This is a genomic window from Xanthobacter autotrophicus (assembly GCF_005871085.1).
Taxonomy (GTDB): Bacteria; Pseudomonadota; Alphaproteobacteria; order Rhizobiales; family Xanthobacteraceae; genus Xanthobacter; species Xanthobacter autotrophicus.
Genome location: NZ_VAUP01000009.1, coordinates 57,672 through 113,385, shown reverse-complemented (window position 1 = coordinate 113,385; position 55,714 = coordinate 57,672). Strand labels below are relative to the sequence as shown.

Below are 55,714 nucleotides of genomic sequence, written 5' to 3'. Positions count from 1 at the left end.
AGCTGCCAGGTGGTTGCCCACCGTACGCTCGACAAGAACGGTTATGTTGCGGTCCAGCTTGGTGCTGGTCGGCGCAAGCCCAAGAATGTGACCCGCGCTGAGCGTGGCCACTTCGCGGTCGCCCAGGTTGAGCCCAAGCACAAGCTCGCCGAGTTCCGCGTGCCGGAAGAGGCGCTGATCCCGGTCGGCGCCGAGATCACGGCTGACCACTTCGTCGTGGGCCAGTACGTCGACGTCACCGGCACCACGATCGGCAAGGGCTTTGCCGGCGGCATGAAGCGCCACAATTTCGGTGGTCTTCGCGCCACCCACGGCGTGTCCATCTCGCATCGTTCGATCGGTTCGACCGGCGGCCGTCAGGACCCGGGCAAGACCTTCAAGAACAAGAAGATGCCTGGCCACATGGGTGACGTCACCGTCACCACCCAGAACCTCAAGGTCGTCATGACCGACGTCGAGCGCGGCCTTATCGCCGTCGAAGGCGCCGTTCCCGGCCATGCGGGCGGCTGGATCACCGTGCGCGACGCGGTGAAGAAGAAGCTGCCTGCCGAGGCTCCCAAGCCCGGCGCGTTCAAGCTGAACGGGTCCGAAGCGGCTCCCGCCGCCGAAGCCGTCAATGAGGAGGGCGCGTGATGGAAATCACCGTCAAGACGCTCGACGGCATCGACGCCGGCTCCGTGACCCTGTCGGATGAGATCTTCGGTCTCGAGCCGCGGGCGGACATCCTGCACCGGTGCGTCACCTGGCAGCTTTCGCGCCGCCAGGCCGGCACCCATCGCACCAAGGGCCGTTCGGAAATCAACCGCACGTCCAAGAAGATGTACAAGCAGAAGGGCACCGGCAACGCCCGTCATGGCGCTGCCTCCGCTCCGCAGTTCCGCGGTGGTGGTCGTGCCTTCGGTCCCGTCGTGCGCTCCCATGCCATCGACCTGCCGAAGAAGGTGCGTGCGCTGGCCCTGAAGCATGCCCTGTCGTCGAAGGCCAAGGCCGAGCGGATCATCGTGCTCGACAAGGTCTCCCTTGACGATCCCAAGACGAAGGCGCTCAAGGAGCACTTCGCCAAGCTGGGCCTCGAATCGGTCCTGATCGTGGACGGTGCCCAGGTGGAGCAGAATGTGGCGCTCGCGGCGCGCAACCTGCCCTATGTGGACGTGCTCCCGATCCAGGGCATCAACGTCTATGACATCCTGCGCCGCGATACCCTGGTCCTGACCAAGGCCGCCGTGGACGCGCTGGAGGCGCGCTTCAAATGAGCCCGCAACGCACCATCGAGCCGCGTCATTACGACGTGATCCGCTCTCCCGTCATCACCGAGAAGGCGACGGCGGCGAGTGAGTACAACAAGGTTGTCTTCAACGTCGCCAAGACTGCCACGAAGCCCGCCATCAAGGAGGCCGTGGAAAAGCTCTTCGACGTGAAGGTGAAGAGCGTGAATACGCTGGTCCGTAAGGGCAAGGTGAAGATCTTCAAGGGCCGCAAGGGCGTCCAGAGCGACGTCAAAAAAGCGGTCGTGACCCTCGAAGAGGGCCAGAAGATCGACATCACCACGGGCCTCTGAGAGCTGAGGGGAACGGGACAAGACCATGGCGCTGAAGCATTTCAAGCCGGTCACGCCGAGCCTTCGCCAGCTCGTGATCGTGGACCGCTCCGGCCTCTACAAGGGCAAGCCGGTGAAGACGCTGACCGAGGGCAAGAGCTCCTCGGGCGGCCGCAACAATAACGGCCGCATCACCGTCCGCTTCCGCGGCGGTGGTCACAAGCAGACCTATCGTCTGGTGGATTTCAAGCGCACCAAGCGCGGCGTCCCGGCGGTGGTGGACCGGATCGAGTACGATCCGAACCGCTCGGCCTTCATCGCCCTCATCAAGTATGAGGACGGCGACCTGGCCTACATCCTGGCGCCGCAGCGCCTGGCGGTCGGCGACCAGGTGATCGCCGGCGAGCAGGTGGACGTGAAGCCGGGCAATGCCGGTCCGCTGTCCTCGCTTCCGGTCGGCACCATCGTCCACAACGTGGAGCTGAAGGTGGGGAAGGGCGGCCAGATCGCCCGCTCCGCCGGCACTTACGCGCAGATCGTCGGCCGCGACCAGGGCTATGTGATCGTGCGCCTGAATTCGGGTGAGCAGCGCCTCGTTCTCGGAGCGTGCTACGCCACGGTGGGCGCGGTCTCCAACCCCGACCACATGAACATCTCGCTCGGCAAGGCCGGGCGCAATCGGTGGCTGGGTCGCAAGCCGCATAACCGCGGCGTGACCATGAACCCGGTCGACCATCCGCACGGCGGCGGCGAAGGCCGCACCTCCGGTGGCCGTAACCCGGTCACCCCCTGGGGCTTCCCCACCAAGGGCAAGAAGACCCGCAACAACAAGGCGACGGACAAGTTCATCGTGTCCAGCCGCCACAAGCGGAAGAAGTGAGGGCCTGACACATGACACGGTCTGTTTGGAAGGGCCCGTTCGTCGACGGCTACCTCCTGAAGAAGGCGGAAGCCGCTTCCGGCTCCGGTCGCCGCGACGTTATCAAGATCTGGAGCCGGCGCTCCACCATCCTGCCCCAATTTGTGGGCTTAACCTTCGGCGTCTACAACGGTCACAAGCATGTGCCCGTGAACGTCTCCGAGGAAATGATCGGCCACAAGTTCGGCGAGTTCGCGCCGACCCGTACCTACTACGGACACGCGGCCGACAAGAAGTCGAAGCGGCGGTGATCGGTCATGGGTAAGCAGGCAAAGCCCCGCGCGCTCGCGGACAACGAAGCCAAGGCGGTGCTGCGCAATCTGCGCATCTCCCCCCAGAAGCTCAACCTGGTCGCGGGCCTGATCCGCGGCAAGAAGGTGGCGACGGCCCTCGCCGATCTCGAGTTCTCCCACAAGCGGATCGCCCGCGACGTGCGGAAGTGCCTCGAGAGCGCGATCGCCAACGCCGAGAACAACCACGAGCTCGATGTCGACGACCTGGTCGTCGCCGAGGCGCACGTGGGCAAGGGTCTGGTGATGAAGCGGTTCTCGCCGCGGGCGCGCGGTCGCGCCTCGCGCATCGAGAAGCCCTTCTCCCACATCACCATTGTGGTGCGGGAAGTCGAGGAGCGGGCCTGATGGGTCAGAAGGTCAATCCGATCGGGCTTCGGCTCGGCATCAACCGCACGTGGGACAGCCGCTGGTTCGCCAACAAGGGCGAGTACGGCAAGCTGCTCCATGAAGACATCAAGATCCGCGAGATGCTGTTCAAGCAGCTCAAGCAGGCTGCGGTGTCCAAGGTGGTGATCGAGCGTCCGCACAAGAAGTGCCGCGTGACCATCTACTCCGGTCGTCCCGGTGTGGTCATCGGCAAGAAGGGCGCGGACATCGACAAGCTGCGCAAGAAGGTGTCGGAGATGACCTCCTCGGAGGTCTTCATCAACATCGTCGAGATCCGCAAGCCCGAGATCGACGCCCGTCTGGTCGCCGAATCCATCGCCCAGCAGCTCGAGCGCCGCGTGGCGTTCCGCCGGGCCATGAAGCGCGCGGTGCAGTCGGCCATGCGGCTCGGCGCCGAGGGCATCCGCATCAATTGCTCGGGCCGCCTCGGCGGCGCTGAGATCGCGCGCCTTGAATGGTACCGTGAAGGCCGCGTGCCGCTGCACACCTTGCGTGCGGACGTGGACTACGGCACTGCCACGGCCTTCACCACCTACGGCACCTGCGGTGTCAAGGTGTGGGTCTTCAAGGGCGAGATCCTCGAGCACGATCCCATGGCGCAGGACAAGCGCCAGGCCGAGCAGGAAGCTGGTCCCTCCTCGCGTCCCCAGCGGCGTGAGCGCGGCGACCGTGAGCGTGGCGATCGCGGCGACCGCGATCGCGGCCACCGCGCCTGACGGCTGCCGAGAGAGAAGGCGTTTAAGCCATGCTGCAACCCAAGCGCACCAAGTTCCGCAAGCAGTTCAAGGGACGCATCCACGGCGTCGCCAAGGGCGGCACGGAACTGAACTTCGGCGAGTTCGGCCTCAAGGCCGTCGAGCCGGAGCGTGTCACCGCCCGCCAGATCGAGGCGGCCCGTCGCGCGCTCACCCGTCACATGAAGCGTGCCGGCCGCGTGTGGATCCGCGTGTTCCCGGACGTGCCGGTCTCTGCCAAGCCCACGGAAGTGCGCATGGGCAAGGGCAAGGGCGCTCCCGAATATTGGGCGGCCCGCATCAAGCCCGGCCGCATCATGTTCGAGATCGACGGGGTGAGCGTTGAGACGGCCCGCGAGGCCCTGACCCTCGCGGCGGCCAAGCTGCCCATCAAGACGCGCTTCATCCAGCGCATCGCCGAGTGAGGAGAGGCTCATGAAAGCCGAGGACGTTCGGGCCCTCAGCCCCGATCAGCTCGCCGATGAGCTGCTGAAGCTGAAGAAGGAACAGTTCAACCTGCGCTTCCAGAAGGCGACGGGTCAGCTGGAGAACACCGCGCGGTCCAAGCAGATCCGCCGCGATATCGCGCGGATCAAGACCGTGCAGACTGTCAAGCGTACCGGTGCGCCGGTGCAGAAGGCGAAGTGAGGAAGCGATGCCGAAGCGCGTGCTCCAGGGCGTCGTGGTGAGCGACAAGACTGACAAGACCGTGGTGGTCCGGGTGGAGCGCCGCTTCACTCATCCGCTGCTGAAGAAGACCGTGCGCCGGTCCAAGAAGTATCACGCCCACGACGAGGCCAACGCCTGGTCGGTGGGGGATACGGTGTGGATCGAAGAGCACCGGCCGATCTCCAAGCTCAAGAACTGGATCGTGATCCAGGGCGAAAAGCGCGCCGAGGTCTGATAGAAGATTTTCCGTCCGGATGGATCGTCCGGACGGAGAAGGCTCCGGCGCCGGGTCCGTCGTCTCGATGAGAGCCGAGTGGAGACCGCACCGCGGCAGCACCGTGTTCCGATGAGCGGCCACGGTAAACAAGGGTTGAGGCAATGCCGGCGCGCCGGCGGCGCCGGATGACGAGAACAGGTGCGTCATGATCCAGATGCAGACCAATCTCGACGTGGCGGACAATTCCGGTGCGCGTCGCGTCATGTGCATCAAGGTACTTGGCGGTTCCAAGCGGAAGTATGCCCATGTGGGCGACATCATCGTGGTGTCGGTCAAGGAAGCTATTCCGCGCGGCCGCGTGAAGAAGGGCGACGTGATGAAGGCCGTGGTGGTTCGCACCGCCAAGGACATCCGTCGCGTCGACGGCTCCGTGATCCGCTTCGACCGCAACGCGGCCGTGCTGATCAACAACAACAAGGAGCCGGTGGGCACTCGTATCTTCGGACCGGTTCCGCGCGAGCTGCGCTCGAAGAACCACATGAAGATCATCTCGCTGGCGCCGGAGGTGCTTTGATGGCCGCGAAGATCAAGAAGGGCGACAAGGTCGTCGTCCTCACCGGCCGCGACAAGGGGCGCACCGGCGAGGTAATCCAGGTGATGCCGAAGGAAGAGCGCGCGCTCGTCCGCGGCGTCAATATCGTCAAGCGCCACCAGCGTCAGACGGCGAACCAGGAGGGCGGGATCATCTCCAAGGAGGCTCCCATCCAGCTGTCGAACGTCGCCGTTGCCGACCCCAAGGACGGCAAGCCGACCCGCGTCGGCTTCCAGGTGCTGGAAGACGGGACCAAGGTCCGCGTGGCCAAGCGTTCCGGGGAGAGGATCGATGGCTGAGGCGACTTACACCCCGAAGCTGCGCACCTTCTATGATGAAGTGGTGCGGCCGAAGATGATCGAGCAGTTCGGCTACAAGAACCCCATGGAAGTGCCGACGATCGACAAGATCGTCATCAACATGGGCGTTGGCGAGGCCACTGCCGATACCAAGAAGGTGACGACCGCCGCCGCCGACCTGGCGCAGATCGCCGGCCAGAAGCCGGTGATCACCCGGGCCCGCAAGGCGATCTCGAACTTCAAGCTGCGCGAGAACCAGCCGGTCGGCGCGAAGGTCACCCTTCGCAAGGCGCGCATGTACGAGTTCATGGACCGGCTCGTCAGCATCGCGCTGCCGCGCGTGCGGGACTTCCGCGGCCTGAACCCGAAGAGCTTCGATGGCCGTGGCAACTATGCCATGGGCGTCAAGGAGCACATCGTGTTCCCCGAGATCAACTACGACCGCGTCGAGCAGATCTGGGGCATGGACATCATCGTGTGCACCACCGCGAAGACGGACGAGGAAGCCCGCGCCCTTCTGAAGGCGTTTAATTTCCCTTTCCGTCAGTGAGCGTCTAGAAGGGGCGCTTCGCGCGAGCGGGGCGCCCGGCCTTTCCGCCCAGGCGGTGAGGTGAAGCGACTAGTGACAGCGTGATTTTCCGGCCGTGAGGAGCTTCGAGCTGCCTCAGACGCGGAGAACAGGAGCAAAAGATGGCGAAGAAGAGCGCGATCGAGACGAACGAGCGCCGCCGCAAGCTGGCCACCGGCCATGCGGCGAAGCGCGCGCGTCTGAAGGCGATCGTGAATGACAAGACGCTGCCGATCGAGGAGCGCTTCCAGGCGACCCTCAAGCTGGCGGAGATGCCGCGCAATGGCGCGAAGATTCGTATCCGCAACCGCTGTGAGGTGACGGGCCGTCCGCGCGCCTTCTACCGCAAGCTCAAGATGAGCCGTATCGCACTGCGCGAGCTGGGTAACCAGGGCATGGTTCCTGGCCTCGTGAAGTCGAGCTGGTGAGGAGGGAACGATGGCTGTAACTGATCCCATCGGCGATCTGATCACCCGCATCCGCAACGCCCAGATGCGCCGCAAGGACAAGACTTCCACGCCGGGCTCCCGCCTGCGTGCGAGCGTCCTCGAAGTGCTGCGCACCGAAGGCTATATCCGCGGCTACACCGCGACGGATCACGGCAACGGTCGCACCGAGTTCGAGATCGAGCTCAAGTATTTCGACGGCGTTCCGGTGATCCGCGAGATCGCCCGCGTGTCGAAGCCCGGCCGCCGCGTGTACGCGTCGGTTAAGAATCTGCCCCGAGTTGCCAATGGTCTCGGCATCGCGGTCGTCTCCACGCCCCAGGGCGTGATGGCGGACCACGAAGCCCGCGACAAGAACGTTGGCGGCGAAGTGCTCTGCACCGTGTTCTGAGGCGACGGAGGAAGACATGTCGAAGATCGGCAAGCTGCCCGTCGCCATCCCCGCTGGCGTGACCGCCAGCCTGGACGGACAGACGGTGAAGGTAAAGGGCCCCAAGGGTGCCCTCGAAGTGACGCTCGTGGAAGAGATCGAAGCCGCCATCGAGGGCTCCGAGCTCAAGGTGTCCATGCGCGGCGAGACCACCCGCCACAAGGCCATGTGGGGCATGTCCCGCACCCTGGTGGCGAACCTGGTCGAAGGCGTGACCAAGGGCTTCGAAAAGAAGCTCGAGATCACCGGCGTCGGCTACAAGGCCGCTGTGCAGGGCAAGAACCTGAACCTGGCGCTGGGCTACAGCCACGACGTGATCTACGCGATCCCGGAAGGGATCCAGATCGTCACGCCGAAGCCCACCGAAGTGGTCATCTCCGGCATCGACCGCCAGAAGGTGGGTCAGGTGGCGGCTGAGATCCGAGAGTTCCGCGGCCCCGAGCCCTACAAGGGCAAGGGTGTCAAGTACGCCGGTGAATTCATCTTCCGCAAGGAAGGTAAGAAGAAGTAACGGAGGCGAACCATGGCTAAGGATTTGGAGGCGCTGGCGCGCCGCAAGGCCAAGGTGCGCCGTGCGATTCGCGTCGCTGCGAACGGACGTCCGCGCCTTTCGGTGCACCGGACCTCGCAGCACATTTATGCGCAGGTCATCGATGATGCGAACGGCGAGACCCTCGCCGCCGCGTCCAGCCTTGAGAAGGATCTGCGCACGTCGCTGAAGACGGGTGCGGATACCGACGCGGCAAAGACCATCGGCAAGCTTGTGGCCGAGCGGGCCCTGGCAAAGGGCGTGACTGCGGTCGTCTTCGACCGTGGCGCATACATCTTTCATGGGCGCGTCAAGGCGCTCGCTGAGGGCGCCCGCGAAGGCGGCCTTCAGTTCTGACGCGAAGGACACGCGAATATGGCCCGTGAACGGGAACAGCGCCACGAGCGCGAAGATCGCGACAACACGTTTGTGGACAAGCTTGTCCACATTAACCGTGTCGCGAAGGTGGTGAAGGGCGGCCGTCGGTTCGGTTTCGCCGCCCTGGTGGTGGTGGGTGACCAGAAGGGCCGCGTCGGCTTCGGCCATGGCAAGGCCCGCGAAGTGCCCGAGGCCATCCGCAAGGCCACGGAGAGCGCCAAGCGTGCGCTCATCCGCGTGCCGCTGCGTGAGGGCCGGACCCTGCACCACGACGTGCATGGTCACCACGGCGCCGGCAAGGTGATCCTGCGTGCCGCTCCGGCGGGTACCGGCATCATCGCCGGCGGCCCGATGCGCGCGGTGTTCGAGACCCTCGGCATGCACGATGTGGTGGCGAAGTCCTTCGGGTCTTCCAACCCCTACAACATGGTGCGCGCCACGTTCGACGCCCTCAAGAACCAGGACAGCCCGCGCTCGGTCGCGGCCCGTCGCGGTATCAAGGTGTCGCAGCTCCAGTCCCGCCGCCGCGTCGAAGACGCGGAAGCGACGGACTGAGCGTCGGATTAGGAGCGCGCCATCATGAGCGACAAGACAGTCACCGTGGAGCAGATCGGCTCGCCGATCCGCCGCCCGTTCGACCAGGAAGCAACCCTGGTCGGGCTTGGGCTGAACAAGCGGCATCGCCGCTCCACCCTCAAGGATACCCCGGCCGTGCGCGGCATGATCGCGAAGGTCGCCCACCTCGTCCGCGTGGTCGAGTGAGGAGCGGGACATGAATCTCGACGAAATCAGGGACAACCCCGGCGCTCGCAAGAAGCGCATGCGGGTGGGCCGGGGCATCGGCTCCGGCAAGGGCAAGACCGCGGGTCGCGGCGTGAAGGGCCAGAAGGCCCGGACCGGCGTGGCCATCAAGGGGTTCGAGGGTGGCCAGATGCCGCTGCATCGGCGTCTGCCGAAGCGTGGCTTCCACAACATCTTCCGCCTCGACTACAACGAGGTCTCCTTGGGCAAGATCCAGGCGGCCGTTGAGGCCGGCAAGCTCGATGCCGGCCAGCCGGTCACCGAGGCGGCGCTGGTCGCGGCTGGCGTGCTGCGCCGGGCCAAGGACGGCGTCCGCGTGCTCGGCACCGGTGAACTTTCCGCCAAGGTGACGCTGGAAGTGGCCTATGCCACCAAGTCCGCTGTCGCCGCCGTGGAGAAGGCCGGTGGGTCCGTGACGGTTCTGGCGGCTGCTGCCGTCGCCGAGGCGGAGTGATCCGGGAGCGGTCGGGTGATCCGGCTGCTTCGGTTTGAACAAGCGGCCGGGCGCGCCCGGCCGTTTTTTCGCATGGGGATCCGGGTGCGTCGTCTCGCCTCAGTCCTCGCGCGATCTCGCGTTTCGGGACGGATTGGCGTGCAGGTTGTCTCAACCTGACGATCCGGCTCTAGCAACCCGGCCCAAGGCCGGGTATCTGCATTTCCGGGCGATGCTCCGGTGCCGCCGGATGCGGGAAGGATTTTCGACCCGGAGCGGGTGGGCGCAGAGGCGTCCTGGCTCGGCCGCGGTTGAGGTCCCGAACCATCGGCAAGAAAACGCCTGTCGATCCGCGTTGATCGGATCCGCGCACTAGGCACCCGCGAATCGCGCCCTCATATAAGGGCTGCCCCAAACCGGGCGGCGTCCAGCGGAGCAAGGCATGGTCTCGGCGGCGGAACAACTCGCGGCGAACCTCAATTTCGGAGCCCTCGGCAAGGCCGAGGAGCTCAAGAAGCGTATCTGGTTCACGCTCGGCGCGCTTATCGTCTATCGGCTGGGCACTTATATCCCCATGCCCGGAATCAATCCGGATGCGCTGGCTGACGTGTTCAAGAACGCGCAGCAGGGGATCATCGGGCTCTTCAACATGTTCTCGGGCGGCGCCGTGGAGCGCATGGCCATCTTCGCCCTGAACATCATGCCGTACATCTCGGCCTCCATCATCATCCAGCTGCTCACCAGCGTCTCGCCGACGCTGGAAGCGCTGAAGAAGGAGGGCGAGGCCGGCCGCAAGCAGCTTAACCAGTATACCCGTTACCTCACCGTGGTGCTGGCCGTGTTCCAGGCCTACGGCATCTCGGTGGGTCTGGAAGGCTCGGGCAGCGTGGTGGCCGATCCCGGCTGGTTCTTCCGAATCACCACCGTGATCACCCTCACCGGCGGCACCATGTTCCTCATGTGGCTGGGCGAGCAGATCACCTCGCGGGGCATCGGCAACGGTACTTCGCTGATCATCTTCGGCGGTATCGTAGCGGAATTGCCGGGTGCGTTCGTGCGTACCCTGCAGCTCGGCCGTGAAGGCGCCATCTCCACCGTAGTGATTCTCGCCGCGCTGCTGATGGCGGTGGTGGTCATCGCCTTCATCGTGTTCATGGAACGGGCCCAGCGCCGGCTGCTGATCCAGTATCCCAAGCGCCAGGTGGGCAACCGCATCTATGAGGGGCAATCCTCGCACCTGCCGCTGAAGCTCAACACTTCGGGCGTCATCCCGCCGATCTTCGCCTCGTCCCTGCTGCTGATCCCGACCACGATCGCCAGCTTCATGCAGGGCTCGGGTCCGGAATGGCTGCAGACCATCACCACCCACATCGGGCACGGCCGGCCGGCTTACATGGTGCTCTATGTGCTGCTGATCGTGTTTTTCTGCTTCTTCTACACCGCGATCGTGTTCAATCCGGTGGAGACGGCGGACAATCTGAAGAAGCACGGCGGCTTCATTCCCGGCATTCGTCCCGGCGAACGGACCGCCGAGTACATCGATTATGTGCTCACGCGCATCACGGTGGTGGGGGCGGCCTACATTGCGGCGGTTTGCCTCTTCCCCGAACTGCTGATTTCCTACGCCTCGCTTCCGTTCTATTTCGGAGGGACATCGCTGCTGATCGTGGTCAGTGTGACCATGGATACGGTGTCCCAGATCCAGGGGCATCTGTTGGCCCACCAGTACGAAGGTCTGGTCAAGAAGGCCAAGCTGCGCGGAGGGAGGAGAAGATAATATGAGGCTGGTGCTGCTCGGGCCGCCCGGAGCGGGCAAGGGAACCCAGGCACAACGGCTGGTCACCCGTCATGGGATCGTCCAGCTCTCCACCGGCGACATGTTGCGCGCCGCCGTGGCCGCCGGTACGCCGGTGGGCCTGAAGGCGAAGGCGGTCATGGATGCTGGCGGCCTCGTCTCTGACGAGATCGTGATCGGCATCATTGCCGAGCGCCTCGATTCGCCGGATGCGAAGAACGGCTTCATTCTTGATGGCTTCCCGCGCACGGTTGCGCAGGCCGAGGCCCTCGACCAGCTCCTCACCAGCAAGGGCCTCAAGCTCGACGCGGTGATCGAGCTGGTGGTGGACCAGGAGAAGCTGGTGAACCGCATCCTCAACCGCGCCGCCGAAGCCCACGCCAAGGGTGAACCGGTGCGCAAGGATGACGATCCGGTGGTCTTCAAGACACGGCTCGAAGCCTATAACCGCGATACGGCCGTCGTGGCCCCCTACTACAAGGTGCGCGGCCAGCTGAAGCAGATCGACGGCATGGCGCCCATCGATCAGGTCACCGCCGCCATCGACGGGGTGCTCGCTGAAGCAGCATGATGCCATGGAGGATCTTTGCCGCGCGATCGGCGAGATCCTTCTGGATCACTGGGAGCCCATCGGGGTCGCGGGGAAGCCGCGGCTCGCGATGAGTCTGAAAGCTACATCCCGGTCATTGACGGGCCGGTAGCCGCACAATCCGAGGCAGACGTTCTGGCCGCCGCCTTCTGCAACTCGAACAGGTCGACTTGCAGGTGGGCCTTGGCAATGGCGCGGCGCGTGCTCAGGGTGTCGCCGTCAAGCTCTTTCGTGTGGTGGCCCGTTGACGGGCTGGGTCATGTTCTGGTGCGACTTCTCCGGGCGCCTTGGTCGGTGGCACGCCGTACGCTGAACGAGGGTAGGGTCGGGCGCGAGGCGACCGATTCGCGGGCCCCGTCTCCAGATGCCACGGGCTTCGTCGGCAACCCCTTTTCGGGCGCTCAAGGGCAGGGCACAAGGCGTCGTCAGCAAGATCCGGGCCGTGGATTGGCCTGCCGCTCTTGACGGTTTCTTAAAACTCGGCTATGGGCACTCCCTCGCTTCGGAATTGGTGCCGTTCGGTCCGCCCGAAAGGGTTCGGGCAGGGCGGCTGCTTTGTCGTATCTGAGGCGTTTCCTTTTCCCCCGCAAGGGCCGGCCTCCACCGGACGCGGGGATCATCCCGCCGGCGCGGGCCGCATGGCCTGCCGGCGTTACATGGAGAGAGCAGTGGCTCGTATCGCAGGCGTCAATATTCCGACCAACAAGCGCGTGGTCATCGCGCTCCAGTACATCCACGGCATCGGTTCCAAGAAGGCCGAAGAAATCGTGGAGAAGGTGGGCATTCCGGCCGAGCGCCGCGTGAACCAGCTCACCGACCAGGAAGTGCTGCAGATCCGCGAGACCATCGACCGCGATTACATCGTGGAAGGCGACCTGCGCCGCGAAGTGGCGATGAACATCAAGCGGCTGATGGACCTCGGCTGCTACCGCGGCCTGCGCCATCGTCGCGGCCTGCCGGTGCGTGGTCAGCGGACCCACACCAATGCCCGCACCCGCAAGGGTCCGGCCAAGCCCATCGCTGGCAAGAAGAAGTGATCGGTCGCAAGACCCTTTGAAAGGAGAGGCCGGCCTTGCCGGCCTCGTCCGTTGTCCGGCCCCCGCAAGGGCCATCCCGAGCGCCTGGAGCTACGGGCGCGCCTGAAGGATCGAAAGTAGAATGGCCAAGGAAGCTACCCGCGTTAAGCGCCGCGAGCGCAAGAACATTGCCTCGGGCGTGGCGCATGTGAACGCCTCGTTCAACAACACCATGATCACCATCACCGACGCCCAGGGCAACACCATCTCCTGGTCCTCGGCCGGCGCCATGGGGTTCAAGGGTTCGCGCAAGTCCACCCCGTACGCCGCGCAGGTGGCGGCCGAGGACGCGGCCCGCAAGGCCGCCGAGCACGGCATGCGCACCCTCGAGGTGGAAGTCTCCGGCCCCGGTTCGGGACGTGAGTCCGCCCTGCGCGCGCTGCAGGCGGCGGGTTTCCTCGTCACCTCCATCCGCGACGTGACGCCGATCCCGCACAACGGCTGCCGTCCGCGCAAGCGCCGCCGCGTCTGATCCGCTCTTCGGTTCGCCGCGGGGCTCATGCCCTGCGGATCGTCTGCCCGGTTTCTCCTCCCCGATCGGGACGGGCCCGGCCTCCGGTTGAGGCATAGACCCCGGCAGCTGCCGTGGCCCGGCGAGAAAGCAAGGTGAAGCAAGTGATTCAGAAGAACTGGCAAGAGCTGATCAAGCCCGAGAAGCTGCAGGTCAATCCCGGCCACGATCCCAAGCGCTTCGCGACTGTGATCGCCGAGCCGCTGGAGCGCGGCTTCGGTATGACGCTGGGCAATGCCCTGCGCCGCATCCTGCTGTCGTCGCTTCAGGGCGCGGCCGTGACGTCGATTCACATCGACGGCGTGCTGCACGAGTTCTCGTCCATTCCCGGCGTGCGCGAAGATGTCACCGACATCATCCTCAACGTCAAGGATGTGGCCATCCGCATGCAGGGCGATGGCCCCAAGCGCATGGTGGCCAAGAAGACCGGCCCGGGCGTGCTCCTGGCCGGCGACATCCAGACCGTGGGCGATGTGGCCATCCTCAACCCGAACCTGCCCATCTGCACCCTCGACGAGGGCGCGGAGCTGCGGATCGAGTTCACGGTGGACACCGGCAAGGGCTATGTCGCCGCCGACCGCAACCGGCCCGAGGACGCGCCGATCGGCCTGATCCCGATCGACAGCCTCTATTCGCCGGTGCGCAAGGTCTCCTACAAGGTCGAGAACACCCGTGAGGGCCAGATCCTCGACTATGACAAGCTGACGCTCCAGATCGAGACCAACGGCTCGATCACGGCCGAGGACGCGCTCGCCTATGCGGCCCGCATCCTGCAGGACCAGCTGGAGATCTTCGTCAACTTCGAGGAGCCCAAGCGCGAGAGCGAGACCACCGCCATCCAGACGCTGCCGTTCTCCCCGGCGCTGCTGAAGAAGGTGGACGAGCTGGAGCTGTCCGTGCGCTCGGCCAACTGCCTGAAGAACGACAACATCGTCTACATCGGCGACCTGATCCAGAAGAGCGAGACGGAGATGCTCCGCACGCCCAACTTCGGTCGCAAGTCGCTCAACGAGATCAAGGAAGTGCTCGCCTCCCTCGGCCTGCATCTGGGCATGGAAGTGCCCGGCTGGCCGCCGGAGAATATCGAAGAGCTGGCGAAGCGCTTCGAAGAACACTACTGATCTGAACCTAAAGCGGCCCGAGCCGCGCCACCGATCGCCGGCTCGTCCGTCGCCATATTTCAGGAGTTCGCCGTCATGCGTCACGGCAAGGTACATCGCAAGTTCAACCGCACCTGGGAGCATCGCAAGGCGATGTTCTCCAACCTCGCGGGCGCCCTCATCACCCACGAGCAGATCGTGACCACCCTGCCCAAGGCGAAGGATCTTCGCCCGGTGGTGGAGAAGCTGGTGACCCTCGCCCGCCGCGGCGATCTCCACGCCCGCCGCCAGGCGATCGCGGAGCTGAAGGACGTCACCATCGTCAAGAAGCTCTTCGACGTGCTGGCGCCCCGCTACAAGGAGCGTCCGGGTGGATACACCCGCATCGTCAAGGCCGGTTTCCGCTACGGCGACAACACGGCCATGGCGGTCATCGAGTTCGTGGATCGTGACGTGAACGCCAAGGGCGCCGCGGATCACGCCCGCACCGCTGCTGCGGCGGAAGCCGAGGCGGCCTGAGCATAGACGACCCATCCGGCGTGGCGCTTCAGGTTCCGCGCCGGATGTGATGCCATGGGACGCCCCATGGATCGTCTCTCGCGCTCCGGAGCTGCCGATCGTGCGCTACGATATCGAGGCGGATTGGCAGCTTCTCAACACCTGTAATTACAGGTGCGACTATTGTTTCTTCCCCGGCGAGGTCCTGGGGGAGAAGACGGTGCGGTACGGCACCCCGGATGAATGGGCGGATGCCTTCTCCGCCACCGGGCAGACCTTCCTGCTACACCTCACCGGCGGCGAGCCCTCGGCCTATCCCGATTTCGTGGATCTGTGCGCCGCGCTCACCCGGCATCATTTCATCTCCCTCAACAGCAACCTGACTCAGGCCTCGCTTGGTGATTTCGCGCGGAGCATCGATCCCGCGCGCGTCAGCGTGATCAACGCGGGTCTCCATCCCGACGAGCGCACGCGTCGGCGGGGGCTGGAGATCTTCAACCGCAATCTGGCGCTGCTGCACGAGGCGGGGTTTTCCATTTTTGTCTCTGTGGTTGCGACCCCGCAGGTGCTGGAGGCGGCTGACGAGGTCGCGCGCCAGGTGGCGGTGCCGGGGGTGGTGCCCGTGCCCAAGCTGCTGCGTGGCAGCTATCACGGCCGGCAGTATCCTGACGCCTATGATGCGGCGGAGCGTGATGCCTTCCGGGCCATGAGCTGCCGGGCCAGGACGGCCTATGCCGACTGGCGCGCGGCGCGGTCCGAGCCGCCGACCATCGATCCGTTCGCCGATGACGACTTTCTCACCGGCACGCCGACCTTCGCGGACAGGACCTGCGCGGCCGGAAGCCGCTTCGTGCGCATCGAGCCGCAGGGGGATGTGTTCCGCTGCGGGTCGGACACCGCGCCTCAGGGCAACATCCTGACGCGGACTTTTGCGCCGCTTGGCGGGCCGAGCCCCTGCAATTCAGAGTACTGCTTTTATTTCTGCCGCAAATACACCGACCAGAAGTACACCGGCCCGACGTTCACCACACCGCTCCCGGCAACCCCGTCCTTGGTTCCGCCGTATTTGGTTAAGCGAGTAGGCACCGCCCTGCATCGCGTTCTGAGGCGGTGACGGGCAGGTTCCGGGAGGTGCGACCCCCGGATGGCACGGCGGTCCGATCAGGATGGTCGCAGGCCCGGGGCGTCAGATCCATTGGCTGCCTCGGGGTCGGTTCAAGCTGGGCGGGTTCGGCTCTGCATCGCAGGTTCACGACATGAAAAGACAGATGGCATTCGCGCTCCTCCTGCTCGGCTCCGGCGCCCTAGCGTCGGCCGCCATGGCCGCTGGCGCGGGGCAGGGCGAAGCGCCCGCGCGCGCCGCCGGTGCCCCCTTGCGGGTCGAGGCGCAGGCGCAGATCCAGCCGCAGGTGCCGGCATCCGCCTCGGAGGTTAAGCTCTCGTTCGCACCCATCGTGGCGCGCACCGCGCCGGCGGTGGTCAATGTCTATGCCCAGAAGACCGCCCAGCAGCGGGCCAATCCCATTTTCGACGACCCCTTTTTCCGCCGTTTCTTCGGCGGGCAGGGTGGTCCCGGCCTGCGTGCGCCGGAGCGGGTACAGCGCTCGCTCGGGTCAGGGGTGATCGTGGATCCCTCCGGCATCGTCGTCACCAATTTCCACGTCATCGAGGGGGCGGACGAGATCCGCATCGCCCTCAACGACCGGCGCGAATACGAGGCCGAGGTGCTGCTGCGCGACCAGCGCACCGACCTTGCCGTGCTGCGCATCAAGACCGACACGAAGGAAACCTTCGCCTCCATCGCGCTCGGCAATTCGGACGAACTGGCCGTGGGCGACCTGGCGCTGGCCATCGGCGATCCCTTCGGTGTCGGCCAGACGGTGACGCAGGGCATCATCTCCGCATTGGCGCGGACTCAGGTGGGGATCTCCGACTACCAGTTCTTCATCCAGACCGATGCGGCCATCAATCCCGGCAATTCCGGCGGTGCGCTGGTGGACATGGCGGGGCGGCTGGTGGGCATCAACAGCGCCATCTATTCGCGCTCGGGCGGCTCCATCGGCATCGGGTTCGCCATTCCCGTCAATATGGTGCGGGTGGTGGTGGAGCAGGCCAAGGGCGGCTCCAAGTCGGTGCGTCGGCCGTGGCTCGGGGCGAAGCTTCAGCGGGTGACGCCGGACATCGCTGAAAGCCTCGGCCTGCCGCGCCCCACCGGCGTGCTGGTGCAGGGCGTGGTTGCGCAGAGCCCGGCGGCCAAGGCCGACCTCAAGGTGGGCGACCTCATCGTCGCGGTGGAGGGGCAGGCCATCGACGATCCCGAGTCGCTCAACTACCGCTTCGCCACCCGGCCCATCGGCGGCAAGGCGGCGCTGGCCGTCAACCGCGGCGGCAAGGAGGTGAACCTCGTAGTGGTGCTGGAGGGCGCGCCGGAGACGGTGCCGCGCGACGAACTGGTGGTGCGCGCCCGCTCGCCCTTCACCGGCGCCACGGTGGTGAACCTGTCGCCGGCGGTGGCCGAGGAACTGAAGGTGGATGCCAACGCCTCCGGCGTGGTGATCTACGACGTGGACGATAATTCCCCCGCCGCCGCTGCCGGCTTCAAGCCCGGCGACGTGCTGATGGAGGTGAACGGCGAGAAGGTGGCCCGCACCCGCGACCTGGAGCAACTGGTGCGCACGCCTCTGCGGGCGTGGCGGGTAACGGTGGGGCGCGGCGGGCGCACCATCACGGCGTTGCTGCCGGGCTGACAGACCTTTACGCAGGAACTCGCCAGTCGCCGCTCCGGCCAGGCATCGCGGGGATTTTCCCCGGCGTCGGTCCACGGCTGGCGCTGTTGGCATGAAATGCAAGAGAGGACGAGAGAAGCGCCCATGGCCGATCTGTTCGAGGCGGCGGGACTGGGGAGCGACGTGCCGCGCCCGCTCGCCGACCGGCTGAGGCCGGCGCGGCTCTCCGAAGTGGCGGGGCAGGAGCATCTGGTGGGGCCGGACGGTGTGCTGACCCGCATGCTGGAGACACGCTCGCTTGGCTCCCTCATCCTGTGGGGGCCGCCGGGCACCGGCAAGACCACGGTGGCGCGCCTGCTCGCCTCCGCAACCGACCTTCATTTCGAGCAGATCTCGGCCATCTTCTCGGGCGTCGCCGACCTCAAGAAGGTGTTCGAGCAGGCCCGCGCCCGCCGCCAGATGGGCAAGGCGACCCTGCTGTTCGTGGATGAGATCCACCGTTTCAACCGCGCCCAGCAGGACAGTTTCCTGCCGGTGATGGAGGACGGCACCGTCACCCTGGTGGGCGCCACAACGGAGAATCCGTCGTTCGAGCTGAACGCGGCGCTGTTGTCGCGCGCCCGCGTGCTGGTGTTCAAATCGCTGGACCAGGATGCCATCGCCCGCCTGCTGACACGGGCGGAGGAGGTGGAGGGCAAAGCCCTGCCGCTGACCGACGATGCCCGCTTCGCCCTGCTCAACATGGCGGACGGCGACGGGCGAGCTTCGCTTACCCTAGCGGAGGAGGTGTGGCGGGCAGCGCGGCCGGGGGAGGTGTTCGACGTGGCGGCGCTGGCCGACGTGGTGCAGCGGCGGGCGCCCATCTACGACAAGAGTGAGGACGGCCACTACAACCTCATCTCCGCCCTGCACAAGGCGGTGCGCGGCTCCGATCCCGACGCGGCGCTGTATTATTTCGCCCGCATGCTGGATGCTGGAGAGGCACCCTTGTTCCTCGCCCGGCGCATCGTGCGCATGGCGGTGGAGGACATCGGCAATGCCGATCCGCAGGCGCTCGTGGTCTGCAATGCGGCCAAGGACGCCTTCGACTTCCTCGGCTCGCCGGAGGGCGAGCTGGCCCTGGCGCAGGCGCTAGTCTATGTGGCCACGGCGCCCAAGTCGAACGCCGTGTACAAGGCGTTCTCGGCGGCCAAACGGGTGGCGAAGGAGGGCGGCTCCCTGGTGCCGCCCAAGCATATCCTCAATGCCCCCACCAAGCTGATGAAGGGCGAAGGCTACGGCGCCGGCTATCGCTACGACCATGACCAACCGGACGCCTTCTCCGGCCAGAACTATTTCCCCGAGGCCCTCGGCAGGCAGAGCTTCTACCACCCGGTGGAGCGCGGCTTCGAGCGCGAGATCAGGAAGCGCATGGACTATTGGGCGCGCCTGCGGGCCGAGCGCGGGGAACCGTGACGGCGCGCCGCCGATGCGCGGCACGCCGGTCTGGCGTATGCTTGCCGCACACATGGAGCGGGCCATGACCAAGCTGATGCGCGAACTCATCGAGAGGCTCGAAGCCCTGCCCGACGCCGAGCAGGATGCGCTCGCCCGTGAATTCCTCTCGGTGCTCGAAGGGCAGGTCTATGTGCTCACCCCCGAGCAGGAGGAGGAGGTGCGCAAGGCGCTGGAGGACGGCGAGCCCAACGCGAGCCCACAGGAAGTCGATGCCTTCTTCGCGCGCTTCCGCGGATGAGGATCGTTTTCCGCGCGCGGGCCCTGCGGCATCTGCGTGAGATCGAGCACCATATCGACCAAGACAATCCGAAGGCGGCGGCGCGGGTGATCGTCCGGCTCGAATCAGCCATCAACACCCTTGCCGATCATCCCTTTTCCGCCCCTGCCGGGACTGTACGCGGAACACGCCAGCTCACTGTTTCCGGTAGCCGCTACCTTGTGGTCTATCTCGTCGGAGACGATGAAGTCACCATCCTCGCCGTGCTCCATGCCGCGCGGCACATTCGTTCCTGACCCTCGCCCGGACTGGCCATGACCTTCATCCTTCCCCCCGCTCTTGTCGTCTTCCTCGGTGCCGGCCTCGGCGGTGTCGTGCGGCACCTCGTCAACATGACGGTGCCCAAGCTGCTGGGTACCGGATTTCCCTTCGCCACCTTCCTCATCAACGTGTCCGGCAGTTTCCTCATGGGGATCATGGTCGGATATCTGGCGTTCAAGGACGGCGAGTTCTGGAACCAGACCATGCGGCTGTTCCTGACCACCGGTATCCTCGGCGGCTACACCACCTTCTCCACCTTCTCGCTGGATTTCTTCCTGCTCATGGAGCGGGGCGCCTACAGTTCCGCGCTCGCCTATGTGGTCGGCTCGGTGGCGCTCGCCTTCATCGCCGTGTTCGTCGGCATCGCCGTCATGCGCGCGCTGACGTGACGGACGGCGCCGGTTGCTCTATTGCTGCCGTTCCGGTTCCAGGCGCTGTTTAAAGGACATTTTGATCCATGGCCGTCGCGATGAAGACCGTGGCCGAGGACGAGGCTGGCATGCGCCTCGACCGCTGGTTCAAGGTCCATTTTCCTGATCTCTCTTTCGGCCACCTGCAGAAGCTGGTGCGCACCGGGCAGGTGCGCGTGGACGGGGGACGGGTGAAGACCTCGTCCCGCGTCGAGCCCGGCCAGAGCGTGCGCATTCCCCCCCTGGGCGACGAGCCGCAGGACGAACCGGCCGGAAAGCCGGGCGCCGCGGGCAAGGCGTCCGAAGCGGGCCGGGTTTCCGCGGGGGGCGAGGCCTCGGGTACCACAGAGGCGCCGGCAAAGCCGCGGCAGTCCGCCAGCGCCGCCAGGCGCAAGGAGGACGAGGACCGCGCCTTCCTGAAGTCCATCACCCTGTTCGAGGACAAGGACGTAATGGTGCTGAACAAGCCCTATGGCCTTGCCGTCCAGGGCGGCTCGGGCACCTACCGGCATATGGACGGCATCCTGGAGGTGCTGCGCGACAAGGACGGCCAGAAGCCGCGCCTGGTCCACCGCATCGACAAGGACACCTCCGGCTGCCTTCTGGTGGCCAAGACGCGGCTCGCCGCCTCGGTGCTGGCCAAGAGCTTCCGCTCGCGGGAGGCGCGCAAGGTCTATTGGGCGGTGGTGCCCGGCGTGCCCAAGCCCAAGCAGGGGCGCATCTCCACCTATCTCGCCCGCGACGAGGATGAGGAGAAGATGCGCGTCGCCCGCCACGGCGAGGACGAGGCGAGCCACGCCATCACCTATTATGCCGTGGTGGACCAGGCGGCGCAGAAGATGAGCTGGCTGTCGCTGAAGCCGGTGACGGGCCGCACCCACCAACTGCGCGCACATCTCGCCCATATCGGCCACCCCATCGTCGGCGACCCCAAGTATTTCGACATCGAGAACTGGGAGCTGCCGGGCGGCCTGCAGAACCGCCTGCACCTTCTGGCTCGGCGGCTCGTTATTCCCCATCCGCGCGGGCAGGGGCTGATCGACGTCTCGGCGCCGCTCCCCCACCACATGGCGCAATCCTTCGCCGTGCTGGGCTTCGACGCGTCGCAGTACGATCCCATCCTCGAGGCGCCGGAGGGATGAGGCGGCTCCTCGCCGTCGTCGCCGTCCTGCTATTGGCGGGCGGCGGCGTCCGCGCGGAGCCGGCGGGCCTTCTGGCTCTGTACCGGGATCTTCAGACCGCGCAGGTCAACGGCTTCCCGCCTTACGAAATATCGGGCTCGGGCCAGTCGGCCATGGTCTCCGGCAGCATCCTCTACGGCGATCGCGCGAGGCTGGCGCTGACCCTGGATGAAGCGAACTTCTACCTGCGCATCGACGATCGCGGGGACGGGGAGGGCGCCACCCCCTTCGTCACCGAGGTGGCTGTCTGGTTCGACGCCGAGGGTTTCCCGCTGCTTGGCCTCAGTGAACGCGGGCTGAAGTCGGATGTGCCCTTCGCCGGGCGGGTGCGATTCTATTCGCGCCAGTCCGGGCGGTGGAACCTTGTGACTGAAACCGTCCTGCCACCCCTCGACCAGGACCTCTGCCGCACCGAGCCGCAGGAGGTGGACGAAAACACCGCCGCCTGGGAGGGTCTCGGCCGCGTGGTCATCCTCCTGCCGCGACGGGGAACCGATCTGGCCGCATGGTGCGTGGGTTCGAGCCCGCGCGCGGGTAGTGGGATGCTTCTGGCCTGGGACCGGACGCAGGGGCGCTTCCGGAAGGCGGGAGCGCTGAACGGTCCGCCGCCGTGGCCGGACGCTCCGGCAAGGCTTTAGTTCGGGCGCCGCCACGCCTTGGCTGCGGACGGAACGCGAGGGGTTCGACCTTCGTCTAGGGCAAGGGAGCCTTGGGGGCGGTGTTCTCGCGTGCGGCTTGAAGTCGCCGCGTCTTTCCCTATGGTGCCGCGCCAAGGCCCCATGGCCAAACAAGAAGCAACCCGAAAAACGGCACCAGCCGCACGCCCAGGGAAACGATCCTGATGTCAACGCTCCTCGCCCTCGCCCGGGGCATCGACGCCGTGAACATGCGCATCGGCAAGGCGGCCTCGTGGCTGATCCTCGTCGCCATCCTGGTCTCGGCGGCCAACGCGGTGGTGCGCAAGCTGTTCGACCTCAGCTCCAATTCCTGGCTGGAGCTGCAATGGGTGCTGTTCGCGGCGGTGTTCCTGCTGTGTGGGTCGTGGACGCTCATGGACAACGAGCACATCCGCATCGACATCGTGAATGCGCGCCTGCGCAAGCGGGTGCGGGACGGCATCGATATCTTCGGGCACATCTTCTTCCTGTTGCCTTTCTCCATCTTGCTGCTGTGGACCTCGTGGCCCTTCTTCATGGCGTCGTGGTCCATCAACGAGCAGTCGCTGAATGCGGGGGGCCTGCCGCAATGGCCGGCCAAGCTGCTGGTGCCGGTGGGCTTCTTCTTCCTCACGCTGCAGGGCTTCTCCGAGCTGATCAAGCGCATCGCCATCTTCACCGGACGGATGGAGGACCCCAACGAGCGGGAGGGCGGCAGCCATGCGGCGCTCGCGGCCGAGGCGGAGCGCCTGCTCGCCGAGGTCGAGGTTCCCGGCGCTGGCACGCCGGTGGTCCCGACCACTCCCCCCGCCCCCAAGCACTGACGGAGCGCGAGACATGTTCAACGCCCGCCTCGTGAAGGCGCGTTTCGTCGCCGCCGCGCTTCTGCTCGCCCTGGTGCTCGCCGTGGTCCTGCCCGATGTGGCCTTCGCCGCCGAGCCGGGGTTCCGCGGCTGGTTCATCCACAACATGGCGCCCATCATGTTCGGTGCGCTGGTGGTGTTCCTGCTGCTGGGCTACCCGGTGGCCTTCTCTCTGGCCGCCAACGGCCTCATCTTCGCGCTGGTTGGTATCTGGCTGGGCCTGTTCGAGCCCAAGTTCCTGCAGGCGCTGCCGGAACGCGTCTATGGCACCATGAACAACGAGGTGCTGCTGGCGGTCCCCTTCTTCACCTTCATGGGGCTGATCCTCGAGCGCTCCGGCATGGCGGAGGACCTGCTCGACACCATCGGGCAGGTGTTCGGCTCCATCCGCGGGGGCCTTGCCTATGCGGTGATCTTCGTGGGCGCGCTGCTGGCCGCCACCACCGGCGTGGTGGCCGCTTCGGTGATCTCCATGGGCCTCATCTCCCTGCCCATCATGCTGCGCTACGGCTACGACCGGCGCGTGGCCTCCGGCGTCATCGCCGCCTCGGGCACGCTGGCGCAGATCATCCCGCCCTCCCTCGTGCTCATCGTCATGGCCGACCAGCTGAACCGCTCGGTGGGCGACATGTATGAGGGCGCCTTCGTGCCCGGCCTGCTGCTCGCTGGCCTCTATGCCCTCTACATCTTCGTCGTCTCCAGCATCTTCCCCAGCGTGGCCCCCGGCCTGCCGCTGGAAGCCCAGACCCTGCGCGATCCGGACCAGAAGATCGTGCCCTCCCGCGTCCTCGGCGCCATCGCGGCGGCGGGCTTTGCCTTCCTGATCGCCACCGGTTCCCTGCCGCACCTCACCACCGGCCTCATCCCCGGCGTCGCCAACCAGGCGGTGTGGGGCGTGGTGGCTTTCGTGCTGCTCTATTTCATCATGTCGGGCACGGCGCGGCTTCTGACGCCCTCTCTCTTCATCGCGCTCTCCCTGTCCATCGCCGGCGCCATCTTCCTGATGACGGAAACCGGGGTGAAGTTCGGCGCGGATTATGTGGTGCTCACCATGTCCGCCACCGTGGGTCTGGCCTTCGTGGTGGCGGTGATCAACCGGGTGTTCCGCCTCGGCCTGCTGTCGAAGCTCGCCGAGCAGGTGGTGTTCGTGATGGTGCCGCCGCTGGCGCTCATCTTCCTGGTGCTGGGCACCATCTTCATCGGCGTCGCCACGCCGACCGAAGGCGGCGCCATGGGCTCGGTGGGCGCCCTCATCCTCGCGTTTGCCCGTGGCCGGCTGAAGTTCGACCTGATGCGGCAGGCCACCTATTCCACCGCCAAGCTCTCCGCCTTCGTGCTGTTCATCCTGCTCGGCGCGCGCGTGTTCTCGCTCACCTTCTATGGCGTGGACGGCCACAAGTGGGTGGAGGAACTGCTGGTGTCGCTGCCCGGCGGGCAGATGGGCTTTCTCATCGCGGTGAACGCGCTGGTCTTCGTGCTGGCCTTCTTCCTCGATTATTTCGAGCTGGCCTTCATCATCATCCCGCTTCTGGGGCCGGCGGCCGACAAGCTCGGCATCGACCTCATCTGGTTCGGCGTGATGCTGGCGGTGAACATGCAGACCTCGTTCATGCATCCGCCCTTCGGCTTCGCTTTGTTCTTCCTGCGCTCGGTGGCGGCCAAGGTGCCGTACATCGACCGGGTGACGGGCAAGCTGATGCAGCCGGTCACCACCGGACAGATCTACTGGGGCGCGGTGCCGTTCGTCTGCATCCAGCTGGTCATGGTGGCCCTCATCATCCTGTTCCCGGGCATGGTGACCCACTACAAGAGCGGCGGGGTGCAGCTCGACCAGCAGCAGATCCAGCAGCAGTTCGAGAACCTCTCTCCCGGCCTCGACACCACCACGCCGCCGCCGCTGGATCTTGGCTTCGGAAAATAGGTTCCGCCCCGCGCTTGCCCTGCTATGGGCGCATTCGGATCGGACATCACGAGGTGGACATCGTGAGGCGGACGGCATGACGCCGTCCGCTTCCTCGTGCATCTGTGGTGATCGTCCCACGATGCCGATTCGCGGCGGTGCCCCGCGTGCGCGGGGGTGAATTGGCGGAGGTGAATTGAATGAATCCGAGGCCCGACTTCTGTCCCGGCTGTGGGGCGCAGGTCTACCCGGAGGAGGCCAGTTGCCCCTTCTGCGGCCGCAAGCTGCACACCAGCTTCCTGATGCCCTTCCTGGTAGGGCTCGGTGGTACGGCGGTGGCGATCGCATCGGGCGGCCTGGTCTGGTGGGTCATGTCGGCGCCGCCCGCGGAGCCCGAGGCTGGAGCGCCGCAGAGCGCCGTGGTTGCGCCCGCGCCGCAGGCCGAGCCGGCGCCGCGGGCGGCCCTGCCCCAGACCGCTCCTCCGGCCGCCCAGACCTCCCCCGCCACAATGCCGGCGCCGCAGGCCGGGAGCGGGCAGGGTGGCACCCAGGAAGCGGCGCTGCCATTGCCAACGGTGAATAGCCCCGTCGCCGCACCCGCTGCCGACGCGACCGCGCGCCGGGCGTTCGCCAAGAGCAAGCAGGAGAGCTTCGCCCAGAACGGCCTCGACCTCACGGTCACCGCCGGGGGCGAGGAGGCGACCATCCTCACCATCAAGTTCAATTTCCCGGCGAAGACGGCGGCGGAACTGATCGTCTCGGGTCCCTTCCCCAAGCAGTGCGAGCAGCGGGGGTTCCGTCAGGTCCTGTTCGTGGACCCGTCGGGCATCACATGGGTATATGATTTGGCGACCCAGCAGATGACGCAGAAATGACCCCCCCAGCGAGCGAAGCCGACCCCACCCCGGATCCCGCGCCCCTGAAGCTGGTGCTGTTCGATTGCGACGGCACTCTGGTGGATAGCCAGCATATGATCGTCGCCGCCATGCGCGACGCCCATGCGGCCCACGGCGTGGTGTTGCCCGAGCGGGACCGGCTGCTCTCGGTGGTGGGGCTCTCCCTGCCGGAGGCGTTCGCCATGCTCTCGCAGGGCGACCGGGCCTATCCGGTCGAAGCCCTGGTGGATGCCTATCGCAACGCCTTCACCCGCCTGCGCAATGCCGAGCCGCCCGAGCCCATGTTCGAGGGCGCCCGGGAGGTGCTCGACGCCTTACGACAGCGCGACGACCTGGTGCTGGGCATGGTCACCGGCAAGGCGCGGCGCGGGGTGGACCGGGTGCTCAAGGCCCATGACATGGAAGGCTGGTTCACCACCATCCAGACCGCTGACGACGCGCCCTCGAAGCCTCATCCGGCCATGGTATTCCAGGCCATGGGGGAGATCGGTGCGCGGCCGGAGGAGACGGTGGTGGTGGGCGATACCACCTATGACGTCTCCATGGCCCTGCAGGCCGGGGCATCGGCCCTCGGCGTTGGCTGGGGCTATCACGAGGTGGCGGATCTTCAGCGGGCTGGGGCGGACCAAATCGTCCACCGGTTCGACGAGGTGCCCGCCGCCATCTTCGATCTTCTGGCGCGTCGCCGCGCCATCGCCGGATAGGAGACGGATCATGGGTGATCCCTCGGGGGCTGACTCCACAGCGGGCAGCCAGACCATGCGCGCTTTTCTGGAGGACATCGAGGAGCCGGTGGCGGGGGACGATCCCATCGCCCGGGCCCGTGCCGCACAGCGCACGCCGCTGCCGAAGCGCTTCTATACCGATGTCAGCGTCGGCGAGGCGGAGGGCGGCTTCACCATCCTGCTCGACGGCCGGCCCGTGCGCACCCCCGCGCGCGGCCTGCTTCTGGCGCCGACGCGCCCTCTGGCCGAGGCCATGGCTGCCGAATGGGCGGCGCAGGAAACCGAGATCAATCCCTTCATCATGCCGCTGACGCGCCTCGTGAACGTCGCCCTCGACCGGGTCGGCCCCGAGGCCGAGGCGGTGCGCGAGGAGGTGGTCGGTTATGCCGGGTCCGACATGCTGTTCTACCGGGCCGAGAGCCCGCAGACGCTGGTGAACCGGCAGGCGGAGCAGTGGAACCCGGTGCTCGACTGGTTGAGCGGCAGCCACGATGCCCGCTTCTTCCTTGCAGAAGGCATCCGCCATGTCGCCCAGCCGGACACGTCCCTGGAGCGGGTGCGGGCGCTGGTGCCGCAGGCCCCGCTGAAGCTTGCCGCCGTCCATTCCATCACCACGCTCACCGGCTCGGCCCTGCTGGCGCTGGCGGTGGCGGAAGGCGCGCTGGATGTGGATGCCGCCTGGGCCGCCGCCCATGTGGACGAGGACTTCAACCGCGAGCAATGGGGCGAGGACGAGATCGCCACCGCCCGCCGCGCGGCTCGCCGCACCGAGATGGATGCGGCCGCCCGGCTCTTGGCGCTGATCACCTGATCGGGACGGCCGGCACAGGGCCTTTGGGGGCAAAGGGACTTGGGGGGCAATGGGATGGACGAGGACACCATCGCCGACCTCTTCAGTGCGTTCGGCGACGTGCGCACGCGGCGCCTGTTCGGCGGCCGAGGCGTTTATGCCGACGGGCTGATGTTCGCCATCGAGGTCGGCGGCACCCTGTATCTCAAGGCCGATGCCGACCACGCCGCCCTGCTTGAGAGCCGTGGCTCGGTCCCCTTCTCCTACCTCGCCAAGGGCGCCGTGCGCACCATGACCGGATTCTGGTCCGTGCCGGAGGCGGCGCTGGATGACGGCGATGACCTTGCCGCGCTGGCCCGCCGCTCCCTGGCCCTTGCCCGCGCGGCCGCCGCACGGAAGCCGGCGAAGACGGCCGCGACCCGGCCCAAAAAGAAAACCCCGCGCGGCTGACCGGCGGGGTTGTTCCGTGTTGATCCGCCGGCGCTCCGGAAGGCGCGTCGGCGAGAAGATCAGCCGGCCTTCACGCGCACCGGGCGCAGCAGGAAGGCGGGCAGGTGGCTCATGTCCGCAGGCTCGGCGGCGGGCGCGCGTTCACGGCGCACCGGACGGGCCTCGGGACCATCCTCGCGGGCGGGGCGACGGCTGCGTTCCTGCCGTTCAGGACGCGGCGTGCGGGTTTCCGCCTCCGCGCGGACTTCGGCGGCCGGGGCTTCACGCTCCCGGCGGGGTTCCCGCTCGCGACGGGGTTCACGCTCCGGACGCGGTGCACGTTCGGCACGAGGCTCGCGCTCGGGGCGCGGCTCGCGTTCTGCCCGGGGCTCGCGGGCGACACGGGGTTCGCGTTCCGCCCGCGGCTCCCGTTCCGGACGCGGCTCGCGCTCGGCACGGGGTTCACGTTCAGCACGCGGCTCGCGCTCGGGACGGGCCTCGCGGGGCTCCTTCTCCACGCGACGCTTGCCGCGCAGCCGGCCGCCATCCTCGCGGCGTTCCCGCCGTTCGGACGCGGGCGGGGTATCGCCCAGGGGCGCACCGTGCCAGGGCACGGCGTTGCCAATCAGCTTCTCGATGGCCGACACCGACTTGGCGTCGGTGTGGGTGACCAGCGTATAGGCGGTCCCGGCGCGGCCGGCGCGGCCGGTGCGGCCCACGCGATGCACATAGTCTTCCGAGTGGTGGGGCACGTCATAGTTGAAGACGTGGCTCACCGCCGGAATGTCGAGCCCGCGGGCCGCCACGTCGGAGGCCACCAAGAGGGTGGCCTCGCCGGCGCGGAACTGGTCGAGGGCCTTGATGCGGGCGTGCTGGTCCATGTCGCCATGGAGCGCCACGGCGTTGAAGCCGTGCTTCTGCAGCGAGCGGTGCAGCACCGCCACGTCGCGCTTGCGGTTGCAGAAGATGATGCCGTTCTGCAACCCGTCGCAATTGCGGATCAGCTCGCGCAGCACCTCGCGCTTGTCGTAGTCCTCCCGTCCGGAGGCGACCAGCATGTGGGTGACCGTGGCGGCGGTGGAGGCCGGCTTCGACACTTCCACCCGCACCGGATTGGACAGGAACTGCGACACCAGGCGCTGGATCTCCGGCGGCATGGTGGCCGAGAAGAACAGGGTCTGGCGGGTGAAGGGCACGAGCTTGCAGACGCGCTCGATGTCGGGGATGAAGCCCATGTCCAGCATGCGGTCGGCCTCGTCGATGACGAGCACTTCGATGCCGGACAGGAGCAGGCGTCCGCGCTCCACGTGGTCGAGCAGGCGGCCGGGGGTGGCGATGAGCACGTCCACGCCGCGTGCCAGCTTGGAGTCCTGATCGCCGAAGGACACGCCGCCGATGAGCAGGGCGACGTTCAGTTTGTGGTTCTTGCCGTAGCGGGTGAAGTTCTCTTCCACCTGCGCCGCGAGTTCGCGGGTCGGCTCCAGGATGAGGGTGCGGGGCATGCGGGCGCGGGCCCGTCCGTGCTCAAGCAGCGTCAGCATGGGAAGGGTGAAGGCGGCGGTCTTGCCGGTGCCTGTCTGCGCGAGGCCGAGCACATCTCGGCGCGCCAGCACATGGGGGATGGCCTGGGCCTGGATGGGCGTCGGCTGCGTATAGCCGGTGTCAGCGACTGCCGCGAGGACCTTTTCGCTCAGGCCGAGTTCGGAAAATGACATTGCATCTTTTGGATGCGGCGGCGCGCCGCTGATCGAACGTCCCGTGCCGTACGGGCTCAGACGAGGGGTCGTCGGTCGGCGCGCTAGATTCGACATATCTCGGACGACGCATAGCAACATATGAAAATTGTGCGCCGTGTCAATGTTTTCCGGCCGCGTTCACTGATCCGTCCGAAACCGATGGTCATTAAACGCCCGATTGACGTTCCATACCGCAGGCGGCATGCGCTTCGGGAATGCATGGTCGTCATGCCATGCATTCGCGGCAAGTCTTGCGACTTGACCGCCGGAGCACCCGGTCGCAGGGATGAAAGACCTCATCCGGCGGATCTTGATGCCCTTTCTTCTCGTCCTCGGCCTAGCGGCCTTCGCGAGCGCATTTTCCATGCGCGCCGTCGATCCGATGCTCAATATCCTCGCTGCGGACCTGAAGGTGACGTTACAGGAGGTGGCGCTTCTCGCCAGCGCCTTCACTCTGCCTTACGCGACGATGCAACTCTTGTTCGGTCCCATCGGTGATGCGGTGGGCAAGGTGCGGCTGATCCGCTTCAATCTCGCCATGCTGTCGATGGGGCTCGCGGTCTCGGCGCTGGTGCCCGGCCATCCGGAACTGCTCGTCGCGCGGATGGTGTCGGGGGCCTTCGCCGGGGGCATCATCCCCGTGGTGCTGGCGGCCGTGGGCGACCGGGTCCCTTACGACCAGCGTCCGTTGGCATTGAGCCGGGTGCTGCTCGCCCTTGTGTTGGGTCAGCTGGTGGGCTCGGCGGCGGCGGGGTTCATCGCGGAATATGCCGGCTGGCGGCCGGTGTTCTGGTGCGCGTTCGCGGTGGCCGCGAGCGCCACCCTCGCCGCCCTGGTCGGGATCAAGGAAGACCGTGCCCGCAAGCCCCTGTCGTTCCGCGCTGCTCTCGCCAGCTACCGCGCGGTGCTGAAGAATCCCCTGTCCCTGAAGGTCTATGCGGTGGTGGCGGTAGAGGGGGCGCTGACCTTCGGGGTGTTTCCGCTGGCGGCGCCGCTGATGGTGGAGCACGGCCTCGGCGATGCGGTGGAGGCCGGCCTGGTGCTGGGCGCCTTCGCCATCGGCGGCGCCTTCTATACCTTCGCCGTGCCGTTCCTGGTCCGCCATCTGGGCCTCGCTGGCATGGTGGGCGTGGGCGCGGCGAGCGTCGGCGCGCTGCTCATGGCGGCGGCGATCGGACCCAATCTCGCGGTGGTGATCACTTTGTTCGCGGCCTCAGGCTTCGCCTTCTACATGATCCACAACGTGTTGCAGATCCTCGCCACCGAACTGTCTGTCGAGGCGCGGGGCTCGGCGGTGTCGCTATTTGCCTCGGCCTTCTTCGTGGGGCAGGCGGTGGGGGCCATCATTCTCGCCCATGCGGCGGGATTTCTGGGCGCAGCGCCGGTGTTCGCGATCGCGGGGCTCGGCATGCTGATCCTTGCGGTGCCCGCGAGCCTGCTGCCGCCGCGCAAGGCCGGGTGACGGCGGGCGAAGGCGAGGGGGGCGAGGCGGCGAGGGAGACGCTCAAACGGCCGCGCGGGCTTGACCCTTGGGCCATGAGGCAAGCTCAGAGGCCAAGGGTGTCAGATGTCCAGATGGACGTCAGATATCCAGCAGCGCCTCGCCGGCGAAGGCGGCGCGCTCGGAGATGAAGGCGAAGCGCGCCTCGGGCTTGTTGCCCATGAGCCGTTCCACGAGATCCGTGGTGGCCGCCTGCTCGGCGTCCTCGATGGTGACGCGCTGGAGGGTGCGCGTGCGCGGATCCATGGTGGTTTCCTTCAGCTGCGCCGGCATCATCTCGCCGAGGCCCTTGAAGCGGCCCACCTCCACCTTGCCCTTGCCGGTGAATTCCTTCTTCAGCAGCTTTTCCTTGTGGGCGTCGTCCCGCGCATAGAGCGTCTTGGCGCCTTGGGTGATGCGGTAGAGCGGCGGCACGGCAAGGAAGAGGTGGCCGTCCTCGATCAGCTTCGGCATCTGCCGGAAGAAGAAGGTGACCAGCAGCGAGGCGATGTGCGCGCCGTCCACGTCCGCGTCGGTCATGATGATGACCTTCTCGTAACGCAGATCCGCGTCGCGGTAGTGGGAGAGGGTGCCGCAGCCGAGCGCCTGGCCGAGGTCGGCCAACTGCTGGTTCTGGGCGAGCTTGTCCCGGGTGGCACTGGCGACGTTCAGGATCTTGCCGCGCAGGGGCAGCACTGCCTGGGTCTTGCGGTCCCGCGCCTGCTTGGCCGAGCCGCCGGCCGAATCGCCCTCCACGATGAAGATCTCGGAGCCCGCCGCCTCGGTGTTGGAGCAGTCCGCCAGCTTGCCGGGCAGGCGCAGCTTGCGTACGGCGGTCTTGCGGGAGACTTCCTTCTCCTGCTTGCGGCGCAGGCGCTCCTCGGCGCGGTCGATGACGTGCTCAAGCAGCCGGCTGGCCTGGACCGGATTGGCGGCGAGCCAGTGGTCGAACGGATCGCGCAGGCCCTGTTCCACGATGCGGGCGGCCTCGGCTGTGGCGAGGCGGTCCTTGGTCTGGCCCTGGAATTCCGGCTCGCGGACGAACACGGAGAGCATGGCGGCGCAGCCGGTGGTCACGTCGTCGCCGGTGATGACGGAGCCGCGCTTGCCCTGGCCGGAGCGCTCGGCGTGGTCCTTAAGGCCCTTGAGCAGCACAGCGCGCAGGCCGTTCTCATGGGTGCCGCCGTCGGGGGTGGGAATGGTGTTGCAGTAGGAGGATACGAAGCCGTCGGCGTCCGCCACCCACGCCACCGCCCATTCCACCGAGCCATGGCCCTTGGGCTTCTGGATGCGGCCGGAGAAGATGTCCGAATGCACCAGGGTTTGGCCTTCGAGGTCGGCGGCGAGATAATCGCGCAGGCCGCCGGGGAAGCGGAAGCTGGTCTTCTCCGGAACGCCCTCGACGCCCTTCAGCAACTCGGGGTCACAGGACCAGCGGATTTCCACGCCGCCGAACAGATAGGCCTTGGAGCGCGCCATGCGGAACACGCGGGCGGGCTCGAAGCGGGCGGAGGGGCCGAAGATCTCCGGGTCGGGATGGAAGCGCACGCGGGTGCCACGGCGGTTGGTGATACGGCCGACTTCCTTGAGCTTGCCCTGCGGCAGGCCCTTGGAGAAGCTCTGGCGGTAGAGGGTCTGGTTGCGCGTCACCTCCACCTCGAGGTCGTCGGAGAGCGCATTCACCACCGAGATGCCGACGCCGTGGAGGCCGCCCGATGTTTCGTAGACCTTGCTGTCGAACTTTCCGCCGGCGTGCAGGGTCGTCATGATCACTTCGAGGGCCGACTTGCCGGGGAACTTGGGGTGTTCCTCCACCGGAATGCCACGGCCGTTGTCGGAGACGGTAAGATAGCCGTCGGCCGCCATCTGCACCTCGATGAAGGTGGCGTGCCCGGCCACCGCCTCGTCCATGCAATTGTCGATCACCTCGGCGAAGAGGTGATGCAGCGCCTTCGAATCGGTGCCGCCGATATACATGCCGGGCCGGCGCCGCACCGGCTCCAGCCCTTCGAGCACCTCGATGTGCGCGGCGGTGTAGTCGGCGTCCATCGCGGGCACGGCGGCTGCCTTGGCCGGCTTGCCGGCGGGCTTCTGACGCGGGGTGGAACCGAAGAGATCGTCGGATTGGGACATGGAACCTGATTAGCCGAAGTGGAGGGGCGAGGGCAGTGCAAATCGTCGCGTCGTCTCCGCCAGGGTGCAGCGCATCATGGCCGCCGCCGAAGAGTGGTTCGCCGGAACCTCGAATGCAAGCCCGCACCTTGCGTTGCGTGAGCTTGACCGTCCATCGAGGGTCAATCCTGCGACGCGAAGATTAACGAAGGCTGATGCCAATTCTGGGTTCAGCGTGGAGTTGAATAGGTTGCAATGCAGCGTAACCAAACTGACATATTTGGAGGATAGCGAAGTAATCAATGGGCGGCAAATGGTACCGTCATGGGTGCAATCTCTAGTCGCAATTTGAGAACTTGAAGGTTTTTCTTTAATGCTTATAGTGAAGCGTCTCGACGGGTTTCAGTCCGGGGGTGTGTAGCGTGAGCGCAATTACGGTTGCGGTCGTGGACGACCATCCGATCGTTGTCGAAGGGATCGTGACGGTTCTCGAAAAGACGGGAACGTTCAGCGTCGTCTCGACCGGCAGTGGTGTGAACGACATTCTCGGGAGCGCCCAAAGCCACGGGCCCGACGTGATCGTCGTGGACCTCACCATGCAGGGCGATGTGATAGGTGCGGTGGCTCGCGTGCGCGAGGCGTTCCCCGCGACCCGCATCGTGATCTTCACCGCTTCCGGCAGCGCGGAGCTGGCCGCCAAGGCGCTCGGCGCCGGCGCTTCGGCCTTCGTGCTGAAGGGATCGCCGCAGGGCGACCTGATCCAGGCCATCACCTGCGCCATGGCCGGGGAAACCTACATCACCCCGAGCTTCGCGGCGCGCATCATCGCCGAGCTGGAAGCCAAGGCCCGGCAGCTGCGCGCCCGGCAGTCCATGCACCTGTCCATCCGCGAGGACCAGATCGTCCAGTTGCTGCTGCTCGGCAAGAAGAACAGCGAGATCGCGCGGGCGCTGGCCCTCAGCGAGAAGACGGTGAAGGGCTACATGTCCACCCTCATGCAGAAGCTGCATGCGCGCAACCGCGTCGAGGTGGTCATCGCCGCGCAGAACCTCAACGGGGTGCCGGATTCTGCCGCCGTGGCCACCCGCGGCACCTGAGGTGACCCCGCCGGTACCGGGGCGGTGCCGGTCCTCACTGTTCGCGGAACGCCCGGTTGAAATGGTCCGCCAGCGGCTTCGCCAGATAGGCGAGGGCGGTGCGCTCCACGCCGGAGATGAACACCTCCACCGGCATGCCCGGCACCAACTCGCGGTCGCCCAGCTTCGACAGGTTGTCTTCGATGGCGATCTCCACGATATAGGAGACGGTTCCCACCACCGGGTCGCGGATAGTGGCTGGCGAGACCTGCGCCACCCGCCCGCGCAATTCGGGCGTGGTGTTCTGGTTGAAGGCCGAGAAGCGCAGCCGGGCAGGCTGGCCGCGCTCCACCTGGTCGATGTCCGTGGGGGCCACCTTCGCCTCCACCCGCAGCCGGGCGTCGGCGGGCACCAGTGTCACCACCTTCGCGGCAGGTGTGACGACGCCGCCGATGGTGTACACGCTCAGCTCGTTCACCCGGCCGGTCAGCGGCGCCCGCAGCTCGGTGCGCGAAAGCCGGTCCTCGATCACCATGCGCCGGTCATTCAGCTCGGAGATGCGGGACTCGAGCGTCCGTAGCTCGCGCTGGGCCTCGGTGCGGGCATTCTGGTCGAGGGCGATGATCTGTAACCGGGCATCGGTGATCCGCACGTTGGCGCGGGCCATGGAGGCCTCGATCTCGCCCTTCTCGCCGTTGATCCGCGCCCATTCCCGGTTGAGGGCGTGGACGCGGCTGCCGTCGGTCAGGCCCTTGTTGAACAGGTAGAGCACCTTTTCGCGCTCAAGGACGAGCAGATCGGTTTCCTCGATCTTGGCGGAGCGGCGGGCATCAAGCCCGCGGATTTCCTCGCCGGTCTGGGCGATGGCGAGTTCCAGCTGTTCGGCCTGGCTCCTGCGGGTGAAGCGGTTGCCCTCGAACAGGCGGGCCTCGTCGCGGGTCACCAGCGCCACGTCGGGCGAGAGGGTGTGGATCTGGCCGGGGAATTCGATACGCTCCAGCCCGTCGCGCTCGGCGATGAGGCGGGCGCGCCGCGCCAGCAGCTCGATGAGCTGGACCCGCACGATGGACAATTCCGCCCGCGAGGCGGTGTCGTCGAGCCGCAGCAGCATTTGCCCCGCCTGCACCAGGTCGCCCTGCTTCACGGCGATTTCGGCGACGATGCCGCCGTCGCGGTGCTGCACCTCCTTCAGGTTCTGGTCCACCGTCACCGTGCCTTGCGCGATCACGGCGCCGTTGAGCCGGGCGTAGGCGGCCCACCCGCCGCAGCCGGCGAACAGGATGACCGCCAGGAGAAGGCCGGCCACCACATGGCTGCGGAGCTGGAAGATGGGCTCGTCACGGGACAGATCCGTTTCCTTGCTCATGATGGTTCTCCGTCAGGCCAGGGCCAACGCGTCGGGGGCGGGGAGCGGCACCATGGCGTCGGTGTCGTCCGGCGTGGGGAGGGCCTCGGCCGTGGCTGCGGTGGGGAGCGGCGTCGCCTCCGCCTGGAACGCATAGGGGCGGGTGTCGCTGCCGGTGCCATAGGCATCGGCGAACAGCTGGTCGGGGTCTTCGGTCGGGGTCGAGGGCGTGTCCGAAACAGGAGAATCCTGGACCTGGAGCCTGTCGCCCACCTCAAGGTCGACGATCTGGCTGACCGATTGCTGGGGCGTGTCCGCGGGCGCCGCCGCGAACACGAAGCTGTCCGCCTCGGCTGGGGCGAGGGCGCTTTCGGCTGTGGTGTCCGCGCCTGCGCTGTCGGTTGGTGCGGCGTCGGCCTGCGTTGAGGCGGCCATCAGGGTCGCGTCCGGGACCGGCTGGTCGGTCATGGCCGGGGCGGTCGCGACCTCCATGGGCGTCGCCGGCGCCGTCTCGATGGCGGTGGTGGTGCCGCCCGCCGGCTCGTTCGCGGGTGCCGTCACGTCGCCCCCGCTGGCGACTGCGGCGGTCTCGGCGGCAGGCGTGGCCCCCGCAAGGACGGTCCCGGACGAGACCGCGTCCGCAGCAGGTGTCCCGCTGGCTGACTCATCGGTGCTGGCGGCACCTGCGCTTCCCGAGTCGGGATGATTTGCGCGGGCCACCACCGCCGCAAGCCCGGCGAGGGCCGGGTCGGCGAGGGCGTGGTCGCCCGAGACCTCATCAGGTTCGTCCGGCTCCTCGCGGCCTGTGGCGGGCAGGGCGGCGAAGGTGGTCGACGGAAGATCAAGGCGGCTCGCCTCGATGCCCTCCGGGTCGATCTCGAACACGGCATGCTGCGGCACGCCTGCCATGCCGTCCGACACCACATAGCTGAGGGTGACGCGCTCGGTGGCGCTCGGCGGCGGGAGATAGATCCAGCCGCCCGTGGCCGGAACCAGCATGCCGGCGGAGACGACGGGCGTCTGGACGTGCAGAGCCTGCCCGTCGGGGTCATTGGCGCCGGCCAGCAGCGCGGCAAGGGGAATGAAGGCCGCTTGCGCAACCGAGATGTTGGGCAGGGTCACCGGGTCGCCCACCCGGGGCGGGCGGTTGCGGCTGGTGTCGTCGTCGCCCTCCTCGTCGCCTTCGGACTTCGCCGGGGCTTCACCGCCACCTCCCCCACCTCCCCCACCTCCCCCACCACCTCCTCCCCCGCCGCCGCTTGCCGTGGGCAAGGCTTTCCGAGGCGCAGGGCTGTCGGCCCCGGCAGAGTCGGGGAGGGGGACAGGCAGGAGGGCGGGGTCGTCCGATGGGCCCCGCATGGGCGCGCCGGATCGTCCAAGACGGCTGGGCATGTCGACTTGCATGGGCGCGTCGGCGAATGCCGCCGTTTCCGGCAGGCGGGGGGTGAGAGGTTCGTCGTCCTCGCGCGCCGGCGGCTCTTCCGGCGTGGTGGCTGCGGATGCGGGGGAGGTCTCGGGCGCGGGGGCCTCCGCCTCGTCGCTGGCGGGCGTCGGGCTGGGTGGGGGCTCGGGCTTGGCCTCGGCACCGGTGGTTCCGGCGGCGAGAAAGGAGAGCGCCCCGGCGAGGCCGGCGCTGAACAGGACGGCGACGCGCCCGCCCGCCTTCTCGTCGTGGGTCCGGTAGATTTCGGCGGGTGTACATTGCGCGCCGCCGACGCGGGTTCCTTTCACGATGATCATGGCACGCTCCCGAACTCATGTTCCCGAATTCACGCTCCCGAATTCACGCTCCGATGGCCTGGAGGGGTGTCTGGGCGCCGTCCTGCGCCGGGGCGGCCCGTGGCCTGTCGGCCTGCCGGCCGTCCACCGCCTCCAGCCGCAACACCTCCTCCTTCGGACCGAAGGCCGCGAGGCGCCCGTTCTGAACCAGTCCGACGAGATCCACCGCCGCCAGCGCGCTTGGCCGGTGGGCCACCACCACGCAGATGCCGCCGCGCGCGCGGATCGCGGTGATGGCGTCCCGCAGCGCCGTCTCGCCGTCGGAATCGAGATTGGCGTTGGGTTCGTCCAGCACCACCAGGAAAGGGTTGCCATAGAGCGCGCGGGCAAGGCCGATGCGCTGGCGCTGGCCCGCCGAGAGCGCCGCGCCCTCCGAGCCGAGGGGGGTCTGGTAGCCCTCGGGCAGGCGCAGGATCATCTCGTGGACCCCGGCGGCCTTGGCCGCCTCCACCACCGCCGCATCGTCGCGGACGCTGGCGAGGCGCGAGATGTTCTGCGCCACGGTGGCGTCCAGCAGGCAGACATTCTGCGGCAGGTATCCCAGATGCCGGCCGATGGCTTCCTCGGTCCATTGGCCGATCTCCGCATCGTCGAGGCGCACGGCCCCGCGCAGGCATGGCCAGATGCCGGTGAGGGCGCGCACCAGCGTGGTCTTGCCCCCCGCGCTCGGCCCGATGATGCCGGCCGCTTGCCCGGCCCGGATCTCGAAGGCGACCTCGCTGAGCAGCACCTGTCCGTTGCACGGCGCGGCCACCGTGATCTTCTCCACCTTCAGGGAGGCGCATGGGGCGGGCAGCTCCATTCGCTCGGGCAGCCTGCCGAGGGCGACGATGGTCTCCTTGAGGCGCCCGAAGGCCTGCCGCGCGCCTACGAAGCCGCGCCAGTTGCCGATGGCGAGGTCCACCGGCGCCAGCGCCCGGCCGCCGGCGACCGACGCGGCGATGATGCCGCCCGCCGACATGTCGCCATGGATGGTGAGATAGGCGCCGAGGCCCAGCGTTGCCGATTGCAGCACCATGCGCAGCACCCGCGACACCGCGCCGAACGCGCCGGTGAGGTCGTTGGACCGCGTCTGCAGGGCGAGGTGCTCCATGTTGGCGATGCGGAAGCGCTCCACGGCGTCGCTCGCGAAGCCCATGGCCTTGAGCACCTCGGCGTTGCGGGCGTTGGAATCGGCGATGGTGTTGCGCACCAGCGCCGCCTTTCGCGTGGCCACCGCGTGGCGGCGCGACACCAGTTCGCTCGCCAGCGCCAGAACGGTGAGCACCACGGCGCCGCCCAGCACCAGCGCGCCGAGCCAGGGGTGCAGGATGTAGACGAAGGCCACGTAGATGGGCACCCACGGCAGGTCGAACAGGGCGCCGGGCCCGGTGCTGCCGAGGAAGTTGCGCACCGTGTCCACGTCGCGGCCGCGCTCGATGGCCTCGGTGGTGGAGAAGCCGAGGCGCGGCATGTCCACCACCACCTTGTGGGCGATGGGCGCCACCGACCTGTCGAAGCGCGCCCCCACCCGCACCAGCACCTGCGAGCGGATGAGGTCGAAGGCGCCCTGGAACACATAAAGCCCGAGCGCCAGCACCGAGAGCGCGATGAGGGTCGGGATGCTGCCGGAGGTGAGGGCGCGGTCGTAGACCTGCATCATGTAGAACGAGCCGGTGAGCGCCAGGATGTTGATGACGCCGGAGACGATGAACAGGAATACGGCCATGCTGCGGAAGCCGGCCGTCAGCTTTTTCAGGTCGTTCTCTCGGGCCGTGCGGGATCTGGCGGATGCGTTGGAAGAGGTCGCCATGGTGGGCCACCCTGATGAACCCCGGTGAGGGGACGCGGGGAATTGGGGGAACGCGTGGAAAAGGCGGGGGCTGGGGCGCCCCCGCCCGGAACGATCACAGCACGAGGTGTTCCGGCTTCACCTCATGCCGCCCCGCGATCTCGATGCGGAAGTCGGCGGTGGCATCGTTGTCCACCGAACCCGCGATGACGGTGACCTCCCCCGCCTCGGTGGTCTCGACCGTGACGGCCACCTGCGCCGGTCCGCTGAGCGGGCCGTTGACCAGCGTGAATGCCTGGTCGCCCGTCATGCCGCGGTTCGCGTCGATGGCGGAGAGGTCGATGCGGTCGCCGGGCTCGAAGCCCAGGATGGTGTCGCCATCCGCCGCCCGCGCCGAGCGGAAGACGAAGACATCGTCGCCCTCGCCACCGTCCATTACATTGGCGCGGCGGCCCGCGACGATGGTGTCGTCGCCGGAACCGGTGGCCACGTTCTGGCCCTCCCGGCCGCCCCATCCGCCCCAGCCGTGATGGCCGTGATGGCCGTGGCCGCCATCGCCCCGCTGGTCGAGCGTAACCGTGAGGTCGGCGGTGGCGTTGGACTGGTCCAGCGTATGGTGGGCCGGCATGCTGCGCGGTCCCTGCCCGGCGTCCGAGGCGTCCGGCGCACTGGTGGCGGCGAGGCTGGGAAGGCCATCGTCGTCATCATTGCGGGTGTCCTCCCTCCGGTCGAACCGGCTGCGGTGGTGCCCGTTTCCGTCGAGCCGTCCGCCGGATGGCGCGTCGCTGGCGTCTTCGGTTCCGCCGGTTCCGCCGGTGCCGGCAACGTGCGTCGTGTCCGGCGTGTCGTCGTCCGCATGGCGCGGGCCGCGATCGTCGCCGAAGCGGTCGAGGAAGGCGGTGATCTTCTCCATGAGGCCTGCCAGGGCATCGCCGCCGCGCCCGCCGAAGAGCTGTTCCAGGAAGGCCGCGATGGCGGCGGCCGGAGTCTGCGGCGTGGACGGCGCCGGGGGCGTGGGGGTGTCATCGTTCTCCCCGTCGTCGTTCTCGGCGACGTCATCGTCATCGTTTCCGGCGGTGTCGCCCGGGTCGGCTTCGTCGTCTTCATCGTCGTTCCCGGTCCCATCCTCCTCGTCCGCGTCTTCGGGCGTTTCGGTGTCGAAGGCGCTTTCGGCGAGGCCCTGAAGGCCGGTATTGCGCAGGATGATGTCCGAGAGCTCCTGTCCGTCGATGAAGTCTTCATAGAAGTCGAAGGCTTCGACGCGGTCCTTGTAGTAGAAGCGGTCGGCTTCCTGGAGCCGGTCGAACTGCTCGTGCAGGATGGTCCAGAAAGTCTGGCCCACCATACCGCCGTTCACATGGGTCTCGGCCAGGGCGCCCACCCACAGGTCCACCCGGTCGATGCCCTTGACGATCTTCGCCCCGTTGTCGCCGTCGAGGAGCGTGATGTCCGGATTGACGGCGACGAAGGCGGCGATCTCCTCCGGCGTGTCCAGCACAAGGTCGGGATAGGCGGCCTTGAACTGGGCGATCACCGCGTCGGAGAGGCCGTTGCGCTGCTGGAAATCCTCCCACGATGCATAGGCCGTCATGGTGCCGGCAAAGCCCACCGCCTCCTGTACATAGGGGTCGGTGGAGGCGGCGAGGTCCATGCGGACCTGGTTCAGGGTGCCGAGGCCCACGTCGCGGCCGCGGGCAAGGTTGAAGGAGAACAGGTCGGCGTTGAGCCGCACCAGGTCGTTGCGCACGGCATCGACGATGTTGAAGTCCACCGCCTCCGCCGGCTGGCCGACGATGCCGCCGATAATGGCGTTGACGCCCAACTGCTCGTAGCCGGGCTGCGGCGTGTAATAGCCGGTGGGATCGGTGGTGAAGGCGCTCGCGTCGTCGGTGGGGTTGAGGAAGGCGTCGAACAGCGCCACCTGCCTCGGCTGGCCGTTGGCGTCGAGCACGGTCAGGGTCTGGCCGATCAGCGAATGGCCGAACCGGTAGGCGGCCGCGGCGAACTCGTGGGAGATGCCGGGGTCGGCGTCCGGATTGTAGCCGCCATGGCCGTGGTCGCCGTCGCCGCGCATGCCACCCAGCAGCTTGTCGGCGAACTCGGTGAAGACCACGCGCTGGTATTCCGCCTCGTTGAGCACTTTGGCGGCGTCGAACAGCTCCTGATCGGTGCCGTCGAACCCGGCGGCCTTCAACTGGTCCACATGGAAGTTGTGGTTCCGCGCCCAGATGGTGTGCACCGAGGTGAGTGCGAAATTCTCGTTGGTCCGCCCGTCGCCCGCCACATAATTGTCGAGCAGGTTCATGAACGGGTTTGTGTCCAGCAGCAGCGCCTGGCCCGAGCCCATGAAGTCGCTCGCGAGCTTCGCCACCACGTCGGAGTTGAAGCTGCCGTCCGGATTGAAAAGATCGGCCGTGACCCCTGGCGAGACCTCGAAATCCGTGAAGAAGTCGCGGAAGGAGGACGTGCCGCCGGGCAGGGATGGGTCGGTGAAGACGGTGTTGTTGTCCCAGTGGTGCTGGAGCGTTTCCCGCAGGGTCGGCAGCAGGGCGAAGGTCGGGCTGGAGGGGTCCGGCGCGCCCTTCAGGAGATAGGACGAGAGCCCGCCCTCGCCATCGCCCTGCCGCAGGAACTGGCCGACGAGCCCATGCGAGCCATAGGCCTGGTTCTGGTCCACGAAGGCGGTGGTCTTGTTGACGTGCTGCGGCGTGCCGTCGGCATCGAAGCCCACCACTTCGGCGCGGGTGAGGTCGGCCGGATTGCCGGAGCCCGGCGCCCCGGTGCCGGCCCCGCCGATGGCAATCTTCCCGTTGGCCGCGTTCTTGGCGATGAAGTCGAGGCCATGGTCGAAATACTGGCCGAACGCCATGAAGAAGATGTTGGCGCCCTCGGCATTGGTCGGCAGGCCGGCTTCCTGGGAGCCGATGAGGTTGGAGATGGTGCGCGGGTCGAGCCCTTCGAAGATGGGGTTGAGGGCGCGGTTGCCGGTCGCCGTGTCCAAGTCGCCGTAGCGGGCCTGCGTGAGGCGGAGGAACAGGGTGTCGGACTTGCCGTAGTCCGGATTGTCCACATTGTTGCCGGAGCCGGAGATGGTGCGCGGTCCCAGCCCGTTCTCTGCATCGTCATCGCCCGGGAAGGGCAGCAGGCCGGCGATAAGCTTCTTCAACCCCTCGATGTCGGGGGGGGTGAGGGCGAAGGCGCCGGTGGGGCCTCCTTCATTGGGAGCACCACCAGTGCTGCCGCCGCCGGACGTGCCGGGGGAGCCCGTGAAGCTGATGGACGAACCGTCGAACACGTCCTGCGGCCGCGGCGTGCCGATGACGGTGTCGCTGCCGCCGTTGGAGCGGAACACCACCCGGTGCGCGGAGGTGAGGGCCCGGATGTCCACCGTGTCGTCGCCCGCGCCGCCCTCCAGCGTGATGGTGCTGGTGGAGAGCGAGGTGGTGCCGAAATTTCCGTGCGGCACAAAGGTGTCGCCGCCGCCGAGGCCGTTGATGACGATCTCCTCGACATTGTCCAGTTCGGCGATGACGGCGGCTGTGTTGGTGCCGTTGCGGGTGATGACGATCTCGGTCGTCCCGGCGAGCCCGGTAATGCCGGCGGCGGTGGCCTCCGCCACGGTCCAGATGTGGAACGTCTCCGAGGTGCTGTCGCCGGCGATATGGACGGTGTCTGTTCCGGCGCCGCCGTCCATGAAGTCCCGTCCGTCGCCCACCCGCCACAGGATGGTGTCGGTGCCGGCGCCGCCGTTGGCGGTGTCGTTGCCGGCGCCGCCCACCAGAATGTCGCTGCCGCCGTTGCCGTTCAGTGTGTCGGCGCCGGCGAAGCCGAGCAGGATGTCGGCCCGGTTGCCTTGCAGGATGCCGGTGCCGCCGTTGAGGGTGTTGGTGGCGCTGGTGACCACGGTGTAGTCCGTGCCGGCGAAGCGCATCTGCTCAATCGCGGTCAGCGTGTCCGTGCCCTCCGCCCCGGTGAGGTCGGTGACCACGATGTCGGCGCCCGACTGGGCGAAGGTGAAGTTGCGCGCGCTGCCGGCGTAGGCGGCGGTGTCGGTTCCATTGCCGCCGCGCAGCGTATCGTTCCCGGCGCCACCGTTGAGCGTATCGCCGCCGCCAAGGCCGTCGAGCACATCGTCGCCCACGCCGCCGTTCAGCGTATCGTTGCCGCCTACCAGGCCGAGGAACCCGCCGGGGTTGCCGCCGGTGGCGATGTCGTCACCGGCGGTCCCGGCGAAGGTGTTGTTGGTGCCATTCGCGCCAACGAACAGGTCGCCCACCACCCCGGTCGGGGCGGACGTGACGCTCTCGCTGTAGCCGTCGCCGTCGGTGAAGGAGACGGCGACGCGTAGCAGCGCGCCCACCTGGGCCTGGGCCGGCGTGAACGCCGCCGCGGTGCCGCCCTGGCCGGCGGGGATGTTGGTCCAGGTGGCGCCGGCATCGGTGGAGACCTGCCATTGATAGGCGAGCGGCCCCAGTCCATTGGCATCGGTGATGCCGGCCACGTTCACCGTCAGCGCTTGCCCCTCGGTGGGGGTGAGGTCGCTGATGGCAGGCGCGCCAGCCACGGGGCTATTGGGATCGGGGAAGAGGTCGGCCACCGTCACCGTTCCGTCGGCGAACTGGATCAGCTCCATGTTGCTCAGCCGGTCGGTGTCGTCGGAGACGCGGGCGCGGCCGGTCCTCGGGTCGATGACCCCGGGCGTGACCGTCACATGGGTGACCGTGACCGTGCCGTCCGCATTCGGCGTCAGGGTGTAGTTCTCCTGGAGGTCCCAGAAGACCGCGGTGTCCACGGCACCGGGTGTGGTGTCGGTGAGCACCTCGCGCACGATATGGAGCTGCGAGGGCGAGATCTTGCGATCCACCATCAGCTCGAACACCGACTTGCCGGCCCAGTCCGCGTTGGCGAAGTTCGTCGGGAAGACGTGGGAAAGGCTGTCGATGGTGGCAATCTCGTCGGCGGCGGTGTTGGCGGCGCCGGGCGCGGTGATGCGGATGCGCACGTTGAGCCAGGCGTCGCCGTCCAGCACGTCGTTGCCGCCATTGCCTTCCAGCAGGTCCGAGCCGCCGCCGCCCAGCAGGATGTTGCCGCCGGTAAACGCGATGATGGCTTCCAGCTCGGCGGCGCTTGCGCCCACGGGAGCGGCCGCCACCAGTGGGCCAAGCAACTGGCGCAGGCCGTCGATGCGGTTGACGCCCGCCTGGGTCAGCTCGTCGTTGAAGAAGACGCCCTCGTTGACCGCGGTCACGGGTGCGCCGGGCACCGGCGGCGTCGCGGTGCGGTCGTCGCCGATGAGGGTGTCGTCGTTGTTCCAGCCGGAAAGGGCTTCCACCTTGTCGAAGCGGTTGCGCAGGATGTCCTGCTGCTCGGTGGTGAAGATCTGGATGCGCATGTCGGCATAGCCGTTGATGTTCGCACCCTGGAACGAGGCCCAGTCGAAGCCGAACATGCCCTCGTTACGCATGACGCTCTCGCCCTGGACCATGATGTCGTCGCCGGATTCGGCGTCGAAGTCATGCTCGTCGGAGCCGGCGAACATCACGTCGTGGCCGATGATGTTCGAGTTGAAGAACAGCTGGGAATTGTCGCCCGCCGTGGTGTCGAATCCGGCGCCGGCCTCGATCCAGTCGTCGCCTTCATTGCCGAGCAGGAAGTCGACGCCGGCGCCGCCGAGGATGAAATCGTCGCCCTCGCCGCCGAACACTTCGGTGTCGTCCACGCCGACGAAGATGGCATCCTTGCCGGTGCCGCCCATGAGGATGTCGAGGCCGTTGGAATTGGCGATCACGTCGTCGCCGGCCTCGCCCTTCAGGAAGTCGCCGGTGTCGCCGGAATCGGTGATGATGTCGTCGCCGGCGCCGCCATTGACGAGATCGACGCCCGCGCCCGCCTCGATGCGGTCGTTGCCGGCGTCGCCCCAGATGGAATCGTCGCCGAAGTCGGCGATGATGATGTCGTCGCCATTGGTGCCGCCGAAATTGACGTGCTCGCCGCCGGTGAAGCGCAGGTAATTGGTGTCGAGGCCCGGGGTGGCCGGATTGTCGCGCTGCACCTTGCCGAGGCCCATGCCCTCCAGCACCGGGTCGTTGCCGGTGGGGTCGGGCTCCAGTTGCATGGCGACGTTGACCTCCAGATAGTGGTCGTAGCGCGCGAAGACATCGATGCCCAGATGCCGCGCCACGATGTCGTCCGGCGTGCCGCGGATGCCGTCCGGGCCGGGATCGGCAAGATCGGTGTTGGCCAGGATGACCTTGGAGAAGGAATTCTGCTCCAGGGCGTTGAGGAAGTTCAGGCCCTGGGTGCGGGTGAGGTAGTAGAAGCGGTCGCCGTCCTGCAGGTTTTCCAGCTGCGCCTCGAACACGGCGTTGAAGGTGGAGCCAAGCATGCCGCCGAACGGCATCTCCTTCTCCGCGAGGCCGCCGATCCACAGGTCAATGGCGTTGACGCCGGTTTCCGCCGCCGGGCCGTTGAGCCAGGCGATGCGCTCGGCGCGCTCGGCCGCCGTTTCCCCGGCGACGCCGAACACGAGGTCCCACGCCGCCGCGCGCTTGTCCTCGGACGTGGTGGCGGCGGTGATGCTGGCGTGGGTGCCGTAGGCGGCGATGAAGTTCACCACCGACAGCGGGTTCTTCAGGTTCGCCGCGAACTCGACCCAGTTCTCGTAGGGCGTGAGGAAGCTCGATCCGGTGGCGGCATAGAGCTGTGCCCGCGCGTCGTTCAATGTGGGAACGCCGGTGTCGCGGCCACGGGCGATGTTGATGGCGGCAAGATCCAGCGGCAGGCCCAGCAGGTTGTTGCGCAGGGCGCCGGTGACGAACTCGTCGATTTCGTTGCCCTGCTGCATGGACATGCCATGGATGAGGGCGGCGGTTGCCTCGTCCGCGGTGCCGAGCCCGGCGAAGGCGGTGGGGTTCAGGAAGGCCTCGATGAGGCCCATCTCCGTCACCTGTCCGTTGCCGTCCACCATCGCGATGTTCTCGGTGAGCATCGAGTGGCCGAAGCGATAGACCGTGTGCGCGAACTCCGCGAAGATGGCGGGATTGATGTCGGTGACGCTGTTGAAGACGAACGGGTCGATGGCCGGCTGGATCTTCCTGGCGAATTCTTCGAACACCAGATGCTGGTACTGCATCTCGGTGGCAAAACGCGCCGCCTGGAACAGGCGCTCGCCGTCCCAGCTCAATGTGTTGGCATAGTCGAGCTGCTCCAGCTTGGTCATTTCGGCGAAGCCCGCCGGCAGCCCGGAGATGTCACCCGCAAGCCATTCATTGATGAAGGCGGTGTCCCCGGAATTGAGGATGGTGAGCTTCTGCGCGTCCACCTGCCGGTTGTGCTCGGAATGGAAGACATGGTGGACGGCGGTGAGGCCGATATTCTCGTTTCCGCGCCCGTCGCCGGTGATGTAGTGCAGGTTCAGCAGTTCGCCGTCATAGGCGCCGGATTGGAGCGCCACCTCGGCCCCGTCGATGACGCCGTTGCCGTCCAGGTCGCCGTTGACGACACCGTCCGCATCCTCGCTCTTCAGCGCCCCGGTCTGGCTGTTGATTGGGCTGGCCGCGTGGGCGATGTCGTCGAGGAAGGCGTGCCCGGTGCGGATGGCGCCCGCCGTGAAGGTATTCACCGGCGCATCCGCCGTGCCCGAGACTACCACGTCGTCTGCCGTGTTGGGAACGCCGTCGGTGCCGAGGCCGACGATGACCTGCGCGTAGCCGTCCGCGTTGGGAATGAAGCGGCCGTAGGCATCGGTGCGCAGCAGGGGCAGGTTCACCACGTCGCCGTCGGTGAGCGCGATGCCGAGCATCTCCCGGGCCTGCGCCTTCACATCGCCCCAGGTGGGCAGGCCGCCATCGGCGCCGTTGAGCAGCCGGCCGGTGGCCACGGTCTTACCGTCCGGGCCGGTGGCGTATTCGCGGAGGAACACCTGGTGGGAGGGGTGGGAGGTGTAGGTCTGGTTCTGGTCCACGAAGGGCGTGGTGGTGTTCACCGCCTCGTGGGTGGTGTCGTCGGCGGTGCCCATGACGCCGTCCGCCCCCGGCCCCGCGACCGGGGTGGAGCGGGTGAGCACCATGAAGGCGTTCTGCGGCGACACCTCGTCGCCCGAGCCGGCGATCCCGTCCGGCCCGTGGGTGACGAGGGGGTCGTCGGCGGCCAGAGGCACGAAGATGGTGCCGTTGCCGCCCTTGGAGATCAGGTCGAGGCCGTGGTCGAAGAACTGGCCGAAGAAGGTCATCCAGCTGCTGAAGGGCGCCGACAGGCCCTCGTCGGGCGCCACGTTGGGGATGACGAGGGAGCCGTTCTCGTGCTCAAGCCCCTTGGCGGCCAGCAGAGCGTCGAAGGTCGCCTGCGCGGCGTCCTTCGATGCCTGGTCGGCGCCGGGGTCGGAGAGCACCGCCATGAGCGCGGCGTGGCCGTCGCGCACCTGCTCGAGATCGCCGCCGGCGCCGTAGATGGTGGTGGAGCCGGCGAAGGTGAGGGCGGCGACGATGGCGGCGGGATTGTTGAAACTCATGTCGGCCACGAGGTTCGAGATGAGCCTCGGGTCCGCGTCCGCCACATTGCCGGCGGCGCCATAATCGGTATTGGTGACGGTGCCGCCCGGTCCGAGATTCATCTGGTCGCCGTCGGCGTCGTTGATGAAATTGGGGTCGAGCATGCGCGGCATGGGCTGGTCCGCCGCGCCCCACGTCTCACGGCCATCGATGATGTTGTTGTAGGTGCCGTCCACCGTGCGCAGCCCGAAGGGCGTCTTGGGATCGGGAATGGCGCGCGGCGCGTTCGGGTCGAACGCCGGGGACAGGTACCAGGCGGGATCGGCGATCACGTTGCCGTTGGCATCGAGCCGGATGTCCGTCAGCGGGATTCCCGCCGCATGGGCCTCCGAGATCTTGATCTGCTGCAGGATGAATTCGAGATCGTTGCGGACCAGCTGGACCATGACGCCCTCCGTCGGTGACAACCCTGCACGCGAAAATTCTTCCCCGCAGGGCACAAGACTTTCAGCGGTGCGGGGATGTTTCGCGGTGGCCACTATTTCTTTGGCGCAAGGCGAAATTGCCGCTACCCTGATTGCACCAGTCGTCGTGATGGTGAACACGTCGTGGAAAACGGCATAGACCAGAAGGTCTCGCGCTCTGGGTCCGCCCATTACCGGGGAATCCCTAGTTCTGTTGGTCTCGACAAGAACCGACTTTGGTCGGTACTACGTCTCGGGACTTTAGTCGGTCTGTGGCGGCGGTTGGGGTTACGCGTCCAGTTCCTGCTGGCCGCATCGCTCATGTTCGTCGCATCCATGCTGGTGCTGGGGACATGGATCCAGGGACGCATCGAAACCGATTGGCGGCAAAGCGCCATCGCCGCCACCGGACGCTTCCTCGACGACGTGTTGGGCGACCATGTGGGCGAGCTTTTGTCCAATCCGGACCCAGGGAGCGGCGAGGCCGCGCGGCGGCTGACCGCCGAGATCGGCGGGAGCCTTGGCAAGGAGTTCGCGGCGATCACGGTCTGGAACACGCAGGGGAACCAGGTTTTCTCCACCCGTCGCCACGCCATGGAACAGGTGCTGCCGGAGGAAGTCCGCACGGGCGTGCTCGCCGGCGAGACGATGGTGCGACCTCGGGGAGCCGCCTTCCACGCCGAGCACAGCGCCGTGATGCGGGTCTACGCGCCCATATTCAATCCGCTGACTGGCGCGATTGTCGCCATTGGCGGCGCGGACCAGCGCAGCGGCGAGATTGATCGCCTTGCGCGCGCCGAGAGCATGAAGACCTGGCCCATCGTGGGCGCCGCGACCGTGGTCATGGTCGCCTTCCTCTATCTGCTCGTCACCAACGCGGCGGCGACCATCGAGCAGCAGCAGGCGGCCTTGGTGCGGCAGGCGCAGCGTGCCCGTCGCCTTGGGCGGCGCAGCGCGGTGCTGGCGCGCCTCGCCGAGCAGGCGCGCCACGATGCCATGGTCGCCATCGAGAAGACTCTGGCGCGGGTGGGGTCCGACATCCATGACGGGCCGATCCAGCGCCTCGCCATCCTCGCGCTGCGGCTGGGGGAGAGCGATGCGGGGCGGGGGCTGGGCGCCGACATGCAGCAGGTGGTGGCGGAGCTGCGCGACATCACCGGCGGGCTGGCGCTGCCCGAGCTTGAGGGCGAGGACCTAGAAGGCGCCATCAAGCTCGCTGTGGCGGGTCACGAAAAGATCACCGGCGGGAAGGTGGCCCTGCGTCTGGACCCTCTGCCGCCCCAGGTGCGCAAGTCGTTGAAGGTAAGTGCCTTTCGTATCGTACAAGAGGCCCTGTCGAATGGCTTCCGGCATGGCGGCGGCGCTGACCAGGCGGTGCACGCGCAGACCTGCGAGGGCTACCTCGTGCTCACCATCAGCGATGCCGGGTCCGGCTTTCCGGACCCGCCGCCGCAGGCGGACGGTGCTTCGCCCTGCCTCGCCAGCCTTGCCAGCCGGGTAGAGGCGATGCGGGGCGATATCTTCGTAGCGCGCGTGGAACCCCATGGCGCGCGGGTGCAGGTCTTGCTTCCCCTCGGCCTGCGTCCGGCCCGCGCCGCCGAGGCGCTGTAGGGAGGGGCTGCACGGGCGTTTCCGGCGGTTTGGCCGGAACCGTGGGCGGTGTGTCCTTCATTCGTCGCAAAAAGCGGTGTAGACAGCGACGCCCGGCGCCGGCGCAGAACCCCCGAGCGCCGATGATGGAGAGCCACAATGGCGGATGCAAAGGCACGGATCGCAGTTCTCGGGGCTTCCGGCTACACCGGGTCCGAGCTGGTGCGCCTGCTGCTGCGCCATCCCCGCGTGGAGCTGGTGGCCCTCACGGCCGACAGGAAGGCCGGCCAGACCATGGCCGAGGTGTTCCCCCAGTTCGCCCCGTTTGCGCTCCCGAAGCTCATCACCATCGACGAGGTCGACTTCACGGCCGTGGACCTTGTGTTCTGCGCGCTGCCCCACGCCACCACCCAGCTTGTCATCAGACGAGTGTTCGACGCGGCGCCCAACGTGAAGGTGGTGGATCTGTCCGCCGACTTCCGCCTGAAGGATCCCGGCGCCTACGAGCAGTGGTACGGCCATCCCCACCAGGCGCTGGAGCTGCAGCAGGAGGCGGTGTTCGGCCTCGTGGAGATCTATCGCGAGGATATCCGCAAGGCGCGGCTGGTCGCCAATCCCGGCTGCCACTCCTCCACCGCCATCCTGCCCATCGTGCCGCTGCTGGAAGCCGGCGCCATCGATCCCGAGAGCATCGTGGTGGATTCCAAGACCGGCATGTCGGGCGCCGGCCGCTCCGCCAAGGAGGCCATGCTGTTCTCCGAGGTTTCGGAGGGCATCCACGCCTATGCGGTCACCGGCCACCGGCACATGGGCGAGCTGGACCAGGAATTCTCCAAGGCGGCGGGCCGTCCCGTGGCGCCCATGTTCGTGCCGGTGCTGGCGCCCATGAACCGGGGCATCTACGCCACCATCTTCGTGCGCACCACCGGGGTGCGGGCCGAGGACCTGCATTCCATCCTCGCCGACTATTACAAGGGCGAGGCTTTCGTGCATGTGCTGCCGTTCGGGCAGGTGCCCCAGTCGCGGCATGTGCGCGGCTCGAACATGGTTTTCCTGGGGGTTGCCGCCGATCGCAATCCCAGCCGCGCGATCCTCGTCTCGACCCTGGACAATCTGGTGAAGGGCGCCTCCGGCCAGGCGGTGCAGAACATGAACCTGGTGCTCGGCTTCCCCGAGACCCTGGGGCTGGACCAGATCGCCCTCATGCCGTGATGCGGAAACGGCTGCGTCCTCGCCGGGCGCAGCCGTCTTGAACCGAGCCGGGGGCAGGCTGCTCACCACAGGCCAGCCATCCCCGCGTTTTCAGCCACGGACAATCTCGACAGGGCCGTGGTCGTCGCAATGGTCGCCGTGCGGATGGTGCAGGTGGCCGTCAACCAGGTAATCCACATGGTCGCCGTGGGGCACCGCCTCGTGGCCGCAGCCGGGGCCGTGCACATGGCCCTTCTCGTGGCCGGCGCAGACGTGGTCGGGGGTGCAGCGGTGCGGGTTGATGGCGCTCACCTCGATCACATGCTCATCCACATGGTCGGCGTGCATGTGATGCAGGTGGCCGTCGTGGAGATAGTCCGGATGATCGCCGTGGCGGACCGCCGTATGGCCGCAGCCCGGGCCGTGCCGGTGCGGATGGTCGGGGTGGATCTTGCAGGTCTCGGACATCGGCTTCACCCTCGTGCTCAATGGGTCTCGCAGGCGTGGTCGACGGCGCTGGACACGAGCGCCAGCACATGGTCGTCCGCCAGGTGGTAAAGGATCGACTTGCCCTCCCGACGGCGCCCCACCAGGCGCGCCGCGTGCAGGACCTTGAGCCGCGCGGACAGTGTCGACAGCTTTTCCCCCTGCGCCGCCGCCAGCTCGGAAACCGAAATTTCCCGGCCGGCGAGAAGGATGAGCAGCCGTAGGCGCTGGGGATCGGCAAGCGCAGAGAACATCCCCGCCGCTTCTTCCACCTGCCTGTCCGTGAGCAAACGCTTTGCGTCGAAACTCATGTGAACACTCTATCGATTATTGGAATGTTGAAGTAAAGGGGGTATCCCGGTATCAATCGCGCGTTTCTGCAGATCCAATGTCCGCGACCGCGAGCCGGCTGCATGGCCACCAACTGGTCGGAAGGCGGACAGGCGCGCGGCAAGAGCGCGGCCGGTAAGGTCTTGCAACGGGTCGTTCCGTGCAACGGAAATTCCGCTCGGCAGGACAGCGGGCCGCTGATCCTGCCGCGCTCACGCCTCTATGGGTGGCCCGTGCGCCGTGTCCCGGCTGAGGTGCAGGTCGACCATTGGCGTGGGGGATCCGCACGGGGTGGCTCCGGCAGTGTGCCTGTCGCGACGATTCCCCGTTTCGCTGCCGGCTCCACGTGGGTCCGCAGGAGCGCCGTCCGCACTCTTAACGGGTGTTCTTGAGCCGGCGCAGCTGACGCTGGGGACACAAACTCAAGTCTAGTCGCCAAAGATTATAGGGCAGGGTAGCTTCCCAACCTCCCGTTACTATTTTCCCATCTCGATTCCCGGATATCCCATGAGCTTCCTCATTTGCCTTGCCGCGCTCGGCTTCCTGATGCTGGTGGCCTATCGGGGCTTCAGCGTGATCCTGTTCGCGCCCGTTGCGGCCATCGGCGCCGTCCTGCTGACGGATCCGTCGGCGGTGCCCGTCATCTTTTCCGGCCTGTTCATGGAAAAGATGGTGGGCTTCATCAAGCTCTACTTCCCGGTGTTCCTGCTGGGCGCGGTGTTCGGCAAGCTCATCGAGCTGTCCGGCTTCTCGCGCTCCATCGTCGCCTCCATCGTGAAGCTGCTGGGCCCTGGGCGCGCCATCCTGTCCATCGTCCTGGTGGGCGCGGTGCTCACATATGGCGGCGTGTCGCTGTTCGTGGTGGTGTTCGCCATTTACCCGTTCGGTGCCGAGATGTTCCGCCAGGTGGGCATTCCCAAGCGTCTGCTGCCGGCCGTGGTGGCGCTCGGCGCCTTCTCCTTCACCATGGATACGCTGCCCGGCACCCCGCAGATCCAGAACATCATCCCCACCACCTTCTTCAAGACCACGGCCTATGCCGCGCCCATCCTCGGCATTGTCGGCTCCATCTTCATGGTGGTGGTGGGCATGAGCTACCTGGAGTTCCGCCGCCGCCAGGCGCAGCGGAAGGGTGAGGGCTATGGCGAGGGCCACATGAACGAGGTGGTGGTGGACACCAGCGTGCCGCTGGTCTCACCCTTCCTCGCGCTGCTGCCGCTGGTGGTGGTGGGCATCGCCAACCTCGTCTTCGCCAAGCTCATCCCCGGCTGGTTCGGCCCCACCGCCAGCGCCACCCTGGTGGACGGCGGGGCGGCGGTGAGCGTGCCCACCGGCACCTGGGCCGCCATCTGGTCGGTGCAGGCGGCGCTGCTGCTGGGCATCCTCACGGTGGCGGTGTTCGGCTTCAAGGCCATCGCCGGCAAGTTCTCCGGTGGCTCCCGCGACGCCGTCTCCGGCGCGCTGCTCGCCAGCCTGAACACGGCGACGGAATACGGCTTCGGCGCGGTGATCGCGGCGCTGCCCGGCTTCCTCGTCATCAAGGGGGCGCTGAGCGCCATCCCCAACCCGCTCATCAACGAGGCGATCACCGTCACGACGCTGGCCGGCATCACCGGCTCGGCCTCGGGGGGCCTGTCCATCGCGCTGGCCGCCATGTCGGAGCAGTTCATCGCCCAGGCCCACGCCCATGGCATTCCGCTGGAAGTGATGCACCGCGTGGCCTCCATGGCCTCGGGCGGCATGGATACCTTGCCGCACAACGGCGCGGTCATCACCTTGCTCGCGGTGACGGGGCTGTCGCACCGTCAGTCCTACGGCGATATCTTCGCCATCACGCTCATCAAGACGATGGCGGTATTTTTCGTCATCGGCTTCTACTATCTGACCGGGCTTTATTGACCGGGTTGTATTGAGCAGGCCTCACTCCCCCGTTATGTTGCGACGCACAAACGGGCGGGGCAGGCACCGATGGCGGACGCTGACGGGCGAGTGATCGCGGTTGCCAACATGAAGGGGGGCGTCGGCAAGACCACTACGGTGGTCATGCTGGCGGAAGGGCTGGCCGAGGCCGGGCACAGGGTTGTGGTGCTCGACCTCGATGCCCAGGCCAACGCCTCCTATTGCTTCGCCCCGGACGACCAGTTGAAGGTCATTCTGGAACAGCGCCGGTCGGTGACATCCTTCCTCGCCGACCGTCTGCTCTATGGCGACCGCACCCCCATCACCGACTATCTGGCGCGCGACATCTCCCACGTCATGAAGGCCGGCGAGCCGCTGGCCATCGACATGGTGGTGGCCAGCCCCCGCCTGCGCCTTCTGGAGCGGGAGATCGTGCTGCGTCTCACCGAGAAGAATTACGGCATCCGCTCGCTGGAAGGCCAGTCGCTGAAGGTGCTCGAGGAAGCGCTGGCCCTGCTGCGCACACGCTACGATTATGTGGTGTTCGATTGCGCCCCTGGCATCTCCGCCTTCACCGAGGTGGCCATCCGCCTTGCCGACATGGTGGTGGTGCCCACCATCCCCGATTATCTGTCCACTCTCGGCTTTGATGCCTTCCGCGCCTCGGTGTGGGAGAATGCCCACGTCACCCGCTCCGCGCTGCCGCAGCCCAAGCGACGGCCGGTGGTGCTGGCGAGCCGGGTGAACGGCAACAAGATCCAGCATCGCGAGACCCTCGCCAGCCTGCGCAACGAAGCGAACGAGCCGGACGCAGTGTTCGAGATGTTCGATCTGGAGGTGGACAACCAGGCGTCCATCGAGCGGGCCATGGATCCGGAGAACTTTCCCTATGCGCCCACGTTCGAGCAAAAGTGGAACCGGGCGCTGGGTCAGGTGCGCGACCTCGTGAGCGAGACACGGAGACGGCTCGATGAGTGAGGAAACCGATTTCTTCCGGCTGATCGGGGCCATCGGCGACAAGGCCGCGCTGTTTTCCGCCGCCGGAAATGCCGCGCGCAAGGCGGTGAACGAAATCGTGCGCGCCCAGCTGATCGCCGACGGCACCACGCTGGATGAGGTCCGGCAGATCCGCACTTTGCTCGGTCCTGCGGCCTTCGCCGAGGCGCTGGACGGCGTGCCCGCGCCCAAGACCAAGGTCCTGCTCACCCGCGCCGATCCCCACGGGCCGGCGCTGGCCCAGCCGGGGGATCGCATCAAGGCCCTGCTCGCCCTTGCTGATGGCAGCCGTGCGCCCGCCGCTGCGCCCGAGAAGCCGGCGAAGAAAGCGGCGTCCAGGAAGGCGCCCGCCGGCAAGGATGTGGCTGCGAAGGACGAGGCCGCCAAGGATCAACCGGCCATCGCGCCGGCCCCGCGCAAGCGCAAGATCACCGGCCGCGCCGCGCTCCGGGTGTCCGAGGAACGGTGAGGGCAGGGCGGGGGTTCAGCCGACCCCAACGGCGCTTTTGTCCGGCCCCAAAGTGAAGATCTCCGCCGCAGCGACCAGCGGCGGCAGCAGCATGCACCACATGCCCACGGTCAGATAGAGCAGGCCGGCGGTCCCGCAGCCCAAGGTAAAGGCGCCCAGATTCGTGCTCATGCGGGCGAGGCGGGCGCGGTTCTGCGCCACATCGGCACCCGCCACCGGCCGCCAGAGACTGCTCAGGTCCAGCAGGATCTGCGTGAGCGTGCCGGTCATGACGGTCGAGGGTGGCGTGTCGGTGAGGTGGGTGCGGTGGAGCGCGTTCTGCAACGCCATGGCGCTGACAAGCGTCATCGCCATCATGGTGGCGGCCGTCGTGTCTGGATCGGGAAAGGGCCCCGATTGAACCGCCACCAGCGCCGCATGGGCGAGCAGCACGAGCTTCACCGCCATCAGCATGCGGAAATCGTCCCGACCGCGGGCTGCCATGGATTGGCTGAACTGCCGCGAAGCAATCACCACCACGGCAAACACCGGAATGGCGATGATCTTGGCCAGCGACGGCATATCGCCATGGGCCACAGCCGCTGCGATGATCACGATATTGCCGGTGACGTGGGCGGCGAATAGCCCGCCGAGGGCGACAAAGCCGGCCGCATCCACGAAGCCGGCATTGAAGCAGAGCAGGATCGTGAGCAGTCCCTTCACGCAAGAACCCTTCAGATAGTATCGATCAGATGGATTAAACCGTCCGGCGCATGGTCAGGACCACCACGCGGGCCGCGCCTCAGCCCGGCTCGGCCACGTCGCGGATGCGCAGGGCGACGCGGGTCTCCCCCTGCCAGGTGTCCAGCTCCAGGCTTCCGGCCACATGCAGAGGCCGCCCGCGCGCGGCCAGCAGGGCGCGGCCCAGGGGCTCCTCGGCGCAGCGGAAGGCGGTGGCCTTCAGGGTGGTGCCGTCCGGGGACGAGATGCGCGCCCGCACATGGCCGGCGCCGAAGCTCTCCACATAGCTGATGCGGTGGCCGGGAAAGGCGAACACCGGCTCCGCATTGCCGGCGCCGAACGGGCCGGCGCGGGAGACCATCTCGACAA

Annotated in this window: 57 protein-coding genes (2 of these 57 only partly in view); 47 read left to right on the top strand and 10 right to left on the bottom strand. The window is 67.2% G+C overall.

Annotation, left to right across the window (positions count from 1 at the left end; translation table 11 throughout):
- From rplC to FBQ73_RS03385, 40 genes are all read left to right on the top strand, one after another.
- Positions 1-633, top strand: partial view of a 50S ribosomal protein L3 gene (rplC, locus tag FBQ73_RS03580; RefSeq protein WP_012113702.1) — the 3' portion only. It extends 93 nt beyond the left edge of the window; the window shows 633 of its 726 coding nt (coding positions 94-726); its start codon lies beyond the left edge, outside the window; the stop codon is at positions 631-633.
- Positions 633-1,253 carry a 50S ribosomal protein L4 gene (gene rplD / locus FBQ73_RS03575; RefSeq protein WP_138398143.1) on the top strand — a complete coding sequence of 207 codons (621 nt, stop codon included), beginning with the start codon at positions 633-635 and terminating at the stop codon, positions 1,251-1,253. The genes rplC and rplD overlap by 1 nt, the downstream gene beginning before the upstream one ends.
- Positions 1,250-1,558: a 50S ribosomal protein L23 gene (locus tag FBQ73_RS03570; RefSeq protein ID WP_138398142.1), complete on the top strand. Its 309-nt coding sequence runs from the start codon at positions 1,250-1,252 to the stop codon at positions 1,556-1,558. Before rplD ends, FBQ73_RS03570 begins: the two co-directional genes overlap by 4 nt.
- 25 nt (positions 1,559-1,583) lie before the next feature.
- Positions 1,584-2,417, top strand: coding sequence for a 50S ribosomal protein L2 (gene rplB / locus FBQ73_RS03565; protein ID WP_012113705.1), 834 nt, complete (start codon positions 1,584-1,586; stop codon positions 2,415-2,417).
- An 11-nt stretch (positions 2,418-2,428) separates the two neighbouring features.
- Entirely contained in the window at positions 2,429-2,707 is a 279-nt protein-coding gene (gene rpsS / locus FBQ73_RS03560) for a 30S ribosomal protein S19 (RefSeq protein WP_012113706.1), read from the top strand.
- 6 nt (positions 2,708-2,713) lie between these two features.
- Positions 2,714-3,094, top strand: coding sequence for a 50S ribosomal protein L22 (rplV, locus tag FBQ73_RS03555; protein ID WP_012113707.1), 381 nt, complete (start codon positions 2,714-2,716; stop codon positions 3,092-3,094).
- Positions 3,094-3,852, top strand: coding sequence for a 30S ribosomal protein S3 (gene rpsC / locus FBQ73_RS03550; RefSeq protein WP_138398141.1), 759 nt, complete (start codon positions 3,094-3,096; stop codon positions 3,850-3,852). Before rplV ends, rpsC begins: the two co-directional genes overlap by 1 nt.
- Positions 3,853-3,881: 29 nt before the next feature.
- Positions 3,882-4,295, top strand: a complete 414-nt coding sequence (gene rplP, locus FBQ73_RS03545; RefSeq protein ID WP_012113709.1) for a 50S ribosomal protein L16 — start codon at positions 3,882-3,884, stop codon at positions 4,293-4,295.
- A 10-nt stretch (positions 4,296-4,305) separates the two neighbouring features.
- A complete protein-coding gene (rpmC, locus tag FBQ73_RS03540) occupies positions 4,306-4,518 on the top strand; it encodes a 50S ribosomal protein L29 (RefSeq protein WP_138398140.1) in 213 nt (70 codons plus the stop codon).
- A gap of 7 nt (positions 4,519-4,525) precedes the next feature.
- Positions 4,526-4,774 (top strand): 30S ribosomal protein S17, encoded by a 249-nt coding sequence (gene rpsQ, locus FBQ73_RS03535; protein ID WP_138398139.1) that lies wholly within the window; start codon positions 4,526-4,528, stop codon positions 4,772-4,774.
- 187 nt (positions 4,775-4,961) lie between these two features.
- Positions 4,962-5,330: a 50S ribosomal protein L14 gene (gene rplN / locus FBQ73_RS03530; protein ID WP_138398138.1), complete on the top strand. Its 369-nt coding sequence runs from the start codon at positions 4,962-4,964 to the stop codon at positions 5,328-5,330.
- Positions 5,330-5,647, top strand: a complete 318-nt coding sequence (rplX, locus tag FBQ73_RS03525) for a 50S ribosomal protein L24 (RefSeq protein ID WP_012116758.1) — start codon at positions 5,330-5,332, stop codon at positions 5,645-5,647. The genes rplN and rplX overlap by 1 nt, the downstream gene beginning before the upstream one ends.
- The gene (gene rplE / locus FBQ73_RS03520; RefSeq protein WP_012116757.1) at positions 5,640-6,197 is read left to right on the top strand and encodes a 50S ribosomal protein L5; all 558 of its coding nucleotides are present in this window, start codon (positions 5,640-5,642) and stop codon (positions 6,195-6,197) included. Before rplX ends, rplE begins: the two co-directional genes overlap by 8 nt.
- A 140-nt stretch (positions 6,198-6,337) precedes the next feature.
- On the top strand, positions 6,338-6,643 hold the full coding sequence (rpsN, locus tag FBQ73_RS03515; protein ID WP_012116756.1) for a 30S ribosomal protein S14: 306 nt from the start codon (positions 6,338-6,340) through the stop codon (positions 6,641-6,643).
- A 10-nt stretch (positions 6,644-6,653) separates the two neighbouring features.
- Positions 6,654-7,052, top strand: coding sequence for a 30S ribosomal protein S8 (rpsH, locus tag FBQ73_RS03510; protein ID WP_138398137.1), 399 nt, complete (start codon positions 6,654-6,656; stop codon positions 7,050-7,052).
- Positions 7,053-7,068: 16 nt separating this feature from the next.
- Positions 7,069-7,602 (top strand): 50S ribosomal protein L6, encoded by a 534-nt coding sequence (gene rplF / locus FBQ73_RS03505; RefSeq protein WP_138398136.1) that lies wholly within the window; start codon positions 7,069-7,071, stop codon positions 7,600-7,602.
- A gap of 12 nt (positions 7,603-7,614) precedes the next feature.
- Positions 7,615-7,977, top strand: a complete 363-nt coding sequence (gene rplR, locus FBQ73_RS03500) for a 50S ribosomal protein L18 (RefSeq protein WP_012116753.1) — start codon at positions 7,615-7,617, stop codon at positions 7,975-7,977.
- Positions 7,978-7,995: 18 nt separating this feature from the next.
- A complete protein-coding gene (rpsE, locus tag FBQ73_RS03495) occupies positions 7,996-8,553 on the top strand; it encodes a 30S ribosomal protein S5 (protein ID WP_012116752.1) in 558 nt (185 codons plus the stop codon).
- Positions 8,554-8,577: 24 nt separating this feature from the next.
- Positions 8,578-8,760 (top strand): 50S ribosomal protein L30, encoded by a 183-nt coding sequence (gene rpmD / locus FBQ73_RS03490; protein ID WP_012116751.1) that lies wholly within the window; start codon positions 8,578-8,580, stop codon positions 8,758-8,760.
- A gap of 10 nt (positions 8,761-8,770) precedes the next feature.
- The gene (rplO, locus tag FBQ73_RS03485; RefSeq protein WP_138398135.1) at positions 8,771-9,253 is read left to right on the top strand and encodes a 50S ribosomal protein L15; all 483 of its coding nucleotides are present in this window, start codon (positions 8,771-8,773) and stop codon (positions 9,251-9,253) included.
- 421 nt (positions 9,254-9,674) lie between these two features.
- Entirely contained in the window at positions 9,675-11,009 is a 1,335-nt protein-coding gene (gene secY, locus FBQ73_RS03480; RefSeq protein WP_138398134.1) for a preprotein translocase subunit SecY, read from the top strand.
- A gap of 1 nt (position 11,010) precedes the next feature.
- Positions 11,011-11,598: an adenylate kinase gene (locus FBQ73_RS03475; RefSeq protein WP_138398133.1), complete on the top strand. Its 588-nt coding sequence runs from the start codon at positions 11,011-11,013 to the stop codon at positions 11,596-11,598.
- A 686-nt stretch (positions 11,599-12,284) separates the two neighbouring features.
- On the top strand, positions 12,285-12,653 hold the full coding sequence (gene rpsM / locus FBQ73_RS03470; protein ID WP_138398132.1) for a 30S ribosomal protein S13: 369 nt from the start codon (positions 12,285-12,287) through the stop codon (positions 12,651-12,653).
- 121 nt (positions 12,654-12,774) lie between these two features.
- Positions 12,775-13,164 carry a 30S ribosomal protein S11 gene (gene rpsK, locus FBQ73_RS03465; RefSeq protein ID WP_012116745.1) on the top strand — a complete coding sequence of 130 codons (390 nt, stop codon included), beginning with the start codon at positions 12,775-12,777 and terminating at the stop codon, positions 13,162-13,164.
- Positions 13,165-13,307: 143 nt separating this feature from the next.
- Positions 13,308-14,324 carry a DNA-directed RNA polymerase subunit alpha gene (locus tag FBQ73_RS03460; protein WP_012116744.1) on the top strand — a complete coding sequence of 339 codons (1,017 nt, stop codon included), beginning with the start codon at positions 13,308-13,310 and terminating at the stop codon, positions 14,322-14,324.
- 75 nt (positions 14,325-14,399) lie between these two features.
- Positions 14,400-14,822 (top strand): 50S ribosomal protein L17, encoded by a 423-nt coding sequence (rplQ, locus tag FBQ73_RS03455; protein WP_138398131.1) that lies wholly within the window; start codon positions 14,400-14,402, stop codon positions 14,820-14,822.
- A 100-nt stretch (positions 14,823-14,922) separates the two neighbouring features.
- Positions 14,923-15,915, top strand: a complete 993-nt coding sequence (locus FBQ73_RS03450) for a radical SAM protein (RefSeq protein ID WP_246089545.1) — start codon at positions 14,923-14,925, stop codon at positions 15,913-15,915.
- Between the two features lie 154 nt (positions 15,916-16,069).
- Positions 16,070-17,548 (top strand): DegQ family serine endoprotease, encoded by a 1,479-nt coding sequence (locus tag FBQ73_RS03445; RefSeq protein ID WP_246089544.1) that lies wholly within the window; start codon positions 16,070-16,072, stop codon positions 17,546-17,548.
- A 123-nt stretch (positions 17,549-17,671) separates the two neighbouring features.
- Positions 17,672-18,982 (top strand): replication-associated recombination protein A, encoded by a 1,311-nt coding sequence (locus FBQ73_RS03440; protein WP_210236656.1) that lies wholly within the window; start codon positions 17,672-17,674, stop codon positions 18,980-18,982.
- 64 nt (positions 18,983-19,046) lie between these two features.
- The gene (locus FBQ73_RS03435; RefSeq protein WP_138398127.1) at positions 19,047-19,262 is read left to right on the top strand and encodes a hypothetical protein; all 216 of its coding nucleotides are present in this window, start codon (positions 19,047-19,049) and stop codon (positions 19,260-19,262) included.
- The gene (locus tag FBQ73_RS03430; RefSeq protein WP_138398126.1) at positions 19,259-19,537 is read left to right on the top strand and encodes a type II toxin-antitoxin system RelE/ParE family toxin; all 279 of its coding nucleotides are present in this window, start codon (positions 19,259-19,261) and stop codon (positions 19,535-19,537) included. Before FBQ73_RS03435 ends, FBQ73_RS03430 begins: the two co-directional genes overlap by 4 nt.
- An 18-nt stretch (positions 19,538-19,555) precedes the next feature.
- Entirely contained in the window at positions 19,556-19,951 is a 396-nt protein-coding gene (gene crcB, locus FBQ73_RS03425) for a fluoride efflux transporter CrcB (protein ID WP_138398125.1), read from the top strand.
- Positions 19,952-20,019: 68 nt separating this feature from the next.
- The gene (locus tag FBQ73_RS03420) at positions 20,020-21,114 is read left to right on the top strand and encodes an RluA family pseudouridine synthase (protein WP_138398124.1); all 1,095 of its coding nucleotides are present in this window, start codon (positions 20,020-20,022) and stop codon (positions 21,112-21,114) included.
- Entirely contained in the window at positions 21,111-21,791 is a 681-nt protein-coding gene (locus FBQ73_RS03415; protein ID WP_138398123.1) for a hypothetical protein, read from the top strand. The genes FBQ73_RS03420 and FBQ73_RS03415 overlap by 4 nt, the downstream gene beginning before the upstream one ends.
- 203 nt (positions 21,792-21,994) lie before the next feature.
- Positions 21,995-22,633 carry a TRAP transporter small permease subunit gene (locus tag FBQ73_RS03410; RefSeq protein ID WP_138398122.1) on the top strand — a complete coding sequence of 213 codons (639 nt, stop codon included), beginning with the start codon at positions 21,995-21,997 and terminating at the stop codon, positions 22,631-22,633.
- Positions 22,634-22,778: 145 nt separating this feature from the next.
- Positions 22,779-24,593: a TRAP transporter large permease gene (locus tag FBQ73_RS03405; RefSeq protein WP_210236658.1), complete on the top strand. Its 1,815-nt coding sequence runs from the start codon at positions 22,779-22,781 to the stop codon at positions 24,591-24,593.
- 179 nt (positions 24,594-24,772) lie between these two features.
- Positions 24,773-25,447: a zinc ribbon domain-containing protein gene (locus FBQ73_RS03400; protein ID WP_138398120.1), complete on the top strand. Its 675-nt coding sequence runs from the start codon at positions 24,773-24,775 to the stop codon at positions 25,445-25,447.
- Positions 25,444-26,172 carry an HAD-IA family hydrolase gene (locus FBQ73_RS03395; RefSeq protein ID WP_210236655.1) on the top strand — a complete coding sequence of 243 codons (729 nt, stop codon included), beginning with the start codon at positions 25,444-25,446 and terminating at the stop codon, positions 26,170-26,172. The genes FBQ73_RS03400 and FBQ73_RS03395 overlap by 4 nt, the downstream gene beginning before the upstream one ends.
- A 55-nt stretch (positions 26,173-26,227) precedes the next feature.
- Positions 26,228-27,004, top strand: coding sequence for an ATP12 family chaperone protein (locus FBQ73_RS03390; protein WP_210236657.1), 777 nt, complete (start codon positions 26,228-26,230; stop codon positions 27,002-27,004).
- Between the two features lie 54 nt (positions 27,005-27,058).
- Positions 27,059-27,433, top strand: a complete 375-nt coding sequence (locus FBQ73_RS03385; RefSeq protein ID WP_138398118.1) for a TfoX/Sxy family protein — start codon at positions 27,059-27,061, stop codon at positions 27,431-27,433.
- A gap of 59 nt (positions 27,434-27,492) precedes the next feature.
- Here FBQ73_RS03385 and FBQ73_RS03380 read toward each other — a convergent pair whose 3' ends face one another.
- Positions 27,493-29,127: a DEAD/DEAH box helicase gene (locus FBQ73_RS03380; protein WP_138398117.1), complete on the bottom strand. Its 1,635-nt coding sequence runs from the start codon at positions 29,125-29,127 to the stop codon at positions 27,493-27,495.
- 334 nt (positions 29,128-29,461) lie between these two features.
- Between FBQ73_RS03380 and FBQ73_RS03375 the strand changes: the two genes are divergently transcribed.
- Positions 29,462-30,610 (top strand): MFS transporter, encoded by a 1,149-nt coding sequence (locus FBQ73_RS03375; RefSeq protein ID WP_170218730.1) that lies wholly within the window; start codon positions 29,462-29,464, stop codon positions 30,608-30,610.
- Positions 30,611-30,730: 120 nt separating this feature from the next.
- On the opposite strand, the gene parE is transcribed toward FBQ73_RS03375, so the two are convergent.
- A complete protein-coding gene (parE, locus tag FBQ73_RS03370) occupies positions 30,731-32,761 on the bottom strand; it encodes a DNA topoisomerase IV subunit B (RefSeq protein WP_138398115.1) in 2,031 nt (676 codons plus the stop codon).
- 392 nt (positions 32,762-33,153) lie between these two features.
- Between parE and FBQ73_RS03365 the strand changes: the two genes are divergently transcribed.
- Positions 33,154-33,837, top strand: a complete 684-nt coding sequence (locus FBQ73_RS03365; RefSeq protein WP_342780522.1) for a response regulator transcription factor — start codon at positions 33,154-33,156, stop codon at positions 33,835-33,837.
- Positions 33,838-33,871: 34 nt separating this feature from the next.
- Here FBQ73_RS03365 and FBQ73_RS03360 read toward each other — a convergent pair whose 3' ends face one another.
- The 4 genes from FBQ73_RS03360 to FBQ73_RS03345 all read right to left on the bottom strand — a co-directional run bounded on the left by FBQ73_RS03360 (position 33,872) and on the right by FBQ73_RS03345 (position 47,646).
- Positions 33,872-35,182 (bottom strand): HlyD family type I secretion periplasmic adaptor subunit, encoded by a 1,311-nt coding sequence (locus FBQ73_RS03360; RefSeq protein WP_138398113.1) that lies wholly within the window; start codon positions 35,180-35,182, stop codon positions 33,872-33,874.
- Positions 35,183-35,194: 12 nt separating this feature from the next.
- Positions 35,195-36,901, bottom strand: coding sequence for a cadherin-like domain-containing protein (locus FBQ73_RS03355; protein ID WP_138398112.1), 1,707 nt, complete (start codon positions 36,899-36,901; stop codon positions 35,195-35,197).
- A 43-nt stretch (positions 36,902-36,944) separates the two neighbouring features.
- Positions 36,945-38,732 (bottom strand): type I secretion system permease/ATPase, encoded by a 1,788-nt coding sequence (locus FBQ73_RS03350; protein ID WP_138398111.1) that lies wholly within the window; start codon positions 38,730-38,732, stop codon positions 36,945-36,947.
- 94 nt (positions 38,733-38,826) lie between these two features.
- Positions 38,827-47,646, bottom strand: coding sequence for a peroxidase family protein (locus FBQ73_RS03345; protein ID WP_138398110.1), 8,820 nt, complete (start codon positions 47,644-47,646; stop codon positions 38,827-38,829).
- A 300-nt stretch (positions 47,647-47,946) separates the two neighbouring features.
- Here FBQ73_RS03345 and FBQ73_RS03340 point away from each other — a divergent pair, with 300 nt between their 5' ends.
- Together FBQ73_RS03340 and argC are read left to right on the top strand one after the other, a co-directional pair.
- Positions 47,947-49,275 carry a sensor histidine kinase gene (locus FBQ73_RS03340; protein WP_170218729.1) on the top strand — a complete coding sequence of 443 codons (1,329 nt, stop codon included), beginning with the start codon at positions 47,947-47,949 and terminating at the stop codon, positions 49,273-49,275.
- Positions 49,276-49,413: 138 nt separating this feature from the next.
- The gene (gene argC, locus FBQ73_RS03335; protein ID WP_138398108.1) at positions 49,414-50,466 is read left to right on the top strand and encodes an N-acetyl-gamma-glutamyl-phosphate reductase; all 1,053 of its coding nucleotides are present in this window, start codon (positions 49,414-49,416) and stop codon (positions 50,464-50,466) included.
- A 90-nt stretch (positions 50,467-50,556) separates the two neighbouring features.
- Here the strand turns inward: argC and FBQ73_RS23060 are convergent, their stop codons facing one another.
- Both FBQ73_RS23060 and FBQ73_RS23055 read right to left on the bottom strand, forming a co-directional pair.
- The gene (locus tag FBQ73_RS23060; RefSeq protein ID WP_246089542.1) at positions 50,557-50,913 is read right to left on the bottom strand and encodes a hypothetical protein; all 357 of its coding nucleotides are present in this window, start codon (positions 50,911-50,913) and stop codon (positions 50,557-50,559) included.
- Positions 50,914-50,930: 17 nt separating this feature from the next.
- On the bottom strand, positions 50,931-51,242 hold the full coding sequence (locus FBQ73_RS23055) for an ArsR/SmtB family transcription factor (RefSeq protein WP_246089541.1): 312 nt from the start codon (positions 51,240-51,242) through the stop codon (positions 50,931-50,933).
- Positions 51,243-51,768: 526 nt separating this feature from the next.
- On the opposite strand from FBQ73_RS23055, the gene FBQ73_RS03325 reads away from it, so the two are divergent.
- The 3 genes from FBQ73_RS03325 (at position 51,769) to FBQ73_RS03315 (ending at position 54,625) form a co-directional block, all read left to right on the top strand.
- The gene (locus FBQ73_RS03325) at positions 51,769-53,160 is read left to right on the top strand and encodes a GntP family permease (RefSeq protein WP_138398107.1); all 1,392 of its coding nucleotides are present in this window, start codon (positions 51,769-51,771) and stop codon (positions 53,158-53,160) included.
- Positions 53,161-53,229: 69 nt separating this feature from the next.
- Positions 53,230-54,138, top strand: coding sequence for a ParA family protein (locus FBQ73_RS03320; RefSeq protein WP_138398106.1), 909 nt, complete (start codon positions 53,230-53,232; stop codon positions 54,136-54,138).
- A complete protein-coding gene (locus FBQ73_RS03315) occupies positions 54,131-54,625 on the top strand; it encodes a hypothetical protein (protein ID WP_138398105.1) in 495 nt (164 codons plus the stop codon). The genes FBQ73_RS03320 and FBQ73_RS03315 overlap by 8 nt, the downstream gene beginning before the upstream one ends.
- Before the next feature lie 15 nt (positions 54,626-54,640).
- Here the strand turns inward: FBQ73_RS03315 and FBQ73_RS03310 are convergent, their stop codons facing one another.
- Both FBQ73_RS03310 and recJ read right to left on the bottom strand, forming a co-directional pair.
- On the bottom strand, positions 54,641-55,327 hold the full coding sequence (locus FBQ73_RS03310) for a YoaK family protein (protein WP_138398104.1): 687 nt from the start codon (positions 55,325-55,327) through the stop codon (positions 54,641-54,643).
- Between the two features lie 79 nt (positions 55,328-55,406).
- Positions 55,407-55,714: the end of a single-stranded-DNA-specific exonuclease RecJ gene (gene recJ, locus FBQ73_RS03305; protein WP_246089540.1), read on the bottom strand. 1,492 nt of this gene lie beyond the right edge of the window; 308 of the gene's 1,800 nt are visible here — the last part of the coding sequence; its start codon lies off the right edge, out of view; the stop codon is at positions 55,407-55,409.

Coding starts and splice junctions, on each gene's coding strand:
- rplD (WP_138398143.1), top strand. CDS start 633: ATGGAAATCACCGTCAAGACGCTCGACGGCATCGACGCCGGCTCCGTG.
- FBQ73_RS03410 (WP_138398122.1), top strand. CDS start 21,995: ATGTCAACGCTCCTCGCCCTCGCCCGGGGCATCGACGCCGTGAACATG.
- FBQ73_RS03435 (WP_138398127.1), top strand. CDS start 19,047: ATGACCAAGCTGATGCGCGAACTCATCGAGAGGCTCGAAGCCCTGCCC.
- FBQ73_RS03445 (WP_246089544.1), top strand. CDS start 16,070: ATGGCATTCGCGCTCCTCCTGCTCGGCTCCGGCGCCCTAGCGTCGGCC.
- rplX (WP_012116758.1), top strand. CDS start 5,330: ATGGCCGCGAAGATCAAGAAGGGCGACAAGGTCGTCGTCCTCACCGGC.
- rpsC (WP_138398141.1), top strand. CDS start 3,094: ATGGGTCAGAAGGTCAATCCGATCGGGCTTCGGCTCGGCATCAACCGC.
- rpsH (WP_138398137.1), top strand. CDS start 6,654: ATGGCTGTAACTGATCCCATCGGCGATCTGATCACCCGCATCCGCAAC.
- FBQ73_RS03315 (WP_138398105.1), top strand. CDS start 54,131: ATGAGTGAGGAAACCGATTTCTTCCGGCTGATCGGGGCCATCGGCGAC.
- FBQ73_RS03390 (WP_210236657.1), top strand. CDS start 26,228: ATGCGCGCTTTTCTGGAGGACATCGAGGAGCCGGTGGCGGGGGACGAT.
- rpsN (WP_012116756.1), top strand. CDS start 6,338: ATGGCGAAGAAGAGCGCGATCGAGACGAACGAGCGCCGCCGCAAGCTG.
- rplP (WP_012113709.1), top strand. CDS start 3,882: ATGCTGCAACCCAAGCGCACCAAGTTCCGCAAGCAGTTCAAGGGACGC.
- parE (WP_138398115.1), bottom strand. CDS start 32,761: ATGTCCCAATCCGACGATCTCTTCGGTTCCACCCCGCGTCAGAAGCCC.
- FBQ73_RS03360 (WP_138398113.1), bottom strand. CDS start 35,182: ATGAGCAAGGAAACGGATCTGTCCCGTGACGAGCCCATCTTCCAGCTC.
- rplE (WP_012116757.1), top strand. CDS start 5,640: ATGGCTGAGGCGACTTACACCCCGAAGCTGCGCACCTTCTATGATGAA.
- FBQ73_RS03385 (WP_138398118.1), top strand. CDS start 27,059: ATGGACGAGGACACCATCGCCGACCTCTTCAGTGCGTTCGGCGACGTG.
- FBQ73_RS23060 (WP_246089542.1), bottom strand. CDS start 50,913: ATGTCCGAGACCTGCAAGATCCACCCCGACCATCCGCACCGGCACGGC.
- FBQ73_RS03345 (WP_138398110.1), bottom strand. CDS start 47,646: ATGGTCCAGCTGGTCCGCAACGATCTCGAATTCATCCTGCAGCAGATC.
- FBQ73_RS03355 (WP_138398112.1), bottom strand. CDS start 36,901: ATGATCATCGTGAAAGGAACCCGCGTCGGCGGCGCGCAATGTACACCC.
- FBQ73_RS03320 (WP_138398106.1), top strand. CDS start 53,230: ATGGCGGACGCTGACGGGCGAGTGATCGCGGTTGCCAACATGAAGGGG.
- FBQ73_RS03415 (WP_138398123.1), top strand. CDS start 21,111: ATGAGGCGGCTCCTCGCCGTCGTCGCCGTCCTGCTATTGGCGGGCGGC.
- rplN (WP_138398138.1), top strand. CDS start 4,962: ATGATCCAGATGCAGACCAATCTCGACGTGGCGGACAATTCCGGTGCG.
- FBQ73_RS03475 (WP_138398133.1), top strand. CDS start 11,011: ATGAGGCTGGTGCTGCTCGGGCCGCCCGGAGCGGGCAAGGGAACCCAG.
- FBQ73_RS03350 (WP_138398111.1), bottom strand. CDS start 38,732: ATGGCGACCTCTTCCAACGCATCCGCCAGATCCCGCACGGCCCGAGAG.
- FBQ73_RS03400 (WP_138398120.1), top strand. CDS start 24,773: ATGAATCCGAGGCCCGACTTCTGTCCCGGCTGTGGGGCGCAGGTCTAC.
- rplV (WP_012113707.1), top strand. CDS start 2,714: ATGGGTAAGCAGGCAAAGCCCCGCGCGCTCGCGGACAACGAAGCCAAG.
- FBQ73_RS03570 (WP_138398142.1), top strand. CDS start 1,250: ATGAGCCCGCAACGCACCATCGAGCCGCGTCATTACGACGTGATCCGC.
- rplO (WP_138398135.1), top strand. CDS start 8,771: ATGAATCTCGACGAAATCAGGGACAACCCCGGCGCTCGCAAGAAGCGC.
- FBQ73_RS23055 (WP_246089541.1), bottom strand. CDS start 51,242: ATGAGTTTCGACGCAAAGCGTTTGCTCACGGACAGGCAGGTGGAAGAA.
- FBQ73_RS03430 (WP_138398126.1), top strand. CDS start 19,259: ATGAGGATCGTTTTCCGCGCGCGGGCCCTGCGGCATCTGCGTGAGATC.
- argC (WP_138398108.1), top strand. CDS start 49,414: ATGGCGGATGCAAAGGCACGGATCGCAGTTCTCGGGGCTTCCGGCTAC.
- FBQ73_RS03405 (WP_210236658.1), top strand. CDS start 22,779: ATGGCGCCCATCATGTTCGGTGCGCTGGTGGTGTTCCTGCTGCTGGGC.
- rplF (WP_138398136.1), top strand. CDS start 7,069: ATGTCGAAGATCGGCAAGCTGCCCGTCGCCATCCCCGCTGGCGTGACC.
- rpsS (WP_012113706.1), top strand. CDS start 2,429: ATGACACGGTCTGTTTGGAAGGGCCCGTTCGTCGACGGCTACCTCCTG.
- rpmC (WP_138398140.1), top strand. CDS start 4,306: ATGAAAGCCGAGGACGTTCGGGCCCTCAGCCCCGATCAGCTCGCCGAT.
- FBQ73_RS03420 (WP_138398124.1), top strand. CDS start 20,020: ATGGCCGTCGCGATGAAGACCGTGGCCGAGGACGAGGCTGGCATGCGC.
- FBQ73_RS03380 (WP_138398117.1), bottom strand. CDS start 29,127: ATGTCATTTTCCGAACTCGGCCTGAGCGAAAAGGTCCTCGCGGCAGTC.
- FBQ73_RS03325 (WP_138398107.1), top strand. CDS start 51,769: ATGAGCTTCCTCATTTGCCTTGCCGCGCTCGGCTTCCTGATGCTGGTG.
- FBQ73_RS03375 (WP_170218730.1), top strand. CDS start 29,462: ATGCCCTTTCTTCTCGTCCTCGGCCTAGCGGCCTTCGCGAGCGCATTT.
- crcB (WP_138398125.1), top strand. CDS start 19,556: ATGACCTTCATCCTTCCCCCCGCTCTTGTCGTCTTCCTCGGTGCCGGC.
- rplQ (WP_138398131.1), top strand. CDS start 14,400: ATGCGTCACGGCAAGGTACATCGCAAGTTCAACCGCACCTGGGAGCAT.
- rplB (WP_012113705.1), top strand. CDS start 1,584: ATGGCGCTGAAGCATTTCAAGCCGGTCACGCCGAGCCTTCGCCAGCTC.
- rplR (WP_012116753.1), top strand. CDS start 7,615: ATGGCTAAGGATTTGGAGGCGCTGGCGCGCCGCAAGGCCAAGGTGCGC.
- rpsQ (WP_138398139.1), top strand. CDS start 4,526: ATGCCGAAGCGCGTGCTCCAGGGCGTCGTGGTGAGCGACAAGACTGAC.
- FBQ73_RS03395 (WP_210236655.1), top strand. CDS start 25,444: ATGACCCCCCCAGCGAGCGAAGCCGACCCCACCCCGGATCCCGCGCCC.
- rpsK (WP_012116745.1), top strand. CDS start 12,775: ATGGCCAAGGAAGCTACCCGCGTTAAGCGCCGCGAGCGCAAGAACATT.
- FBQ73_RS03440 (WP_210236656.1), top strand. CDS start 17,672: ATGGCCGATCTGTTCGAGGCGGCGGGACTGGGGAGCGACGTGCCGCGC.
- rpmD (WP_012116751.1), top strand. CDS start 8,578: ATGAGCGACAAGACAGTCACCGTGGAGCAGATCGGCTCGCCGATCCGC.
- rpsE (WP_012116752.1), top strand. CDS start 7,996: ATGGCCCGTGAACGGGAACAGCGCCACGAGCGCGAAGATCGCGACAAC.
- secY (WP_138398134.1), top strand. CDS start 9,675: ATGGTCTCGGCGGCGGAACAACTCGCGGCGAACCTCAATTTCGGAGCC.